Source organism: Cognatundibacterium aquatile, from assembly GCF_014699135.1.
Taxonomy (GTDB): Bacteria; Pseudomonadota; Gammaproteobacteria; order Burkholderiales; family Burkholderiaceae_D; genus Undibacterium; species Undibacterium aquatile.
The window spans coordinates 634,385-692,055 of sequence record NZ_JACOFT010000003.1 but is presented as its reverse complement, the minus strand read 5'-3'; the positions used below and the strand labels follow the sequence as shown (position 1 = coordinate 692,055).

Here is a 57,671-nt window from a genome sequence, read left to right as displayed (position 1 = left end):
TACGGATTTTTTCATCAGCAGTGATCGCCAGTTCTGTATTGTCATAGTCAACGCTCATCAGCTTAGTGCGATCGTAGGCAGATACGTCTTTGCCTGCTGCTTGCATGCTGTCAAATACTTGTTGACGGAAATTCAGTGTCCAGTTGAACGATGGGCTGTTGTTGTAAACCAGTTTCGCATTTGGAATCACTTTACGGATTTCGTTGACCATGCCACCGATCTGAGCGATATGTGGTTTTTCAGTTTCGATCCACAACAAGTCTGCGCCGTTTTGCAGAGATGTGATGCAATCGAGTACGCAACGCTCTTCGCCTGTACCGGCACGGAACTGGAACAAGTTACTTGGCAGACGTTTAGGACGCAGCAATTTGCCATCACGTTTGATCACAACGTCACCATTCGCCATGGAGTCTGTTGATACTTCTTCAACGTCAAGGAAGGAGTTGTATTTGTCGCCCAGATCGTCAGGTTCACGTGTCACAGCGATTTGTTTCGTCAGGCCAGCACCCAGAGAGTCTGTACGTGCAACGATAATGCCGTCATCCACGCCGAGTTCCAGGAATGCGTAACGGATCGCACGGATCTTCGCGAGGAAGTCTTCATGAGGAACGGTCACTTTACCGTCCTGGTGACCACATTGTTTTTCATCAGAAACCTGATTTTCAACCTGGATACAGCATGCACCAGCTTCAATGAACTGTTTTGCCAGCAGATAAGTCGCTTCAGCATTGCCGAAACCGGCATCAATATCAGCGATGATAGGTACTACGTGCGTTACATGGTTGTCGATCTGGTCTTGAATCGCTTGTTTAGCAGCGCCTTCAGCAGCATCGAGTTGACGGAACAAACCGCCCAGTTCACGTGCATCAGCCTGACGCAGGAAAGTGTAGAGTTCTCTGATCAGATCGGAAACAGCAGTTTTTTCATGCATGGACTGATCTGGCAATGGGCCGAATTCAGAACGCAATGCAGCAACCATCCAGCCAGACAGGTATAAGTAACGACGATCAGTGCTGTTGAAGTGCTTCTTGATAGAAATCATCTTCTGTTGACCGATGAAACCGTGCCAGCAACCCAGAGACTGAGTGTATTTGGAAGGATCGGCATCGTAATTAGCCATATCCTGACGCATGATTTTCGCAGTGTAGCGTGCGATATCCAGGCCAGTTTTGAATTTGTTCTGAGCGCGCATACGTGCAGCGGATTCAGGGTTGATCGCGTTCCAGGCACTACCTTGTTTGTCTTTGAGTCCGGCAACGGCTTTGATGTCGTCTTGATACTGTGACATGTGAATCTCCTAGAGAGGTAAAAAAAATTAACGAAGCAATATCGTGTGCCGCCCTATCTGTTCAGAATCGAACCGGTAAAACAGCAGGTTGAAGCAAAACTGTATGGGTTAATGATAGACCATTTCGGAAACCAAGCCAACTCTTATATAAGACATATAACTTAATTTTTTTCCTTTATATTCAATAATTTAAATTCATATTTTTGCTATATGAAATACATTTTCAGAAAATGAGATAAAATATCCGTCGCAATTACAGCAATAATTTCACACTATGGAATTCCATTTCGCATTAGATGCTTCACTGTTTAAGCACAATCGCGAATATGTTTTCCTGTCAGCAACGGAACCAAATTTCCGTATCTGTGTCAAACTGTAACCAAGTCAGTACAATTCCATCTTCTGAAAAGCACCACCCTTTCATGTCCACGCAACAAATTCCCGCTGATTTACTCAAAAAAACAAAAAAAATATTATTCGTCGCGCCGCTCGCTATCGGCGACTTCAGCTATTTACAAAATTCTTTTAAGGCATTTTCACAGGCATATCCGCATATCGAAATGCATTTGTGGGTGGATGAGTTACGCCGCACCCGCGATGAACGCCAATGGCCATTTCTGGAAAAATATGCGCTGTATGACTGGGTCAGCGACTGTGATTTGTTCAGCAAGGTTTATCGCCGTACTTACAACCCGGCATTGCTGGCAGAAAGTATTCAGGAAGCGAAAAATGAGGAATATCCCATCGTTGTTTCACTCTCCATTCTGCGTCCTCAGCACTATGCTTCGCTGGCGCGCAAACTCAGTCCGCAAGGGTATATCGCTGGAATCAAACAACCGATCAGCCTGTTGAAGCTGCATCATCTTTTTACCTACAAAAAATTAGATGCCACGATTCTGGAAAACCGCTTTCAAGGTCAGCAAGTGCACATCAGCACGATCTATGCAGACTGGTTTAACCAGGCGTTTGGAATCGAGAGCAAAGAAGAAGACTTATTCCCGTATGTGAACATTCCAAAACAGTGGCTGCAGCAAGCACGCTTGCAATTGGAAAAATGGGGTTTCGATAAAACCAAATGCAAAGTGGTGTTCATTAATCCGTTTGCCAAGATTAATAAGCGTTGCTGGCCGCTGGCAAAAGTCGCCGAATTAATTAAAGCCATGCAAGCAATGAAAGCCTGGCGTGGCGCATGTTTCGTCGTCAGCGCGCCGCCAGAAAAGCTGGCACAGACTCAGGCAACCTTAAAAGAATACAATCTGAAAAATACCCAGTTTTTTTCAGCGCAGGAAAATTTCTTTCAGTTACCTGCAATGCTGAGCTGGTGCGATTTAATCATTTCTGTTGAAACCGCTGTGATGCACCTTGCTAATGCAGTACATGTGCCCGTGATTGCGCTGATGCGTCAAAAAAATCCTGAATGGGCGCCGCTCGATCAGATTCACAGCAAAGTGATTACGTCAACTCACCGTCATGACTGGGTCGATGCCATCAGTGTCGACAATGTGATTGAGCAACTGAGTCACTGCGTAAAACCTGAGATACAAGAAGAAGCACTCGCCTTCTGATAGGCGAGTGCAAACCGCTGAAAGAATCTGATTAAATCGGATCAAATCAGATAACGTTTAATTTCACCCATTTTTCTGCTTCCATAAATTTGCGTACTGAGTCGCAAATCATGGATGACATGCTGATTTCCGACGTCCAGCTTGATGAAAATTGATTTCATCCGGAGAGCAAGATGAGGAATATCCGCCCGCCACTGTTACAATCTCAGACCTTTTTTATCTCTGTCTGTTATGAAATCTCCGGAACTGCGTAAAGAGTTGTCAGAACTGACGCTGCACAAACGTGGCATACGTATCAATCTGCAATTACCGCTCATCGAGAGTGAAGATGAAATTCAACCGCGCAGCAATGACGAAGTTTTTCAACGTCTGGTCGCACTGACTTCCATCTGGCACTTACAGAATGCGCCACAACGGGCGACGGTGCTTGATGTCATTCATACGCAGCAGATCGATTCGTATTTTTCCGAAGGTGAACGCCAACTCATGCGGAAGCATTCAATTGATCCCGCGATGCCAGCCCCGGCGTTATCCGCAGACGCATTGTATTTTCTGGCGTGGTGTTGCGGCATACAAAAAACCATAGGTATGCCTGATGGTTGTTATAAAGAGGCGATCGCAGAACCATTGTGGCAACAAATTACCAGTCACCCGGACAGTCTGCGATCACAAATCCATCTGCGTTCAAAGTCCGTATTGCTTGACTGGGCTGATCTGCTGTATCGCATGCACTGGGCAGTACGCCACGCCCACATCACTGGCAAGCCAACCCCGGGCCGCCTGGATGCCGTGGCCGTACATGAATGGCACAAAGTGGTGAACTGGTTGATTCGATACGATGATGAAAATGACTGGGATAAGGTCAGCACAGAAACGGCGGGCTGAATTCTGATTATGTGAAGGATTTTTAAATCCAGTCGCAAAGGCAAAATAAAAGCGACTAGAATAGCTCATCCCTTATCCGCTATTTTTTCCGTTATCTCAAGGCTTGTATATGAATTCGCGCCCTTTCAAGCACCTCGTTGCACTCTCCGTCATCACGCTGTCAGGATTCACAGTGCAAAGTGTCTGTGCCGGTGATTTCGAGGATGGTGTCGCTTTGTATGAGCAACAGGAATTTACCGAAGCCGCGAAGTCTTTTCAGTCCGCAGCAAACAAAGGCAACGCGGATGCCCAATTTAACCTTGGACTGATGTATCTGAACGGCGAAGGTATAGAGCAAGACTATCAGAAAGCACGCGCACTGTTTCAGCAATCGGCGGAACAAAATAATGTCCGGGCGCAAGTCAATCTGGCGCGTATGTATGCAAAAGCCAAAGGCGTTGCACCAGACTACAAGACCGCCGTTATCTGGTTCACAAAAGCAGCAGAACTCGGTTATGCCGACGCACAATACAGCCTTGGCGTTTTATATGTGAATGGCCAGGGCGCGCCGCTCAATTACACAAAAGCCCGCGAACTGTTTGAACTCGCCGCCGAGCAGAATAATGCCAGTGCACAATACCAGCTCGGCCTCATGTACTTCAAGGGAAAAGGTCTTCGCATTGACCTGACGGAAGCCTATAAATGGCTGACGCTCGCCGGAGACTACGATGACGCGGTGCTCTATCGCGACTATGTCGCAAAAAAAATGAGTAAAGATCAGATCGCGGAAGCACAAGCGCTGGCAGACGATTGGAAACCAAAGGACGGCGCTAAAAAGTAAGCGCCGCCAACAATTTATTCAATGCACTGACCGCCCATCTTTCCCTCGCAAAGTTTAGTGTCATCGTCAGCTACGCCGATTAATTAAACAGAAAAGAAGCGGTTCATTGATCGTCAACGCCGCCTATACCTGTCTGAAGGCAGGTCATTGCTGGGCGACGGGTTCAAACACAATTACAGCGTCATCATTCCAACTCTGCTCATGCAATGGTGGTGAATAACGCAGGCCATCAGCAAGCAATGTCAGCACCATCTTGCGCTCGCCGGACACCAGTGTGACAGTACTGCTTTTAAACGGTGAGAAATAAATGACCGTGATCATTGATGAATGACATGGGCCACCAGCCGCTCGAAACATATTCCGTCGCAAGAACGGCAACTCATCATATTCGACTGCCCAACGTATTTCACACTCCAGACGCAGGTCACCAAGGCGGCGCGTGTTGGCAGTCAATCCGGCGCTGCGAACTTCCGGCCGCCAGCGAAAGCTCCCCTTCTTCTGATTCGTCAGTAAATCTGCATTATCGGTTTCCGCTTTTTTATCACGCGGCAAGGTGAAACCGCCATCGTTCGCGACAGGAATCGGTATCGAACTGTCGTCGCTGACGATACGCAAGCCGACATCATGCAGACTGACATCCGACTTCTGAGGAATTAACTGGAAACGAAAGACAGAACCGGGGGCTTTTGCCAGATGAGATTCGTAAGCGTTTAAACCCTTGAGTAATTGCCGGTAAGATTTCAATTCCGGGTCGCGGGTTGCTGAAATCTGTACCGATGATGCCGCGACTTCATCAGAACTTGTCGCAGGATTTGTCGCAGGCTCCGACGCCTGCGCCGACGCTATGACAGACCCGACACAGACTCCCGTCATCCATACAGATAATTTACGCATTGCTTACCCTGGGCAAAAGAAAAATGAGTGTAATGCAATTCAGTCTGATCCATTGCATGAAACACAAGGTATTAACTTTTGCACCCAAAGGTATCGTCAGATCAAAACACGATGTTTTACTCCCGGATTTTTTCGACTGCGTGTAATTCCTGTGCCCGGTCTTTTGACTGATCGGCATGAATGAAACCTTCAGTATCAGGCACCTGTAATTCAACCTTAGAAATCGTGGCGATTTTTACCTTGCCTGCCGTCAGCTGCAAGGAAAGTACATGTCCGCCATGACTGACATCATCAGACAAATAATGCCAGTGATAACCCGGCACATTAAAGCCTTTGACAAATGCGGGACTGCGAAATCCTATCAATTGCCCTGAGGTGCTGCCAAGTTTAAAAACTGATTGAGTCTTAGTGACTTCAGCCAAAGGTTTGTAAGGTTTCTTTTGCGGATCGATGGCTCGCGTGGTCATCTCCGCAAAATTTCCTTGAACGCGTATCGCATAGAAAGCGTTTTTATTAATCAGACTGGCATCGAGCTGTGCTTCCAGTTCTGCCAGTGTCGCCACACCTGCCAGGCTGATTTCTTTCGTCGGTTGAAAATTAGTCACAATCGCCAGCGGAGAAAGTTCTTGCGGTGGCACGATTTCGACTTTGCCGTTGCCCTTTGCTTTGTAGAACACGCCGTCGATCAGTATCATCTCGCCATCGACACGGTTATATGTACCGATACCGAAATCACCGTGTCGGGCTAATTCAGCCACAGAAATATTGCCGTCATACGCACCGGCGAGCAAAGCATCTATCGTCGAATACTGAAACAACCGGGCATCAGCCGCATACGTGACAGATGACGAAAAAAGTAAAGCCAGAACAAGTGGGCGCAGTAATCGTAAAGGCATGATAGTGAGAGCGAGTAGTAGAGTGAGAAGTCATTAAGTGTCGGCAAAAGCGAGCATGCCGCCAGCATAAATACCGACAGGTAAGATGCTCATTATGCGCATGAAGACAACAAACTCACAATCACTTTCAACAGCTGTGGTCGTCACTCTTTCCGGCTATAAGGCGCGCAAAGCGTCGAGTAGCGGTATGCAGGCATCTGCCACGCGATCAATGCTCTGTTCGCGTAATGCAGACAAATCAACGACCGCATCACTTTGCAGCCCAGCCCATGCAAGCAATGCGCTGCACGCTTCCGGGTGGTCAAATAATCCGTGCAGATAAGTGCCGAGTATCAGATCATCCGGTGAGCGGGCGCCTTCGTCCTCGTCATTCAGGTGAAATGCAGGCAAGGTTTCATTGCTGGCGTATGTCAACCCCATGTGAATTTCATAGCCCTGCACTGCCGCAGGTGCACCGCCTGCAGCAAAACCGAAAGCACAGCGACCACTGACCTGTTGCAGGCGTTTTTCCTGCGTCAGCTCGGTTGTGATATCCAGCAAACCTAAACCATCCGAATCACCTGCGGTACCTTCGACGCCATACGGGTCACTGATGATCTGTCCCAACATCTGATAGCCACCGCAAATGCCTATCACTTTGCCGCCGTAGCGCAGATGTTTTTCCAACGCTTGCTGCCATCCCTGTTGCTGCAGAAATGCCAGATCGGCACGGGTGTTTTTACTGCCGGGCAAAATAATCAGATCAGCGGGCGGGATCGCATGATCAGGACCGATAAACTGTAAATCAACATCAGGGTGCGCGCGCAAGGCATCAAAATCCGTGTGATTGGAAATACGCGGTATCGCAGGTACGATGATGCGGAATTTTCCGCTACTTTGTTGTGCTGGTTGTATCGCATCTTCGGCGTCCAGCTGTAAGCCATGCAGATACGGTAAGACAGCGAGCACAGGTTTGCCGGTCTTTTGTTCCAGCCATTCCAGCCCTGGTTCCAGCAAGCGGATATCGCCACGAAAACGATTAATCACAAAGCCGACAATGCGCTGTTGCTCGGACTCAGATAAACACGCCAGCGTACCGATGAAATGGGCAAAGACACCGCCGCGATCAATATCCGCCACCAGTATCACCGGGCAATCGACCGCTTCCGCAAAACCCATATTGGCAATATCACGATCACGCAGATTCACCTCGGCAGGGCTGCCTGCGCCTTCAACAATAATCGCGTCGTATTGATGTTGCAGACGCTGATACGATTCCAGCACAGCCCCCATCGCAATGGTTTTGTACTGGTGGTAATCGCGCGCATCCATGTCTGCACGCACCTTGCCATGAATGATGACTTGCGCCCCGGTATCGGAGGATGGCTTCAACAACACAGGATTCATATCAGTATGGGCAGGCACACCGGCGGCGATGGCCTGCAAAGCCTGGGCGCGCCCGATCTCGCCGCCATCAATCGTCACGGCGCTATTGAGCGCCATGTTCTGCGGCTTCATCGGCGCCACCCTCACACCATCTCGCTGCAACAAGCGACAGAGCGCCGCAACCACCGTACTTTTGCCCGCATCCGACGTCGTGCCCTGTACCATTAAAGTAGAAATCTGCATGCGACTACGCTTTCTTAAAAGGTTCCGGCAGACACCGAGGCAAATAAAAAAAAGAAAAACCTATCCTGTTCATTTCCACGGAATTAAGCCGCGACTTCCGAGGCAACTGACGAACGTGTTACAGACAAAGGTTGCGAGGCCTGCCACTCAGCAATCAGTACATGCAATTGCAGAAGTCCGTGCTGGATTGCCGACGGCCCCGGCGAGAGTATGTCTGCCGATTTGATTTCCAGTACCCGCCCATGACGAACAGCCGGAATCGCATCCCAGCCTTCGCGTGTAACCACGCTGTCCGGCCGGAATTTTTTTCCGCACCATGAGCCGATAATGATATCCGGCGCGCGTCGAACCACTTCGGCCGGGTCTGCGATGATGCGCTGTCTGGCACTATGAAAACCAGCCAGATCGGCAAACACATCGTCGCCACCGGCAATCTGTATCAACTCAGATACCCAGCCGATACCAGACATCAGCGGCTCATTCCACTCTTCAAAATAAACCTTCGGTCGGTGCGTCCACTGCGCAGCCTGATGGCGGATAACATCGATTTGCGCCTGCAGTTCTGCGATCAACTGCGTACCCTGCTCCTGTTTTCCAACCAGTACGGCTAACACTTTAATCATGTGCAGAATACCTGCAACATGATGCTGATTGAACGCATGGACTTCAATACCAGCACTGATCAATTCGCGCACGATCTCGGATTGCATATTGGAATAGGCAATCACCAGATCGGGCTTCACTGCCAGTATTCGCTCAATCTGCGCAGAGGAAAAACCACTGACCTTGGGTTTCTCATCACGGGCACGCGCTGGTCTTGTGGTGTACCCGGAAATACCTGCGATGCAATCTTCTGCGCCTAGCGCATATAAAACTTCCACGGCTTCGGTAGATAAACAGGCGATACGCTCAAACAAAGGGGTGGTATTCATTTTTTTCCTTGTGGTGGTATCACGGCCTTGTCGCGTTTTTGCCGCGCTTGCTCTAGCGCTTCACATATTGCTTTAGCGCCATCAATAATCCGTGGGCCGGATCGGTTCACCAGATCGCCATCAATCAGTACCAGATTATTGTTTTTTGCGGCCAGCAACGATGTCATGCTTTTCCATTGATCGATACCATTGGAAGCCTGATTGCGGCTTTCCGCACTGATTAACACTTCCGGGTTTTCCTGCAACACGGCTTCAACGCTGACGACAGGTGCGGTCACATTCAGTTTGCCAAAAATATTTTCACCGCCGCAGACACGTATCGCATCGCTGACAATATGCTTATCATTGAGCGTATACAAAGGCTTGTGCCATACCTGATAAAACGTGCGCACTTTTACTTTCCCCTGATACTGCGCACGCAGTTGCTGCAACTGCTGGCGGAAATCGTTCGCCGAAAGTTGTGCTGCTTTTTCGGTACCAAGCAAACTCCCGAGTTTGAGGATGGTGTCGGGAATCTGTTCCAGCTTTTGCGGATCGCTGAAAAAAAATGGCACGCCCGATTGTTTCAACACTTCCAACTGGCGCTCAAAAGCACCGTGCATCCAGATCACCAGCAAATCAGGTTTCATCGCCATAATGCGTTCCAGATCAAACTGTCGGTTATCGCCTATGCGTGGAATATCCTTTGCCGCCGCAGGATAATCGCTGTATTTGACTGTACCGATAATTTTGTCACCAGCGCCAGCAGCAAAGATCAATTCCGTCACATGCGGTGACAGGCTGATCACGCGCTCTGCAGGTTTAGCTAAACTGACGGTATGACCAAGGTCATCCTTCACACTGATCGCCGCCTGCGCCGATGCTGACAACAACAGAGCGACGATACCCAATACGAAAAAACGACAGAAAAATAAGTTCACGTAGTTATCCTCTTTTTTACTCTCTTTTTTACTCTCTTTTTTACTCTCTTTTTTTTTCTCTTTTTTGCTCTCATTGTTGCGACTGATATTGACGCTCATATCTGGCTCGTCCATTCAGCACAGGCCAGTTGCAAACGCCGCCACCCGGCTTCATTTGCAGGTAAGCCAAAACGCACACCATTCGGCCTGTGCGCCCCTTCTTCAAACCAGCGCAACCAGATGCCGCGTTCTGCCATGAAATGGCACAGCGCCTGACTTTGCTGTTGTAAGTGGCGGTCACTGATCCATTGAAATAAATCCGTGCCGGAACATTGCCAGTTTTGCTGCATCAACAGACAGCGCAAGCGTTCACCTTCTCGCTGTAAAAGCAGTCGCTGATGCTGTTGCCAGCTCGTATCCGACAAAGCAGAGACTGCAATTTGTTGCGCTGGGCCACTGATAGTCCAGGGACCAAGGTAGTTTGCGAGGCGCGTCAGTAAGGCGTCACAGGCTGCGACGAAACCAAGCCGGATGCCAGCCAGACCAAAGAATTTGCCGACTGAACGCAAGACGATTAATCCCTCACGCTGGGTGTGCGCTGCGACACTGATATCCGGCAAGGTATCGGCAAACGCCTCGTCCACGATCAGCCAACCACCGCGCTGCGCCAGTTGTTCAGCCCATTGCAGAAGTTGCGCCGGGGCGATCATCTCACCAGTAGGATTATTCGGATTACACAATACGACCACGTCGGCATTTGCCACGGCATCATGCAAATCCTCATAACGGGTTTCGCTCACCGCATGTCCGGCCTGCCGCCATTGATATGCATGTTCGGCGTAAGACGGCGCAGACACCACCACGCGCGAGAGCGGACGCAAACGCGGCAAGGCCTGAATTGCGGCCTGGCTGCCAGCGACCGCTAACATACGCGGTGCACCGTAAAAGTTTTGCGCTGCAACGATTAAATCTTCGGAATATTCCGGCAGTCTGTGCCAGGCGTTTGGCGCAAGCACAGGTGCCGGATAAAAATGCGGATTAATGCCGGTCGATAAATCCAGCCAGTCATCGAGCGGACGAGAAAACATCTTTGCTGCATCACGTAAATTGCCGCCATGCTTAAGCATATTAAATCCCGCTTAAAAACAACGCTGCCAGGACGATGATGCCGAGCCACAGCAAAGTGCCACCGAAAACCAGTTGCCATGCACGTTGAATATCCAACGCTGCAGCCAGTTTGCCTTTGCCTAACAGTGGACGGCTTTCATTCTCACCATCGTAGCGGGCATTACCGCCCAAGGTCAGATGCAGCGCGCCGGCTCCCGCTGCCATGACAGGACCCGCATTCGGGCTGGACCAGCGTGGTGCTTGCCGCTGCCAGCACTGCAAGGCCAGACGCGTGTTGCCGAGAACGGCATAAGTCAGCGCTGTCAGGCGTGCAGGCAGCCAGTTCAAGCCATCGTCAATACGTGCCGCCACGCAGCCAAAGCGTAAAAACCGGCTGGAACGATAACCCCACATGGCGTCCAGGGTATTTGCCAGACGATATAAAACGGCACCGGCACCACCTAACACCATAAACCAGAACAAGGTACCGAATACCGCGTCACAACCGTTTTCCAACACCGATTCAACGCTGGCTTTGGCCAGATATTCTTCGTCCGCATCATCGGTATCGCGACTGACGATATACGATGTCAGCCTTCGTGCAGTCGCGAGATCGCCATCCAGCAGCGCTTGCTGTATCGGTAAATTATGGTCGCGTAAGCTGCGTAAGCCGAGGCAGAAATACAGCAAGATTCCATGCAATACAGGCGCCAGCCAGGTCGTGTAATGATGGGCGAACCACAAAGTCAGTATCGCGAGCAACACGAACGGCAGCACGACCAGCAGCCAGGCAATAGCCCCTGTCCAGCGGCTTGCAGATGCGCGGTTCAGGCCTTGTTCGACCCGATTTGCCAAATGACCAAAACCCACCAGCGGATGCCATTTTCTGACTTCGCCGAATGCCATATCCAGCACGACACCGAACAGCAAACACAAAGCAGTAGTCAAGCCCGTCATCATCAGCATGGCGCGCCTTTAAAAAATAAAGGTAAGCCTGCCGCAACCCAGACCACGTTGTCGCAACTGGCGGCCACTGCCTGATTCAAACGCCCGGCTTCATCCACAAACCAGCGTGAAATCGCCCCCATCGGGACGATGCCCATGCCTACTTCATTCGATACCAAGATGACGTCGCCCTTTGCCTGTTCAAGCGCGTTCAGCATTTCGCTCCGTTGTTCAGCGAATAATGTTGGCGGCGTAATCTGGCCGACCTCAGGAAATTCCACATTTTCTGAAAATAATAAATTCGATAGCCAGACGGTCAGGCAATCAATCAGCAAGATGGTTTCGGGCTGGCTGTATTCCTGTATCGCTGCGCCCAGTGCGGTTGTTTGCTCTATGGTTTGCCAATCAGTCGGGCGGCGACTTTGGTGATGAACAATGCGTTGCTGCATTTCACTGTCTGCCGCCGCTGCCGTTGCGAGGTAAATCACCTGTTTGCCGCCTTCCGCAGAAAGACGAAGCGCCAGTTGTTCTGCATACGCACTTTTACCTGAGCGGGCACCACCAAAAATCAAGCTGCGACTCATCTCAAGTCCTTAAAAACAAGCGTGCGACGGCGACCGGGTTTGAGGCGAAATAAGCGTGAAAATACGAGGCATGCAAATGCCCGCATTGATAAATCGCCTCGCCCTGATCGCTGTCGGAGTAATGCGCATTTTTGATCGTATGCGCAACTGGATGCAGCGATGTGTCGAAGCGCGAATAGTGAAAAGTATGACCGCGTAAATCTCCGTCAGAAAAATGCCATGCCTGTGCGCCGAGTGCTGCAAGTTTTTTCTGCATGTGCACTTCACCGTTAAGCAAACCAGCCATAGGCCAATGTTTTCCATCGTAATCAACCAATCCTTCCGTCAGCGCCATCATGCCGCCACACTCGGCCAATATCGGCATACCGGCAGCATGTGCGGCCCTGACCGATGCTGTCCAGCACTGCGCAGTGCTCAGGGTGGCTGCATGTAATTCGGGATAACCGCCAGGCAGATACAGGGCATCGGCTTGGGCAGGAACAGGCTGATCGGCAAGCGGAGAAAAGAACAGTAATTCTGCACCCAACATGCGCAGAGTATCCAGATTTGCGGCATAGATAAAAGCAAATGCGGCATCACGGGCAACCGCAATTTTTTTCCCCTCCAACAAACGAGGAATAGCGACAGGGGCTGCAAGCGCAAACTGGGTTTCAGGTAAGGCATCCCATGCCTGCATATCGAGATCGAGCTGCTCTGCCATGGCATCAAGCATGGCATCGATCTGTCCGACTTCCTCCGGCAATACCAGCCCCAGATGTCGCTCAGGCAGCACTTCGGCCTGGCGTGGCAGGTATCCGAGCAGAGGAATATCCCGCATCGCGGCTGCCACCATTTTTCCATGCCCAGCAGAGGCAACACGGTTAGCAATCACGCCGGCCAGATGAACCGGCCCGAAGTCGCGCAAGCCCAACGCCAGCGCGCCCACGGTCTGCGCCATCGCGGCAACGTCCAGCACCGCAAGCACCGGCACGCCAAAAGCACGCGCCAGATCGGCGGAAGATGGTCTGCCGTCGTACAACCCCATCACTCCTTCAATCAGAATCACATCCGCTTCCAGCGCTGCCTGCGCCAGCATGGCTTGCGATGCTGATTGGCCGACCATCCACAAATCAAGTGAATAGACCGGGGCGCCGCCTGCACGCTCCAGTATCATCGGGTCGATAAAATCCGGCCCGGTTTTAAAAATTCTGACGATCTTGCCTTGCCCACGCAACTTGCGGGCAAGCGCCGCCGTTGTCGTTGTTTTTCCTTGTCCGGACGCGATCGCCGATACCAACACCACTTTTGCCTGAGCTATCACCATTCAACTCCTGCCTGCGCCACGATGCCATCTTTGAACGCATGTTTTACGACATTCATTTCTGTCACGGTATCGGCTATCGCAATGAGTTCCGGTAACGCACCGCGACCAGTGACAACCACATGCTGCATTTCAGGACGTGCGTCCAGATCGGCAATCACCGTATCGAGATCCAGATAATGGTATTTCAGCGCAATATTGAGTTCATCAAACACCACCAGGCCGATGCTGGGATCACTCAGAAATTTCTTTGCCTGCGCCCATGCGACCGTCGCTTTTTCAATATCACGATCACGATTCTGCGTCTCCCAGGTATAGCCTTCGCCCATCGCGTAGAACTCGACTTCATCAGGAAAACGACGCAGAAAAATTTCTTCTCCGGTTGACATCGCGCCTTTGATGAATTGCACAACACCGACTTTCATGCCATGCCCTAATGCGCGCATCACCATACCAAATGCACTGGAGCTTTTTCCCTTGCCATTACCGGTATGGATCAGCAGTACACCTGTCGTGCGCTGGGCTTGCTGAATTTTTTCATCCATCAGCGCTTTCTTGCGTTCCATGCGGCGCTGATGACGGGTGTTGATATTGTCGCTATCGATAGATGAAGCAATCGGTGCAGAAGGAAGGTCGCTCATAATTATTTAATTCTTCGGGATAAAAAGTATCTGACCGTGATGCTCAAAGCGCTCTATCGGATAACCAAGACAAGCGCCCAATTGTGCCGCGGTCAGCATGTCTTCAGCGCTCCCGGCCAGCCATTGACCATCACCCATCAACAACAAAGCGTGACTAGCAATGCGTTGGGCAAGATTCAGGTCATGACTGACCATAATGACGGACTTATTTTTTTCGCGACAACAACGCGACAGCAATTGCATGACACTCACCTGATGCGCAAGATCGAGTGCGTTTGCAGGTTCATCCAGCAGCATGAGTTGCGCATCCTGCGCCAGCAAGGCGGCAATTGCGACACGCTGCCGTTCGCCGCCAGACAAGCTGCGGACATCGCGTTGCGCCAGATCGGCAACGTCCAGTTCGCGCATTGTATCTAAGGCAATCTGCATGTCATCACCGGACTCCCAGTAATGAGCATCATGATAGGGATGACGCGCGCTCAATACCGTCTCGATGGCGGAATAGCCAAACGCATCGGTGCGGGATTGCGATAAAAAAGCACGTTCACGCGCAAGCTCTGCCAGCGGCCAGGCCGACAGCGATTTGCCATCTAAAAAAATGTCTCCGGATTCCACCGGACGCAAGCCTGCCAGTGTGCGTAACAAGGTACTTTTACCGGCACCATTACGGCCAATAATGCACCAGCATTCGCCCGCGTTTACCTGCCAGTTCAGCTCTTGCACCAGCAGGCGTTTTCCTGCCGTTAAATTCAAATGATGGGTTTTCATCGTTATCGTCCCATTCTCGTTAGCGGCGGCGCAACTGATGCAACTGCAACAAAAACACCGGCACGCCGATGACGGCGGTAATTACCCCCACCGGCAACTGCTGTGGTGCCACCACGGTACGCGCAATCGTGTCGGCAAGGACCAGAAAACTGCCACCCGCCAGCGTTGCAGCTGGGATCAATAAACGGTGGTCTGGCCCCAAAGCAAAGCGACATGCATGCGGCATAATCAGACCGACAAATCCTATGCTGCCTGCGGTGCTGACCGCACTGGCCGTCAGTAAGGCCGAACATAAAAATAAGAGCTGGCGCAAACGTCCGATATTCACGCCCAGCGTACTGGCGACATCCGCATGCATCGCTGCAATATTGATCGCACGCGCATTTCGCATCGCAAACAAAAATACGCCAGCGCCGACCACCCAAGGCAAATAGCGCGACTGCGCCCCGGATAAATCGCCTATCATCCAGAACACCATGCCGCGCAAACGGCTATCGGGTGCTACCGACAACATCAAGGTAATCAATGCACCGCAACCGGACGCGACTATCACACCGGTCAGCAATAACACGGGCGCGCTGCCATCGCTGCTGCCACTGCCACGGAAATCACGGTAGGCGAGGCCGAATAAGAGCAAGGCAACCGCAAGCGCCCCGCCGAACGCAGCCAGATCAACCATCCAGAACGCGCCATAGAATAAGATTGTGGCCAGCGCGCCGACAGATGCTCCGCCGGAAATGCCCAGTACATAAGGGTCTGCGAGGGGATTACGCAACAAGGCCTGCATCAAGACGCCGGACAAGGCAAGCGTGGCACCGGTGATGAATCCTGTGAATGCACGCGAAAGTCGCAATTCAAGCAAACTCGCGGCAAGAGAATTGGCGGGGCCGCGCATCAATTCAACAGCCGCATCGTCCAACTCGGAAAAACTCAGCGCGACAGAACCTGTGAGGCCAGCAAATACAATGCTGGCAAAGGTGAAAAGCAGCAGAAAACCAAATATCAGACTGGCATGTTGCTTCGCCCGGCTTGCAGGCATGAAACCATCCTGCGTCGGCGGCGAGCTGAAAAAAAGAAACTTGTTGCGCATGTACAGCCCGATCAATTTAAATTAGGACTGACGCAAAATTGTCCCAGCAAGGCATGGCGACGAAGACAGTACGAATAGTACGACTAGGCGCCATAACACCGCTGGGGCGGTTTTGAGTAAGTTCTATAAATAAAATCTGTGCCCGCATTCGGACACAGATTTTTCTTCATTTTGAATACCGCTTTAATTCGCGATTCAATTTTTGCTTTGATTATTTAAAGCCGTAATTCAATCCAACAAAGATGCTCGATCCCGCTGTTGCATAGTTTTTGGCGAGCTCATAATCTTTATTCAACGCATTATTCCAGCGGCCAATCACCGTCAGATTTTTCACAACCTCATACGTGCCGTAAATATTCAGCAAGCCATATCCCGCCAGCGTTTTTTTGTTTGCGACGTCATCGAAACGGTTACCGGAAAATACGGTTTCAACACCGATTTTGGCTTTCGCTATTGTGTATTCTGCCGCCAGCGAACCATGCTTTTTGGAGCGACGGGCAAGGCGCAAACCAGATGTATCGTCTTTCGGGTCTTGAATATCGACGGAAGCACGCAGATTCCAGTCACCCAGACGAGTGTTCGCCCCCACAGTCAGACCAGACATCGTGGCTTTATTTACGTTGTAAGCACAACCGTAAGGATGACCTTTTACATCCACAGGGCAGGTATTAGTGCTGACGAGCAAGTCTGTCGCCTTGTTCTGATAATAAACAGCGCTGAGTTGCGTATCGCCAAGCTCATAATAAATGCCTGCTTCGGCATTTTTTGCTTGCTCGGGCTTATTCGAGGCAACGCCATAACCCGGGTAATACAACTCGTTAAACGTCGGCGCACGGAAGCTGCTGCCATAACTGGCGTTCACACGCCACGAGTCATTCAGCTTATAGCCATAAGCAACACTGCCCGTGGTGTGAGAACCGTAGACCGAGCTGCGGTCATAGCGCACGCTTGCACTCGCCAGATGGGCCTGATGTTTCAGGACATAGGATGCTGCCAGAGAATCGGTTTTGCGATCACCGTTGAGTCCGGCAGTCGTGGTATCCACCGTTTCTTCACGGCGTTCAGCCAATAATTGCAGTACGTCTTTACCGATACGGATATCGTTCTGGAACGTAATCAGATTCTGTACAGTATCGATCTGGCTCGGGTCATAAGAACCTGCGGTAAAGGTCTTGTCGGTTGATTGTGCAAACTGCAAAGAGGCAGTCCAGATATCGTTAATGCGTCCCTTACCAAAAGCAGAAATGGTTTCTAAGTTCTGTACGCTGTAATCATTCTTAGCGCCCGAATCAAACTGGGCATTCAAACGACTTTGTAAAAATTTGGCACCGAACTCCAGGTCTTTGCTGACCTCGTAGTCGGCACGCAGACTGACACTGTCAAGTTTGTAGCCGTCTTTATCGGGGTTACCTGTCTTGGTAGCAGAAAATCCTTCATCTTCGTCATGCGCGACATTCAGCGCCAGACTCAGATTACTGCTGACAGATCCGGAAACTCCGGCCTGTACTTTACGCGTACCGTAACTGCCGGCACCGAGCGAAGCTGTCGTATTCAACACACCCGGCGTTTTCTTAGTAAAAATATGGATCACGCCACTCATGGCATCCGCGCCATACAGGCTGGACAAAGGGCCATAAACGATTTCAATATGGTCGATCTGACTTAGCGGAATTGTCGCCCAGGTCGCACCACCGGTAGTTGAAGAACCAACACGGACACCGTCGATCAACACCAGATTTTGCGTGTTGTTACCACCACGCATAAATACAGAAGAATTATTACCAGGACCGCCATTGCGACTGATTTCTATGCCGCGTTGTTGTTGCAGCAGATCAACGACGGATGCCGCGCCTGATTGTTGAATTTGCTCAGCAGTGATCACGACATTGTCGGCGAGAACGTCAATCGCGGCCTGTGGTTGACGACCCGCGGTGATAATCACGCTGGATGCGGAAGAAACAGAAATCGATTGGGCAAATGCAGACGATGCAGGAAATGCGGCAGCCACGGCAAGACCGAGGGCAAGAGGTTTGAATACAGAGTTCATGATGTAGAAAATAAGCGAGGCATACAGCCAACGTCCCCGTAGGCTGTATTCAACAAAGCGAACGTCAAATATTTCTGCACAGCGTATGCCGTCGCAGAAAATGCCTGCCGTATCACTTCACTTATTCTGGCCGGTATCCGGGCTGACAAATATCACCATCTGACCTTCCCATGCATCAACGCACAGTGGTATTGGAAAATGGCTGGCTGTATCAATCTACAGAAAGAAATACAGCAACTTGTACACCGTTGCGGGGGCAGCACACTCTTGCTTTTCATCGTGAAATCCGGTGATCTGTCTTTTATCGTGCCGATTGCGCACGCAGATCTCTGGATATTTCCGGAATTACATCGTGTTTCCCGTTTAACTGCAGACATGAACATGTCTGCGAGCACCAAAACTCCGTCATTCTATCGGCAGATGACAAGTCGGGCAAGGATGGGGGTGAAAACAACATGACGACAACAGCAAGATAATATTATCAAGAAGCGAACTTATTCGCTCTGGAAATCCAGGCATTGACCAGCTCTGAATGCAAATCGGACATATTTGTCAGATGCATACCGGCATGATAGTGATCGCCACTGAGAATGATATGCCGGACAGATCCTTTGCATGCAACTCGGAAAATGTCATCGCTGTTCGCGATACCGGGGATTTCTATCATCATCGGGTAGATTTGTGTGAGTTGCAAACTTTCAGGGCACTGCACTAACACGCCCTCACCGGCAATATTCACGGCCCGGCACAACAACAAATGACCATCCGGCATTCTGATGCCGCAACGCCAGCTCACATTGATACGCGGGGCTCGTCTGAATTCTATCATGAGAATAATGTCACCGGTTAGCGCGCCATAGGTTTCCGCACTTAGCTCAGAACGGAAAACCAACCCTCATATCCTACATGACAATATTAATATCAATGCAACAACCATATGAAAATTCATCGTTACTCTGCGCCGCCCGTTGCGCGATGCCGACACTTCCAAGACCATTCTCCCACGCGGCAATCATTTTAATGACGCCAGCGTGGCAAACTATCACCGCCTCCGGCTCCGCTGTCGCATATAAATCGCCCAGAAACGCACTCACCCTCTCAGCCATCTGCACAAGGTTTTCCTGTTGCCCGGGACGATAATGAACGACATCAGCAGCCCAGGCATCAACTTCTGAACGGGAAATCTGTTCCCACGCCTGCATTTCCCAATGACCGAAATTCAGCTCCATGATACGAGGATCTATAAGCGGTGTCGGATGCAACAAGTCTGCCAACCGTGTGCAACGTTGCAAAGGACTGGAATATACGGGCACATGTGCTGACCAGCGTGGTTTTAAACTGGCAGCCAGAGACATGCAGTCCGATGAAGTAACAGCAACATCTGACTGGCCGTAACAAATACCAGGCGCGATGATGGGTCTTGTATGACGTATCAGATGCAAAAGCATCGCGTCCACATTCTCACGAGGCTAAGGATTTGCACTGACAACGCGTGCCAGTACACCAAGATAAAACGCAAGTTCCGACAGTTGTTGCACTGCCCCCAGACAATCGCCGGTATATCCGCCGATTTTTTTGAAAAATACGCGTGCAAGCCAGAAACTCGCCAGCAGCATTAAAACCAGCGCAGGTAACAGACGATCTATCATCAAAGGTTGCCACAGCAAGATAACTCCTGCGGGCAACAAGACTGTGAGACAAGCGATACCGAACTCATTCGACGTCATCTGTTGCGCCAGCGGTTTCGCCTTCCCTTCCTGTCTCGCGTAACTGAGCAGCCAGATCAGACTGCAGGAAAATAAGCGCGACAATGGATGTGCCAACAGCAAGGAAGGTAAGACCAGCACTGTCGGCAAGCTCACCAGCACGATAAATTTACACAACAACATCAGACACATGCCAATCGCACCATACGCGCCTATGCGTGAGTCTTTCATGATCTCCAGCACCCGTACCGGTGTCGTCCCACCGCCAAACCCATCGCAGACGTCGGCAAACCCGTCTTCGTGAAATGCACCTGTCAATAAAATACTTGCCACCATGGACATCAGTATCGCGACAGCGGCTGGCCACCACAACGATGCAATCGCATAGGTACTGGCCGCAACCGCACCAACTACCCAACCGACCGCAGGAAAATAACGCGAAGCTTGGTGCAGCCAGGCAGGATCAAAGCCCACCCAGCCCGGAATAGGAATGCGCGTAAAAAACTGCAGCGCAATAAAAAACAAGCGCAACTGATGCAGCACTTGCTGTCCTAACAGCGTCATCAGCCAGCACTCTTTTCACTGACTTGCGCGGAACCAAATGTCGCCATCTGATTCAGGAAGTTAACCGCGGCCTGCACCATAGGATAGACCAGCGCCGCACCGGTGCCCTCGCCTAAACGCAGATCGAGTTTCAGTACAGGATTAACCTCCAGCGCAGCCAGTAGGCGAGCATGACCACTTTCGTCAGATTGATGTGAAAACACACAGTAATCGAGAATATCCGGTTGCAATCGTGCCGCGACGAGCAAAGCGCTGCTGACAATGAACCCATCGATCAGCAAGACCTTACGGCGTGCAGCTGCTTCCAGCATGGCTCCGGCCATCGTCGCAATTTCGAAGCCACCAAAACAAGCTAAGACGTCAAGAGGTTCATTTACACCTGCATGCAGTGCAACACCAGCTTCAATGACCTTTTGTTTATGCCGTATGCCGTCAGCAGATAATCCAGTACCCGCCCCCACACAATCGGCTACCGGCAGCGCGGTCAGTTTATGCATCAACGCTGCAGCGGCCGTTGTGTTGCCGATACCCATTTCGCCAAAGCCAAGCACGTTACCGGATAAGGCTGCAACCAGTGCCCGCCCATTCTGTATAGCCAGCTGACATTGCTCCGGTGTCATCGCTGGCCGCTGCGCAAAATTACGTGTACCAGAGGCGACTTTACGGTGAATCAAACCATTTCGCTCACCAAACTCATGATTCACGCCCGCATCGACAATCTGCAGCGCAATATTATTTTGTCTGGCAAACACATTAATTGCCGCGCCGCCACTGAGAAAATTTTCGACCATCTGCCAGGTGACATCTTGCGGAAAGGCTGAAATTCCCTCTGCAACAACTCCGTGATCGGCGGCAAACACAATAATGGCCGGGTCATACAAAACCGGTGTCGTGGTTTGCTGTATCAGGCCTATTTGTAAAGCCAGTTGCTCAAGGCGCCCCAGACTTCCCAACGGTTTGGTTTTGTTATTGATTGCATTGCTGAGTGTGCTGGCAAGCGTGGCATCGTTCGTCGTTAAAATGGTAGGTAACATGTTTTTCTTATGGGTAAAAGCGATTCACTAAAATGACAGCCCAGGTACCGACTGCGATAAAAAATGTCAGTAATACGGCGGCGCTGCCAAAATCCTTGGCATTTTTTGACAAGGTATGCCGCTCAAGGGAAACCCTGTCCACCACCGCTTCGACGGCGGAATTCAATAATTCAACAACGAGTATCAGTAATAACACCGAAATCATCATCAATTTCTCAATTGCCGTTACTGGCAGATTCAACGCGACAATGACGCCGACAATAACCAGTACCAATTCCTGACGGAATGCATGTTCGTTGATCCAGGCTGAACGAAAACCATCAATCGAATAAAAAAATGCCGAAAAAATGCGTCGCAAACCACTTTTACTTTTGAACTCGCTGATCGGTTGTTCCTGATCTGACATCGTTATCCCTTGTGAGAAAAAAACGGAGGAGCCATATCCGGCTCCCACCTTGCCGCCGGATTTTACATGACAAAGCTTCACACTCCATTTCAAAATGATGACGAAAATCACTTTTCTGCGGCATGGTTTGAAATAAACATGCGAGCCTGTTCAAGCCCAAAAGATTATTTTTTCGACACCCAAATCATATCGTTTGCAGCGAATTTGCATCGTTTTTTACTAAATTTGCGGCTCAGCTTGTCTTTTCATTGTCGAGTCAATGACGATTTTTTCACATTGTGGTATAACTTAAATATTGCACTGCACCACCGAGATTATGAAAAACGACGCTCCAGCTTCAGAAAAAACCTCCATACAAGTTATAGAACGCATGGTTTCTCTGCTTGATGCGCTTGCGCATTATCAAGATCCGGTCAGCCTGAAAGAGCTGGCATCTGAAACGGGCTTGCATCCGTCTACTGCTCACCGGATTTTGAACGATCTGGTCAAAACGCGCTTCGTTGATCGCGCCGATACAGGTTATTACCAGTTAGGTATGCGTTTGCTTGAACTTGGCAATATCGTCAAAAGTCATCTGAACGTGCGTGAAACCGCGCTTGAGTTTATGCGCACGCTGCACCGGCAGACCAATCAGACTATCAATCTCTCTGTCCGTCAGGGGGATGATATCGTTTATATCGACCGTGCTTTCTCTGAACGCTCCGGCATGCAAGTAGTCAGAGCTATCGGCGGCCGTGCGCCGTTACATCTGACATCAACCGGCAAATTATTTTTATCCCTGGATGAGCCAAAAGCGATACGGGCTTACGCAACACGTACCGGGCTGTCTGGCCACAATAAAAACTCCATTACGGATCTTTCCAAACTGGAAAAGGAACTTGCAGAAGTTCGTCAAACCGGTTATGCCAAAGATAACGAAGAACTGGAATTGGGTGTGCGCTGCATGGCTGCCGGCATTCACGACGACAGCGGAAAAATGATCGCTGGTCTGTCGATTTCAGCACCAGCCGATCGTTTGCAAGAAGACTGGAAAAACAATTTAATGGAAACTGCGCACCAGATTTCTGCTGCGCTGGGATATAAAGGTCCACGCTGAGCAATGTCAGATCAGCATTAAAGAACAACAATAGAATAAAAAAACAGCGCTGATCCAGCGCTGTTTTTTTATTGATGGCGAACAGAAGAATCGCCGATGCTATGACTTATTTATACGCACCGCATCCAAGAAAGTAATCGTCATTTTTTTCAAAATAACTGGATTTTGTTTCCAAGCCCTTGGTTACAGGATTCGGCCACTGATAATCAATCCAGCCGTCATTCTTCGTTTTAAGAGCCGCAATCATTTCCTTGATAATCGGTTTTCCCTCAACCTTCAAATCCAGCAAATTTTTGCCTATCATCTTTGGATTAGCGCCATGTGACAGACTGATGCCGTTCATATCGTAGACAAACAGATACAGATCCCGGTCGTGGAAATCTTTGTTGGACGCATCATTAAAATCGGCAAACGCTTTCTCTTTCCCAACCTTTTTAATATGGGCAATTCCTTTTTTGACCAAAGCCTGCGCCTCCGCCGTCGAGCCACGCTCATCTTTTGCCATGGCTGTGGTCATAAAAAAGCCCATTACGGCCAACCAAAATAGCTTACTCATTAATTTCATGTCTTATCTCCTGATGACGCCCGACCTGATGCCGATGCATGGTTGTTATGTTGCCTTACCGTTCAAATGATTAATGAGTTGTTGCTTGCAGTCCAGTATTAGTCACTGTGCAGCGCAATAAATCTGTCGTACTTTTGATTGTTTTCACAAAAATATACATTTCCAAAAGAACAGCCAACGCACAACGTCAGCAGTGAATCCGGAAATCTGGCATTACAGTCAATACCAGACTTCAGACCTCTTTCTACAGTTTTGCGCCAAATCGCTCGATACGAGGCAAGTAATAATCATCGCCATTCAGAGAAAACATTAAACGCTTCACCTGGCCGGTAATCAGTTCACGTTTTACAAAGCCGATGTAGCGCGAATCTTTGCTGTTATCACGATTATCGCCAAGCATCAGATACTCGCCGTCAGGCACGCGAACCGGGCCAAAGTTACGCATAGATGCGCGTTCAGGCATCACAATGATGTGATGATTGAGGCTGCCAAGCTGCTCTTTATATACTTGCTGCAGCCCGCTATATTCGCGTTGTGGTGTAAGGTGATCGGCAGTTGCAAGTTTTGTCGGCTCATAATTGGCTGCCTGGCCGTTAATTAGTAAATGCTCGTCACGCATTTCAACCACATCGCCCGGGATTGCGATCAGGCGCTTCACCAGCCGTGTACCATCTTCCGGAGATGAAAAAGTCACGACATCGCCACGCTGTGGATCAGACACATGCTTGAGAATGACATCAGTTAAAGGCAACTTGATATCGTAAGCGATGCGGTCACAAATCACTCTGTCACCCTCAAGCAGGGTTGGATACATGGAGCTTGACGGCACAAGGTAATAATCAGCAAGAGCACCACGTACCAGCGCCATCCCTAACATGAAAACGATAAAGCCTTTATTCTGTGAAAACAGTTTCTTCAATTTCATCATACGGCTCCTGTTATGTAATGATTGCTGTGATGTGTCGCATTTCTACAGAGTAGGTAGTAGTTACACAAGACTGCTCCTGTCATCTTGCATTGAACTTTGACAAATTCAAGTATTCTGAATTCGTTGGACAAAAAAATACCCCGAAAGTTCGGGGTATTTTTTGAAATCAAAACGCAGAATTATTTTGCGCTCATCAGTGCAACAGTCGTGTCGAGCATACGGTTGGAGAAGCCCCACTCGTTGTCATACCAGCTGGATACTTTTACCAAACGGCCGCCATTCACTTTCGTCAATGTTTCGTCGTAGGTGGAAGAAGCAGGGTTGTGGTTGAAGTCAACCGACACCAGCGGCGCTTTGTTGTAGTCCAGGATACCTTTCAACGCGCCTTCGGATGCGTCTTTCAATACTTTATTGATTTCTTCTACTGTCGTATCGCGTTTTGCGATGAAAGTCAGATCAACCACGGAAACATTGATGGTTGGAACGCGCATTGCGTAACCATCCAATTTACCGTTCAACTCTGGCAATACCAAACCAACTGCAGCGGCTGCACCTGTTTTGGTTGGAATCATGCTCATCGTTGCAGAACGTGCACGACGCAGATCTTCATGCATCACGTCTGTCAATACCTGATCATTGGTGTAAGCATGGATGGTTGTCATCAAACCACTTTCGATACCGATTGCGTCGTTCAATGGTTTTGCCAATGGTGCGAGGCAATTCGTTGTGCAGGATGCATTGGAGATCACAGTGTCTGTGGATTTCAACACGCCATGGTTCACGCCATAAACAACGGTTGCATCAACATCTTTACCGCCAGGTGCGGAGATGATGACTTTCTTTGCACCGCCAGCCAGATGGGCAGAGGCTTTTTCTTTGGTTGTGAAGAAACCGGTACATTCCAGCACGACGTCAACATTCAGCTCACCCCAAGGAATGTTCGCAGGATTGCGCTCTGCAAATACTTTGATTTTGTCGCCATTGACGATCATGGAGTCGCCTTCAACCACGACGGTGCCAGGGAACTTGCCGTGGGCTGTGTCATAGCGTGTCAGGTGAGCATTGGATTCTGCATTACCGAGGTCGTTGATCGCGACGATCTGGATCTCGTTCTTGAACTTACCACCTTCATAGTGAGCGCGAAGGATGTTGCGGCCGATACGGCCATAGCCGTTGATTGCGACGCGAATCGTCATGGTTTTATCTCCAAAGGACTAAACAACAATAAAAGAACAATAAAAATCAAACTATTTTGCAAAAATCTCAGTGTACTGCACTCGATGTCGGCATCGCGTTCACCGATGCCATCAGCACCGATAAATCGCGCCAGCCGTAACCGACTTCTTTCAAATCGATGCCATCCCAGGTAAATGCCTGTTCATGCAGTAAAGTAGCACCCAGATCTTCGTAAAAATTGCGGGCAATGGCATTTCCTGAAATCACCCAGACCAGCAAATTATCAGCGCCCTGCGCTTGCAATGTACGGGCGACCTTTTGCAGCAGACGACGACCAATGCCAGAACGCTGCCAGACCGGACGCAGATAAATTGCAGTCAATTCTGCGCGCATTCCCAACTTAGGCTCTGGCAACAACATACCAGACGCGAATCCGATAATGTGTCCTTCGCTTTCAGCAACGTACACGCAAACGCGGTCACCTGCAGCAGGCAAGGCTTCCAATATCTGCTTCCAATGCAGGAAGCTATCCTCAATACGCATCTGATCCAGATACGTATCCGGAATCATGCCGCGGTAGGTGGTTTGCCAGCTTTCCACACGCACGGCGGCGATTGCTTCTGCGTCTGCCACAGTAGCACGACGCAGACTGACTTCTTTGATAAGGCTCACAGTGCTGTCAACTAAATCTGTCATCGTACTCAAGCCAGCGTCGCCTTGACCTTGGCGACCACATTTTCAACTGTAAAGCCAAAATACTTAAACAAGACACCTGCCGGAGCGGATTCGCCAAACGTGTCGATACCGACGACAGCACCTTCCAGACCAACATATTTGTACCAGAAGTCCGTTACGCCAGCTTCAATCGCAATGCGTGGCAAACCCTTGCCCAACACCGCAGTTTTGTACGCAGCATCCTGACGATCGAATACATCAGTCGAGGGCATGGACACCACGCGCACTGCGATACCCTGTTCTGCCAATGCGGCTGCGGATTTAACGGCCAGCTCGATTTCAGAACCGGTTGCGATCAGCACCGCTTTCGCATCTGCTGCATCTTGCAGAACATAGCCACCACGCTGAATGTCAGCGATCTGTTGTGCTGTACGTTCCTGATACGGCAAGTTTTGACGCGAGAAAATCAAGGTCGATGGGCCGTCGTTACGTTTAACCGCATGCGCCCAGGCAGCAGCAGATTCCACGGTATCACACGGACGCCAGTTATCCAGATTCGGGATCAAACGCATACTGGAAACGTGTTCGACAGATTGATGGGTAGGGCCATCTTCACCGAGACCGATAGAATCATGCGTGAATACAAACAGCGTGCGGATTTTCATTAACGCTGCCATGCGGATCGCATTGCGGCTGTAATCTGAGAAAGTCAGGAAAGTCGCGCCAAAAGGAATGTAGCCGCCATGCAAAGCGATACCGTTCATGATCGCGCTCATACCGAATTCGCGCACACCATAGTTGATGTGATTACCAGCCTGATTGCCACGTACCGCGACGCATTCTTTCCAGTTAGTCAGATTAGAACCGGTCAGATCGGCAGAGCCGCCGAGGAATTCTGGCAGCGATGGGGCAAAGGCCTGAATCGCGTTCTGGCTGGCTTTGCGGGTAGCGATATTTTCTTTTTTCTCGACGCAGGCGGCGATGGCATTTGCCACGACATCATCAAAATTCGCTGGCAAATCACCCTTCATTCGGCGTGTCAGTTCAGCTGCTTTTTGCGGGAATTGTGCGGTGTAAGCAGTGAATTGTGCATTCCAGTCAGCTTCAGCTTTGGCGCCGTCTGCTTTCGCATCCCAAGCGGCGTAAACGTCTTCAGGAATTTCAAATGGCGCGTACTCCCAACCAATATGAGCGCGTACTGCAGCAATTTCTTTATCGCCCAACGCTGCGCCGTGCACATTGTGCGTGCCTTCCATGTTCGGCGAGCCTTTACCGATCACGGTTTTGCAGCAGATCAGCGTTGGTTTGGCCGATGTTTTTGCGGATGCAATCGCCGCATCCACCGCTTTTGCATCGTGACCATCAATCGCACGAATAACATTCCAGCCATACGCTTCAAAACGTTTTGGCGTATCGTCGGTGAACCAGCCTTCTACGTGACCATCAATCGAAATGCCATTGTCATCCCAGAATGCGATCAATTTATTCAGTTGCAGCGTGCCCGCCAGAGAGCATGCTTCGTGCGAAATGCCTTCCATCAGGCAGCCGTCGCCCATAAAAGCGTAAGTGTAATGATCGACAATCTTCAGATCGCCCTGATTGAATTCGGCTGCCAATAATTTTTCAGCCAGTGCCATACCGACTGCATTGGTAATGCCTTGTCCCAACGGGCCGGTAGTGGTTTCCACGCCTGGCGTGACATGCACCTCTGGGTGTCCTGCTGTTTTCGAATGCAGTTGACGGAAATTTTTAATTTCATCCATAGACAGGTCGTAGCCTGTCAGATGCAGCAAGGAGTAATGCAGCATCGAACCATGTCCATTCGACAGCACAAAACGGTCGCGGTTAATCCATTGCGGATTCGATGGATTATGACGGTAGTGGCCTTTCCACAATGCCACAGCAATATCTGCCATGCCCATAGGCGCGCCCGGATGACCGGAATTGGCTTTTTGTACTGCATCCATAGACAAGGCACGAATTGCGCTTGCCATCTTAGTGATTATTGCTGGCTGGAGAGATGAAATCATGGCGATAGAAGGTATAGATGAGGAAACTGGTCAGTGAGCATGTTAGCGAGCGTCTTTGAATAAACGACATTCAAGGCTCTGCAAAGCCCGTTATTTTACCAGAGCACGGCGTCACACAATACAATTGCGACTTTTACATTACACGCTGAAACCATGGAAGGCTTACATCTGACCGCCGATTGCTTTGATTGCAAAGCAGATACCGAGTTTTTTCTGTGTCAGGAACAATTAAGCAAATTACTGACAAAGATAACAATAGACGCAGGACTGACCATCGTCGGACAAAAATATCACTCGTTTAATAATCCAGATGGCAGTGCAGCCGGTGTGACCGGGACTTTATTGCTGGCCGAATCGCACGTCGCCATTCACACCTGGCCGGAAAAAAATGCCGTGACGCTTGATGTCTATGTCTGCAACTTCCATCAGGACAACTCCGAAAAAGCCAGATACATCGTCGATAGCCTGATACGACATTTTCAACCGGATACAGTATCTCGCCAGCAGATTACCCGAGGACAAACGACCTCGGCAACATCAGGAACAGAGACACTTTCAACTGAGCGACTAAGTTCATCCACTTTTTACAGCACACGAACCACACCATTACTGCAAACCCGCAGTCAGTTTCAACAGATAGAAATCGCTGATAGCGCCGACTTCGGTAAACTCATGCGGATTGACGGCGCAATGATGACTTCTGAAAAAGATGAATTTTTTTATCATGAGAGCCTCATCCATCCAGCCGCGATTACGCATCCTGCCCCCAGAACTGCACTGATTATCGGTGGCGGCGACGGGGGTTCATGCAGAGAGCTGCTAAAACATCCCAGCCTGGAAACGTTGACCCTGTGTGAAATTGACCCCGCTGTCGTCAGCATATCGAGAAAGTATTTGCATGAAATTCATCAGGGAAGTCTTGATCACGACAAGGTCAGACACGTCCATGTTGACGGTTTCGCTTATGTACGTAAATGCGAGGAACTGTATGATCTGATTTTTCTCGACCTCACCGATCCACAGGCACCCGATGGCAGCACACTCGCTGCGACTTGTATTACGGAAGAGTTCTTTCAAGCATGCGCGGCTAAATTGACGGATAACGGCATATTGGTGATGCATCTCGGCAGCCCCTACTACCACCCGCAACGTTATTGCGACACCTTACGAAAACTGTTCGTCAGCTTTCCGGTCGTGAGACCTTATTCAGTGTTCATACCTTTATACGGGGCATTATGGGGAATGGCAATTGCGAGCAAGGGTATCGATCCAATAGCACTGGGCGCGTCAACGGTAAAGCAGAGAATCGAACACCGCCAACTTAAATTGCTAAAATATTACAATGATGAAGTACATCATGCGCTATTTGTATTGCCAAATTTCATGCGCAAACTGATGCCAACCACGAGCTGAAACAGGAGAAAAAGTGAGCGCAGGAATAAGGAAGCCACCCTGTAAAAAAAGAGTCGGCCATGCATTGCCTTTATTACTGGCAACGTCGGCCAGTCTGACGGCATGCAGTGACAATCGCCCACAGGAATTAACAACCATTCGCGATCAATATCAAAGCCTTGAAGATTGTCGCAAAGACTGGGGCGAAAGAAACGCATGTGAAGAGACGACAAACACTAACCTGAACCACATCAGCGACACAGGTTCAAGCGCGAGCAGCGCAGCGCACTATGCGGGTGGAGGTTCCTCGGGTGGCTATCATAGTATGGGTAATGGTTCATATTACGGCCCTCACTACACACCGGGAAACCGCGAAACAGCGCAACGAAATTTCGGCATACAAAACTCGCAAGGTGCACAACCCGATCACGCGGTGGGGCGAAGTGTAAGCCGCAGCGTCAGTCGTGGCGGCTTCGGTGGAACGGCTCATGGTCACTCAGGAGGCGGATAATGATACGCACCTCACTGACGCCAAGAGCAGGCTGGCAACAACAATTTGAAAGTCTGGGGTTCAGCTATCACTCGATTGATGGTTTGTATTGGGACGAACGCTATGCCTACTGCTTTAACTCTGAACAAATTGACGTACTGGAGCAGGCAACACTGGATTTACATCAGATGTCGCTGCAAGCGGTGGATCATGTTGTGCGGCACGGTATGCAAGATCGTTTCGCGATTCCGGCGCAATTCTGGTCGCTCGTTGAAGAAAGCTGGCGTGAAAAGGAGTTTTCACTGTATGGCCGGTTTGACCTGAGCTGGGATGGTTCCGGCGCACCTAAGATGCTGGAGTACAACGCAGACACGCCTACCGGACTGGTCGAATCCAGTGTCGCGCAATGGTACTGGTTGCAAGATGTCTTTCCTGATGCAGACCAGTTCAACTCTTTACATGAAAAACTGATTACTCAATGGAAAAAATTCCCCGGCAAAGGCTTACTCCACGTCACCTGTGCGGCGGAAAATGAAGAGGATGAAGGTAACCTTTCCTATCTTCGTGACACCGCTATCCAGGCGGGCTTTGCAACGAAACAATGTGCAATTGAGCAGTTGGGCTGGGATCAGAAACAAGGTGTATTTGTAGATGATGCTGATATCAGCATCCAGAATTTATTTAAACTTTATCCTTGGGAATGGCTGTGTCGTGAAGAATTTGCAGCGCACTTACTAACCCGCCCAATGACCATCATTGAGCCCGCCTGGAAAATGATTTTGTCGAACAAAGCCATTTTGCCAGTTTTGTGGGAACTGTTCCCGCATCACCCGAATCTGCTGCCCGCCTATTTTGATGCATGGCGCATCAGCGGCAATCACGTCAAAAAACCTTTGTATTCACGTGAAGGTGAAAATATCTCGATTTACGCCGACGGTGAAGTTCTACATACTACCGGGGAATATGGCGCGGAGGGGTATGTCTATCAGGCATATGCGCCGCAACCAAAATTTGACGATGGCATCACACCCGCTTATACCTCCATAGGCGCATGGGTCGTCGGTGATGAAGCCGCCGGTATAGGCATCCGGGAAGACGAAACATTAATCACCAAAAACACCAGCCGTTTCATCCCTCACTACTTTATTGACTGACACCATGAGCGAACATTTACTGACTTACGCCCTGCCCGCATTTATCAGCCACTTTATTTCATCCATGATTTTATTGCTGCTATTTGTCACAATTTATATCAGGATAACCCCTTACAAAGAAATCACGCTGATACGCTCTGGTAACATGGCTGCCGCCGCCAGTTTATCCGGCTCAATACTTGGCTATAGCATCGCCCTCGCTTCAGCAATTGCCAATAGTGTGAATCTGCAAGATATGCTGATCTGGGGTTGTATTGCTTTACTAGTACAACTGTTAGCGTATTTCGCGGCCAGAGTCATGTTACCCGGACTAGTCCTGGACATACCGGAAAATAAAGTCGCCTCAGGTATTTTTCTTGGCGCTATCAGTCTGAGCATGGGCTTACTCAATGCAGCCTCTCTGACATATTAATGAACTCAATCGGTCTTTAAAGTTATGCCACGTTTTTTCTGCCCTGTTCCGCTTACCGTTGGTGCTGTTATCGATTTGCCGGAAACGGTAGCACATCATGTTTTTGTTTTACGTCTGCAAACCGGAGACACCATACAACTGTTTAACGGCGAGGGAGGCTGCTATGTTGCCAGCATCATCGATATCGCAAAGAAACGGGCCAGCGCAGAACTGAAAGTATTTTTACCAGAAGAAGTTGAACTGCCTTACAGCCTGACGCTGGCGCAAGCCTTACCGGAAGGCAGCAAGATGGACTGGATCATAGAAAAAGCCATGGAACTGGGCATCTCGTCGATTCAACCGCTCGCTTCACAACGCTGCGTCGTGCGCTTGTCGGCTGAGCGTGCAGAAAAAAAACTCAGTCACTGGCAAGGCATCATCGTCGCCGCTGCCGAGCAATCGGGTCGTAATCGACTTGCGCATCTTTCGGCACCGCTGGATCTGGGAAAATGGCTGGGGCAACAGGATATACATCAACGGATCATGCTTTCGCCGCGTGCCGATCAATCGCTGGCCGAATGGACAAAACATCGCGCCCCACAGGCGGTCAGCTTACTGATAGGTCCTGAGGGTGGATTTACTGAAGAGGAAGAAGACATGGCGACCAGACAAGGTGTGATCGCATTGTCAATGGGACCACGAATTCTACGCACAGAAACTGCCGGTCTGGCGGCCATCGCGGCGATCAATGCAGCATGGGGCGGAATGTAATCTCAAAAATGTGAGCAATACCAGCTAGTGCTATTTTTATTGCTATTGTTATTGTTAAACGCGAGTGTGGATATCGGTATTCACAGTGGCATCGGCGTTATCGATCTTGTCCGCAGGAACGATCTCGATCACCACCTTCGGTTCCCACGCCTGCCAGTCGTCGCCAAATAATTCAGCAGGATGTGCGGTGCGATCGGCACCATTTCCACAACGCATAGCATCGGCCGGGCAGTACTCGTCACAACCCCAGCAGATACGCTCAGGATTCTTGGGTTGCACAGGAAACTTTTTTGCCATCGTCGCCACCGTTTCAATGCCTTAATTTCATCTTACCCTGTCCGGCAAGACACTTCCTTGATCCAGGACTAGTTTTGGCGAGCCTCCACCATCTGGTCACAACAAACGCCTTAGCGATTGGGGAAACGAGAGCTTCCATACGCAAGAGGTAATACGGAGACGATCCTCGTTGACACAGCACAAAGTTGCTTAAAAATAAGTCACAAGAAAGTTATAGAAACGGCGTTTTCTGTCGTTAAGCAAAGACAGAGGTATTCGTCTCTGAACTTATTCTGAGGAGCGCAAAATGGATCTGAGTGTATCGGGCGTCAACACAAGTACGCCGACAGTATCTGCAAAACCATCAACGACCGTCAAAAGAGCAGATAGTAATGGCGAGAATGCCAGCAATGCCGTCGCGAGCGACAAAGTCAGCCTCGATTCCAGTTCCGCCGCAAAAAACTCTCCGGTCTATGCAGATCCGAGAACCAAGACATCCTCAAGCTCGGATGTTGCCGCTGCAGTCGAAGAAGCCAATCGCAAGGCGCAACAAATCACGGATTTAATTAAATCTGCAGTGCAGCAGCAAGGTTTGCAATTATCCAAAGTTGTCAGCGGCGAACAAAAAATCACTGCGTCGGCCGACGACATCAAGGCGGCGCAGGCAGCGATTGCCGACGGCGGTGAGTTCAGTGCACAAAAAACCGCAGAGCGCATTCTGACCTTTGCCAAAGCCGCCATCGGTGGCGACCCGGCGAAATTGCAGAAAATTCGCGATGCTGTAGAAAAGGGCTTCAAGGAAGCCGCCGATATCCTTGGCGGCAGCCTGCCAGACATCAGTCAGCAGACTTTAAAAGCTGTTCGCGCAGAATTTGATCGCTGGCAATCACAGGGCTTACCGACTGGCGATACGGTCAGTTTATCGTCCCCGGCGCAAGCATCGTCGGACATTAAAAAATAGCATTCATTACATAAAAAAGCCGCTGCCGTCGAGATGATGGCAGCGGCTTTTTCTATTCTTTCTTTTGCTATGTCAATACAGCCTCCGGTATAGATTCACATTGGACATGCCAAATGCTTCGCAAGGCTGCCTGCAATTTCCTTATTTCTGTTTCCATATACTGGGAGGGAGTATCTTTAAAAACAGGCTGATTGTCCTATTAAAATAGGGGTCATTAAAATATACTCCCCCCAAAAAACTACCTACGGTATCGCCGTATCCAGCTTCCGTGCGGTCGTATCACTCCTACGTTGTTGACGAGAATACACTGAAGGCGACACTTTGTTTGCTACACTGCCAGCTCAGGTACAATCGCGCCCCGGCACACGACCCAGCGTGCAACATCACTATTCAAAAAAATAACAGGCTCAGCATGAATTTACCTTCTCCACAATTGCAATGGACAGAAAACGACGAAGTACGCAGTTGTCGCTGGCATGCTGAGAATGGCACACCGCCGCCAAAGCGGGTGCAGATCGCCGATGACCGCATGAGCACAGAAATCGCCTACAAGCTGGCGTGCGAAGGAACCGCCTTGTTGTGGCGCGGCGATTTTCAGAATGCCAAACAATTATTGCAGGCACTCGCCCGTCGCATCGACAAGAAACCGGCCGGTAAAAAAACGAAAGTGGCAGCGACCGCCGCCGAAGCCTTCCATTTACACCGGCAGGCACAATCCCAGCGCGCGCGGGTGCTGGCCATGGTATTGATTCCATTCGAGGCGGATTACCGTATTCCCCTGCGCCGCGCGCCAGATGTTGTTACTGCCTGCACTGAAGCCTATGGCGCATCTGACACCGCATTTGTCACCTCATTACGTGAATTGCTCGGCATCATCGGCGCCCATGAATGGCGTAAAAGTGGTGTGGACATTGCGGCACTGGGCGCAAAAATCCATCCGCATTACGGCGTGTTTTCCCCGGTGCGTGGTGAATACCTCGATCTGCTGGCAAAAGCGCCTTTACCCTCGACCGAACTGGCATTCGATATCGGCACCGGTACTGGGGTCGTCTCGGCGCTGCTGGCAAAACGTGGCATCAGAAAAATTGTCGCGACCGACCTCGATCCGCGCGCCCTGCGTTGTGCCAGTGACAATCTCGAACGGCTTGGATTAACAACGCAAGTCGAATTGCAGCAAACAGATTTATTCCCTGCCGGTAAGGCGCCACTGATCGTCTGTAACCCGCCGTGGTTGCCAGCACGTCCGAATTCCGCTATCGAACACGCCATCTATGATCCGGAAAGCCGCATGTTACGTGGCTTTCTGGCCGGTGTTGCCGACCATCTGGAAGCCAATGGCGAAGCCTGGCTGATCATGTCCGATTTTGCCGAACATCTGGGCTTACGCACCCAGACTGAACTATGGGACTGGATAACCGCCGCCGGTCTCGTTGTCGCAGGCAAAATGGATATCAAACCACGTCACCCTAAATCCACCGACAGCAGCGATCCCTTGCATGCAGCGCGGGTAAAAGAAGTGACTTCGTTGTGGCGTCTGAAATTAAAATAAACTTCGACATCGTCATCGCACATCGGTAATTCACCATCAGTCATTCACAGCATCATACTTAACTTAATTTTCGTCCGCACGCCATCTCACCATCATGAATAAACCAGCCCGTATCCTGACCTTCAAATGTAAAAACTGCAGCAAATCTGTTCAGGTCTTTTTGCAAAAAGTCTCCGCCTGCTCGCACATACAACCCTATCAGGGCATCTGCACCTGTGGTAAAGTTATGAAACATGCAACCGGCAACAAAGAAGCAGTCGAGTCCTACCTGAATTCAAATGACGTCACCTGGTCGCACCATCATTAAGATAACTTATTGGACAAAACAGTCATGCCCACACCTCCATCGCAAGCAGAACAATGGCTGAGAGATGCGCAAGCCGCCGTTGCAAGGCAGGAACCGGCATTCGCGTTAGAGAAATATCTGCAGTTTTTTGAGCATGCATTGGAAGAGAATCCGGCGCTCAGCGCTGTCAGGCTTTCGTTTTGTCTGAGTGGGTGGGCTGATCTGGGGAAAAACTATCCGCCAGCACAACTGAAATTGGAACAGTATTGCGAGCAAAGCCTGCAGAAATTCATGGCGACGGGCATTGCTTCTGATTTCCACGATTACCTCGCGATTTGTCGTCACATCGAAAAATCTGACGCGGCACTCGACACGTTTTGCCGGATTCACGAGAGCCACCCGGCTCTGGCGGCCAGCGTTCACGACCTGATTTGGGAGCAACTGGTCCAAGCAGAAAAATGGCTCATCTGCGCCAGCTATCTGGACGACTATCAGAAAAAGTATGAGCTGGCATTAGACGTATATCTGGGTTCAATGAGAATCGCGCAAAAGCATCCCGACACCGGCGACGAATTCATTACAATCAGCCTACAGCGATTCGCAGACCATATCCGCCATTTAATCTCCGCGCTCGAACATACTGGTCGACAGCAACAGGCAGACAACATTTGCGGGAGTGCCAATCAGGCAATCATCACGCATCAGATTGCGCTTGATTCCTTCACCTGTGCTGGCAGGAAGCCGCAATAACCCTCAGCACAAACGAAAAACGACCGTGCCAATGCGGCAAAAATGTGCGATGAATGCGGGAAAAGCGCCCAGAAACGCACTGAATCCATCCGGAATTCGCGTTTTACACGGCTGCTATGAGCGAAAGCATTTATAATCTACCGCTTTGGTGCGACACGACACTTTGTCCCCGTGTAAAGAGAAATAACTCTTTTAAATAAAATTTCCCTAACTTTTTCAGGGGAGTAGGAAGATCAACCTAAGTAATTTATAGGGTTGATTAGAGGTAGTTTTAGTGCATTGTTGTACCTTCTGGTACTTCGACGTCCAATAGGAGGTTTGGTGCACCAAGAACTTCCTCTAGAGCAGTAGTTACATCGGCTAGCTCTACGGTTGCCAATATGTTTTCGCCGTCAATGATGAAGCCGCGCAGTTGTAATTCACCTTCTGGTGGAGCGTAGTGAATCATGGGGAGGTAATAACCGTCAACTTCGATGACTTTGACATTCAATGTGCCTGAAGTCGCCCCGAGTGTTTTTAACTCTTCGGTCGAAATTTTAGGTAACTGAGATAAGTCTGTATATATGGTCATTGCATTCCTTAGTCGTAGAAGTTGGACACCAATTTACCGGTGTGAGAATTAGCTGTAAAGGGACAAAAGCTCTATTTGTCATTGTTCGGTTCATCATTTGAAAACTGATGAGTAGTGAACCTGTTATGCGACTAATAGTAGTCTACGGGAACATGCGAGGCTGGTAACGGCAGCGTGTGAAGCTTCCCTGACAACGTACTCCCCAGCGATGGGCGTATTTCTGCCGTGAGGTAGTCATATGGAAACTTCGAGCAGTGACGAGGTTGAGAGGCTAGGCTGGCTGGTATGGGTAATGTAAGTGAATTGCTATTAAACTTCGTAAAGATTGAAGTGCCAAAACTGCTGTCAGGCACTAACCAAAAGGTATGTGGTCGGTTATTCCGCTCAAAGCTCGGAATACGTCGTCATCAGACCACCGGAGAAGAGGCAAACCCTAACCCAGTCGTGTGACAAATAGGGAACGTGGAAAACCCGACTCTCCGCCATATCCCCATTAATATATCGGATATTGGCAGGTAACCCGTGAGGGAAACTGTTGGAGGAGCGGGCATGGGAGGATAGAGAAAGCGAATGCCGGGCTGTAACGGTTCGGATAGGGATTCAAGATTTGTCCCGACCTGAAAGGGTGCAGACTTCTATCTGGTCTATCGTCGCAAGACGGCTGACCAACCCTTTATCTTGGATGGGATAAAGGATGGGTATCAAGCACTATTAATATGATACTCACCGGACGGATATTTTTACTTGTGGGAGCTATGGACGCTCCCACAAGGAGCGTTATGGTTTTCCACTTGGGAAATTGAAGTCATCTTTCAATTTACAAGGAGGAAAGCAGCATGAGAGTGCATATCCATATGGATGTGTCTGCGCTTTCTCACGCACCGCAAGACTGGCACGCCGTTAACTGGCGGCAGGTCGAGAGGAATGTGAAAGGGATGCAGATCCGAATTGCGAAGGCTACACGGGAAGGCAAATGGCGCAAGGTGAAAGCCCTGCAACGAATGCTGACCCGCATGCTCTCTGCAAAGTTATTAGCAGTAAGACGTGTTACTGAGAATCAAGGTAAACGTACAGCGGGTGTAGATGGTGAGCTATGGGAGTCACCTGAAACGAAATGGTTGGCAGTTAACAGGATGAAGCCGCGTGGATATAGACCTCTGCCTTTGCGGAGAATCTATATACCGAAAGCGAATGGGAAAAAACGCCCCTTAGGGATACCCACTATGCGCGATCGGGCTATGCAGGCTTTATTTTTGTTGGCGTTGGAACCCGTGTCTGAGTCGACGAGTGACCCGAATTCTTATGGATTTCGGAGCAATCGATCAACAGCAGATGCGATGTCTCAACTATTTGTCAATTTATCCAAGAAAGCTTCGGCTCAATGGATATTGGAAGCAGATATAGCAGGCTGTTTTGATAACATCAACCATGACTGGCTGATTAAAAATGTTCCTATGGAGCATTCAATTCTGCGGAAATGGTTGAAATCTGGCCTAGTTTATCAAGGGCAGTTTCAGGAGACGGAAGCCGGTACGCCGCAAGGGGGAATCATTTCCCCTACTTTGGCAAATGTGACACTAAACGGGTTGGAATCTGGCTTGATTGATTTCTTAGGTCAGACTAAAGCACGTAAGCTAAAAGTGAATGTAGTTCGATATGCTGACGACTTTGTGATAACAGGTGCCTCTAAAGATGTCTTAGAGAGGGAAGTTAAACCTTGGATACAGTCATTCCTTGCAGTCAGAGGATTGCAGTTATCAGAAACCAAAACGCATATTGTTCATATTGACGAAGGCTTTGATTTTCTAGGGTGGAATTTCCGTAAGTATCAGGAAAAACTGCTCATCAAACCAAGTAAGAAAAACGTGCAAACGTTTTATCGCAAGGCCAAGGAAATCATCAGTCAACATAAGACGGTAAAACAGGGGGAGTTAATCCAAATGTTGAACCGGATTCTACGAGGCTGGGCGCAGTATCACAGTCCGGTAGTAGCCAAAGCGACGTACAACCGAATGGATAGCCTGATTTTCAAGGCGATCTGGCGGTGGGCGGCACGACGACATCCAAATAAAAACGGTGAGTGGATACGGAAGAAGTATTTCCACACCACTGGCGAACGAAATTGGGTGTTCGCAGTACCTGTAGCGAACGAAAAAGGGGAAACAACGCTGACAGAACTGTACCAGTTATCCGGGACAGCAATTAAGCGGCACAAGAAAATCAAAGGGGCGTATAACCCGTTTGACCCTGAATGGGAAATGTATGGCGAACAATTGCAACAGGAACGCATGTTGGAAAACATGCGGCATCGTAAGCAATTTATTCGGATGTACATTGATCAGAAAGGACTTTGTGCAATATGCAGTTGCAAGATGACCAAGACAACAGGCTGGCATGACCATCACATTGAATATCGTGTGCATGGAGGTTCTGATGCTTTGGGAAATCGGGTACTATTGCACCCCAATTGTCACGCCCAAGTACATAGCACTGGTTTGAAAGTAATAAAGCCGGCTCCCACTTGGGGGCTTTGAAAAAAAATGGTTACTTCTTTTTAGAAGTATTGTTATAGGCTTGAGCCGTGTGCGGGGAAACTCGCAAGCACGGTTCTTAGGGGGGAATGGGTCAGCAATGACCTGTTCCTACCCTACCAGCAGTTTTCTGGACACAATGAAGGTATTTCGCGGACTTCCGAATGCAGCCTCCCGTGCCGCTTGTGCATTGGCGATAGGCAACTTTGATGGGGTGCATCTTGGTCATCAGACTTTGCTCGCCCACCTGCGCGACGCCGCTAACCGTCTCGGTATCGAGGCTGCAGTGATGACGTTTGAACCACATCCCCGCGCATTCTTTGCCAAACTGGCTGGCGATTTATCGAAAGCACCTGCACGAATTGCCAATCTGCGTGACAACCTGACTTCGCTGCAAAACGCCAATGTCGATCGCGTGATCGTCGAACATTTCAATGCCCATTTTGCCTCGCTGTCGCCGCAGGACTTTATAGAAAAAGTGCTGGTCGAAGGTTTGCATGTGAAATGGCTGATGGTGGGTGAAGATTTCTGCTTCGGTGCCAAACGCGCCGGCAGTATCGCAATGCTGGAAGCTGCTGGTAAAGTCCACGGCTTTGAGGTCGTGACTTTAGCTTCGGTGCAAAATAAAGGCGTCAGAATCTCCTCCTCGGCCGTTCGCGCCGCGTTAGTGCAAGGTGACTTTGACGAAGCCCAGGCATTGCTTGGCCACCCTTACCGTATTTCTGGTCATGTGATACACGGGCAAAAACTGGGTCGTACGATTGGTTTTCCGACGCTGAATTTACGCATCGCGCATCATCGCCCTGCCCTGACCGGTATTTTTATTGTGCAGGTACATGGCCTCGCCGCTCAGCCGCTGCCTGCCGTCGCCAGTCTGGGCGTGCGCCCTACCGTGGATGATAGTGGTCGCGTGCTGTTGGAAACGCATGTGTTCGACTACAGCGGCAATGCTTACGGCAACATCGTACAGATCGAGTTTTTACAGAAACTGCGTGACGAAGAGAAATATAGCGATCTGGAAACACTGACAGCCGCGATTCAGCGTGACGCCGATCAGGCGCGTTCTTATTTCGGAGTAACGACACGCATCCCCGCCAGTAACGCTACTGACCGAATTTGAAGAAACACCGTACGGCTTTTCTTCTTCCTCTCTCTTTACAAGAAAATTCATCATGTCTGAAAACAAAGCGGCTAAATCTGCCAATAAATATCCGGTCAACATGACCGAAACCGCCTTCCCTATGCGTGGCGACCTCGCCAAACGCGAACCTAAATGGGTCAAGGAATGGCAGGACAAAAAAATTTATGAACGTGTGCGCAAGGCTGCTGCCGGTCGTCCAAAATTCATCCTGCATGACGGCCCACCATACGCCAATGGCGATATCCATCTGGGTCATGCTGTCAACAAGATATTGAAAGACATGATCATCAAAGCCCGCACTATGGCTGGCTTTGATGCACCGTATGTACCTGGCTGGGATTGCCACGGTATGCCGATTGAAATTCAGGTCGAAAAGCTGTTTGGCAAAAACCTGCCAGTGGCCGAAGTGCATGCCAAAGCGCGCGCGTATGCGAATGAACAGATAGAAAAACAAAAAGCCGGCTTTATCCGTCTGGGCGTTCTGGGTGAATGGGATAATCCCTACAAGACTATGGCATTCGGCAATGAAGCCGATGAATTGCGTGCACTCGGCAAATTACTGGAAAAAGGCTATGTCTATCGCGGCCTGAAGCCAGTCAACTGGTGTTTTGACTGCGGCTCTGCACTGGCTGAAGCTGAAGTCGAATACGAAAACAAACGCGATCCATCCATCGATGTCGGTTTCCCGTTTGCGGAACACAACAAACTGGCTGCGGCCTTCAAACTGGATAAGCTGCCACTGGATAAAGGCTATTGCGTGATCTGGACCACAACGCCGTGGACCATCCCGTCGAATCAGGCATTGAACATGCATCCTGAAATCACTTACGCACTGGTCAAGACCCAGCGCGACGGTGAAGACATCCTGCTGATACTGGCAAAAGACCTGGTCGAAGCCTGCCTGACTAACTACGGACTGACTGGCGAAATCATCGCCACCTGTCTGGGTGCAGATTTATCCGAAATTAAATTTAAACATCCGCTGGCGGCAATGGATGCGGGCTATGACCGTTTCTCTCCGGTCTATCTGGGTGATTACGTCAGTACCGAAACCGGTACCGGCGTGGTTCACTCTGCACCAGCCTACGGTATAGAAGATTTCCAGTCATGCAAAGCGCATGGCATGAAAGACGACGACATCATCGCCCCTGTCATGGGTGATGGCAGATTCGCGTCCAGCCTGCCTTTCTTCGCTGGTATGACAATCTGGGAAGCGTCCAAGCCTATCTGCGAAAAACTGAAAGAAGCGGGTACATTGTTCTCGCTGAAAATGTTTGACCATAGCTACATGCATTGCTGGCGTCATAAAACGCCGATCATCTATCGTGCCACTTCCCAGTGGTTTGCCAGCATGGACAATACGCCCACAGCGGGTGGCGACAGTCTGCGTCAGACTGCATTGAAAGCCATCGATGAAACAGCATTCTTCCCCGCGTGGGGTAAGGCACGTTTGCATGGCATGATCGCCAACCGCCCTGACTGGACCTTGTCACGTCAGCGTCAATGGGGCGTACCGATGGCGTTCTTCCTGCATAAGGAAACCGGCCAGTTGCATCCACGCACGCCAGAATTGCTGGAACAGATCGCTCTGCGCATGGAAAAAGAAGGTATCGAAGCCTGGCAAAAAATCGAAGTCGCGGATTTGCTTGGCGATGAAGCAGATATGTACGTGAAAAACCGCGACACGCTGGATGTCTGGTTTGATTCCGGCGTAACACATCAGACTGTCTTACGTGGTTCACACAAACAACAACTACAGTTCCCTGCTGACCTGTACCTCGAAGGCTCTGATCAGCATCGCGGCTGGTTTCACTCCTCGCTGTTGACTGCATCCATGCTGGATGGACGTGCGCCTTACAAAGCCTTGCTGACACACGGTTTTACTGTCGATGGCGAAGGTAAAAAAATGTCCAAATCTTTGGGCAATACTTTAGCACCGCAAAAAATATCCGACACACTCGGCGCAGACATCTTGCGCCTGTGGGTCGCATCGTCTGATTATTCAGGTGAATTATCTATCTCTGACGAAATCCTGAAACGTGTGACGGAAGCCTATCGCCGCATCCGCAATACCTTACGCTTCTTGCTGGCGAATACGTCGGATTTTGATGCGGCAAAAGATGCGGTCGCGATCAATGAGCTGCTGGAAATCGACCGCTACTCAATCGCCAATATGGCAGCGTTGCAGAAAGATATCCTGGCGCATTTTGATGCGTTTGAATTCCACCCTGTGGTCAGCAAATTGCAGTCATTCTGCTCGGAAGATCTCGGTGGTTTCTACCTCGATATTCTGAAAGATCGTCTGTACACCAGCGGTACAACGTCGCATGCGCGTCGTTCGGCACAGACAGCGATCTGGCATATCACGCAATCGTTGCTGCGTCTGATGGCACCGATGCTGTCGTTCACTGCGGAAGAAGCATGGCAATTCTTTGCCGCAGCCGATGCCTACAAAGACAGCGACGAAACCATCTTCACACAAACCTATTACCAGTTACCGGAAATCGCCGATGCTGCAACCTTGCTCGGCAAATTCAATACCTTGCGTGCAGTGCGTACGGATGTGACCAAACAACTGGAAGAAGTACGTGTATCTGGTGCGATCGGCTCATCACTGCAAGCAGAAGTCGCAATCAAAGCTGCAGGAGACAAATTTGCGGTGCTGAGCAGTCTGGCAGACGATTTGAAATTTACGCTGATCACCTCTGCTGCCACAGTTGAGCAAGTCGCGACAGAGGCGGAAGAAGCCGTCGTCGTGACGCCATCCAAATATGAAAAATGCGAGCGCTGCTGGCATTATCGTGCAGACGTTGGCAGCCATACCGAGCACACAGGCTTGTGTGGCCGCTGCGTCAGCAATTTGTTTGGTGCGGGTGAAACGCGTCGTTTCGCGTAATTTTCAATACAGATAAACAAGGTGGAGCAGAACATCATCTGCCCGTCTTGTTTAAATGAAGCACAGACGCAAAATTGTTCCGGCGAGGCATGATGGCGATGTTGCGTAAGTCAGCAAATGAAACTGCTTTAACTTTCTGACATCGCCTGCTTTCAGGTAAGGTTACGCCCATTCTCTTCTTTTCAGACTATCCATGGCTACCAAAAAACGTTCGAATTTCTCTGCTGGTTCAACTACTTCAGGTTCCTCCCTGATACCCTGGCTGGGTCTGGCGACGATCATTATTCTGTTTGATCAGGTCAGTAAAATCACCATCACCAAATTATTCGCCTATGCTGAATCGCTGAGCATTACCTCTTTTTTTAATCTGACGCTGGTGTATAACAAAGGCGCGGCATTCAGCTTTCTGGCTGCGGAATCTGGTTGGCAGCGCTATTTCTTTACCGCGATAGGGCTGATTGCAGCGGCGTACATTACTTACCTTCTGAAGCGTCACTCGACGCAAAAGCTGTTTTGCTCAGCACTGGCGATGATTATGGGTGGTGCGCTGGGAAATGTGATTGACCGCCTGTTGTATGGTCATGTGATTGATTTTCTGGATTTCCATTACAAAGAGATTTATCACTTTCCGGCTTTCAATATCGCCGATAGTGCGATTGTGGTCGGCGCAGCCCTGTTCATTCTGGATGAATTGCGTCGCGTCAAAAAATAAGGAGTGCTGAACATGGGTCTGCGACTGGCTGGAAAAAAAATTGTGCTTGGCATGACCGGTGGCGTCGCCTGCTACAAGGTCGCTGAATTAACAAGGGCATTAGGTAAAGCAGGCGCTCATGTACAAGTCGTGATGACGCAGGCCGCAACACAGTTCATCACACCTGTGACGATGCAAGCCTTGTCAGGCAATACCGTGTTTACCGATCAGTGGGATGCGCGCATTCATAACAATATGCCGCATATTGATCTGACGCGCGATGCCGACGCGATCATCATTGCCCCCTGCAGCACCGATTTCATGTTCAAGCTCGCCCATGGTGCGTGTGACGATTTGCTGTCCACGCTGTGCATAGCCCGGCCTCGTCACGTTCCTTTACTGATCGCCCCGGCAATGAATGTCGAGATGTGGCAAAACGCGGCGACACAACGTAACGTCGCTCAGATTGAAGAGGACGGCATACAGGTTCTGGGGCCCGCTGCAGGCGACCAGGCTTGTGGCGAGACCGGCATGGGACGCATGCTGGAGCCTGAGCAATTACTCACGGAAATCATCGCGGCATTCCAGCCGAAAATACTGGCTGGTAAGCACCTGCTCATCACAGCAGGCCCAACCTTCGAACCTATCGACCCGGTGCGTGGCATCACCAATTTATCTTCCGGAAAAATGGGTTACGCGATTGCACTTGCCGCTTGGGAAGCCGGCGCACATGTGACCTTGATATCAGGCCCGACCGCTCTCGAAGCGCCGCATGGCGTGCGCCGCATCCACGTACAGACCGCGCTGCAAATGCATGATGCCGTGCTGAAAAGCCTCGCACAACACAAGCAGGATATTTTTGTTGCCGTCGCGGCCGTGGCCGATTGGCGAGTTGCCAATGCAAGTGAGCACAAACTGAAAAAAACGCAGCACGATGACACGCCACAACTGGTGTTTGCACAAAACCCGGACATTCTGGCCACCGTTGCCGCGATGCCCGGCGCGCCTTACTGCGTCGGCTTTGCAGCGGAGTCAGAAAATCTGCTGGAATACGGTGCCGCGAAACGTATCAAGAAAAATATACCGCTGTTGGTAGGCAACATCGGTCACCACACGTTCGGCAGAGACGACAATGAACTCGTCTTATTTGACGAGCACGGACACACCGCGCTGCCACGTGCTGACAAGCAAACGCTGGCAATTCAATTGTTGGCTGAAATCGCGCGACGCTTGCCACATTAATTGAACAAACTGTTCGCCTTACTTACATTTTCTTTTTCTGAGTTTTTATGAAAAATATCGATCTCAAAATTCTTGATCCACGCATGAAAGACTTGCTGCCAAGTTATGGCACACCGGGCAGCGCGGGGCTGGACTTACGCGCCTGCCTGGACGAGTCTGTCACGATACAACCGGGTGAAACAGTATTGATTCCGACCGGGCTGGCGATCCATATCGCGGACCCGGCTTATGCCGCAATGATTCTGCCACGTAGCGGCATGGGCCATAAAAATGGCATCGTACTGGGAAATCTGGTGGGATTGATTGACTCTGATTACCAAGGTCAGTTGATGATCTCGACCTGGAATCGTGGACACAGTGCGTTCACGTTGAATCCTATGGATAGGCTGGCGCAATTAATTATCGTTCCGGTGGTGCAGGTTGGATTTAACATCGTGGAAGAGTTTGGCGGCAGCGAACGCGGTGACGGCGGTTTTGGCAGTACCGGCAAACATTAAGCAACACGACGCCAGAAATAAATATACTCCCCCCTGTTTTTTATATTTTCGCCTTTATCCCCGCAGGAAATAAGGGCTCTGAAATATACTCCCGGGAGTATATAAATGGGTAAATACGAAGCTTTGAACGTGTAAACAACATCAACAGCGCCCCTGCCCTCAGCGGCAGAGCAAATAAAAACCGGAGTAAGCTCCGGTTTTTATTTTTTCATTTTGCGGCTACGACCTGCGGATTCGCGCAGTAAGGTGTAATTCCAGGAGTCTTCATGTGGGCCGGAATCCAAAGTGACACAAATCAGAAATGTGTCATCTTCACCTTTAATCCGGCGACCGATTGCCGTATATTTTTTCCCTGCGTCACGCCGGTCATATACATCGACCTCTACTTCTTTGCCTTCCAGTGCAGCTGGCGACAATACAGCATTAATCGTTTTGGTTGTGTAATCCAACACATACAACGGTACGACAAAACTACCCATTATGATCTCCCGAGTGTGAACACCGCACATCAGTTATACGCACAGCGATCAGTACGATCACTGTGCACTTTTTTATTTATTCCACTTCAACGATTTCCTGCGAGGCCTCTGGCGGCGTCGCATCACCTTCGCTGAAGTCCAGTGTAATCTGATCCTTATCATCGAGATCGACCACGACGCGCCCGCCAGACACCAGACGACCAAACAACAACTCATCGGCCAGCGCTTTGCGGATCATGTCCTGGATCAGGCGAGCCATAGGACGGGCCCCCATCAACGGATCAAAACCTTTCTTCGCGAGGAATTTACGCAAGTGATCAGTGAAAGTCGCTTCCACTTTTTTCTCATGCAATTGTTCTTCCAGTTGCATCAGGAACTTATCCACCACGCGCAGAATAATTTCTTCATCCAAGGCACGGAAACTGATGATCGAGTCAAGACGATTGCGGAATTCTGGCGTGAACATGCGCTTGATATCCGCCATTTCATCCCCGGCTTCACGACTGTCATTAAAGCCAATCGAGCGTTTCTGCAAGCTCTCGGCACCGGCATTCGTGGTCATGATAATGATCACGTTACGGAAATCCGCTTTACGGCCATTGTTATCCGTCAGCGTGCCATGATCCATGACTTGCAACAGAATATTGAAGACATCAGGGTGCGCTTTTTCTATCTCATCCAGCAGCAACACTGCATGCGGCTTCTTGTTAATCGCCTCCGTCAGCAAGCCGCCCTGATCAAAACCGACATACCCCGGCGGCGCACCGATCAAACGACTGACCGCATGGCGCTCCATGTATTCCGACATGTCGAAACGAATCAGTTCTATACCTAACGTGAAGGCAAGCTGTTTCGCGACCTCGGTTTTACCAACACCAGTCGGGCCGGAAAACAGGAAAGAACCGATAGGCTTGTCTGTTTTACCCAAACCGGCACGTGCCATTTTGATTGCAGAAGCCAGCGCTTCAATCGCAGGTTCCTGACCAAACACGACATTTTTCAGATCGCGGTCGATGGTTTGCAATTTGCTGCGATCATCCTGATTGACAGTTTGCGGCGGAATACGGGCGATCTTGGAAATAATTTCCTCAATGTCTGCTTTGCCTATGGTTTTCTTTTGTTTCGATTTTGGCAAAATGCGTTGCGCGGCACCGGCCTCATCAATCACGTCAATCGCCTTATCCGGCAAATGGCGGTCATTGATAAAGCGGGCAGACAATTCCGCTGCCGTGGTCAATGCCGAGGCAGAATACTTCACATTGTGATGTTCTTCAAACTTCGATTTCAAGCCGCGCAGAATCTGCACAGTTTGCTCAACCGTCGGCTCGTTCACATCAATTTTTTGGAAGCGGCGTGACAGTGCATGATCTTTTTCAAATACACCGCGATACTCGGTGTAGGTTGTGGCACCGATGCATTTGAGCTGCCCGCTCGACAAAGCCGGTTTCAACAGATTGGATGCGTCCAGCGTTCCACCGGAAGCCGAACCGGCACCGATGATGGTATGAATCTCATCGATAAATAAAATACCGTTCGGTGTCTCTTTCAACTGTTTGAGCACACCTTTGAGACGCTGCTCAAAATCACCGCGATATTTCGTTCCAGCCAGTAATGCGCCCATATCGAGTGAATACACCACTGCATTTTGTAAGATATCCGGTACTTCTGATTTGACGATACGTAACGCCAGGCCTTCGGCAATCGCTGTTTTTCCGACGCCCGCCTCACCGACCAGTAAGGGGTTGTTTTTACGACGACGGCACAGAATCTGTATCACGCGTTCGACTTCACTGTCGCGGCCGATCAAGGGATCAATCTTGCCATCCGCTGCCGACTTGTTCAGATTTTGGGTGAACTGATCCAGTGGATTTTCTTTCGCCTGCGCATCTGCCTGCCCCTCATCACCACCTTCAGGAGATTTTTGCGGCTCGTTCAGATTATCTTTACGGACACCATGAGAAATAAAATTCACGACATCCAGACGGGTGACACCTTGCTGATGCAGGTAATAGACGGCATGCGAGTCTTTCTCGCCAAAAATAGCAACCAGCACATTCGCACCGGTGACTTCTTTTTTGCCATTTGACGACGACTGCACATGCATGATCGCACGTTGAATCACGCGCTGGAAACCCAGGGTCGGCTGCGTATCGACCTCTGTCGTGCCAGGCACGGTCGGCGTGTTATCAGTGATGAAGTTACTCAGGGTTTTGCGTAAGTCATCGATATTGACCGCGCATGCGCGCATCACCTCGGCTGCCGAAGGATTATCCAGCAGAGCCAGCAATAAATGCTCGACTGTGATGAACTCATAACGAGCTTGTCTGGCCTCAACAAAGGCCATATGCAAACTGACTTCTAATTCTTGCGCAATCATACTTCCTCCATCACACATTGCAGGGGGTGTCCTGCCTTACGAGCGTGTGTCAAAACGAGTTCCACTTTAGTCAGTGCAATATCTTTCGAATATACGCCACAAATTCCTTTACCGTCTCTATGTACTTTGAGCATGATCTGCATCGCCGTCTCGCGGTCTTTATGAAAGTATTCCTGAACGACCGCCACCACAAATTCCATAGGGGTATAGTCGTCGTTCAATAATATTACCTGATACATTGAAGGCGGTTTGAGCTGTTGTGTCTGCCGCTCCAGTATCGTACCGTTTTCTTGCTTGTTTCCCATGCGTCTATTCTAGTACGTTGATTCGTTCCAAAGGCAAATAATAAACAGGTAAAACCACCTTATTTCTGCTCTGAACAGATGTTACCTGCTTTCGGACAAACTCACAGATGGTGATCATTTCTCACAGATCAAGTTTTAAGTGAAAAGCAGACATTTCACTTAAATGTATAAAGGAATTTGCTGACATTACTTAAAAATACAACAATAGGATACAAGTAAATAAAAGTTTCTTGACTTTAGTTTTTTTTCCGCCAAGAATGACATTTATTGACTGCATTAGTAGTAATTAGTCAATATGAAGTGGGCAAGTTTAGGGGGGGCTGGCATATCGCCAGGTTTCTTGCTTTTACGGCTCGTGTGATTAGTTTTTATTTGAAAGACGCATTATGGCAACAGGTACCGTCAAGTGGTTCAATGATTCCAAAGGCTTCGGCTTTATCACTCCGGACGACGGTGGTGAGGATTTGTTCGCCCACTTTTCCGCAATCCAAATGAACGGCTTTAAGACACTGAAAGAAGGTCAAAAAGTAGCGTTCGAAGTCACGCAAGGCCCTAAAGGCAAGCAAGCTTCTAACATCCAAAATCCTTAATTTCCGGATTTAGGACTTTCTGAAAAACCCCGCTTTTGCGGGGTTTTTTATTTTTCTGGAATAACTGTATAAATACGATATAGCAGACCGCCCATTCCATAAGACGCAACGACGAAATGAAACTTCGCTATAAATTTATATTGCTGGCCATCATCCCTCTTTTGCTTTCGCTTGCAGGTATTTCTGCGGCAGTTTTCTATCAGGCGACAAATTTGGCTAAGCAACAGCGAAACACCGTCGAGCAAGCGTATCTGGCAAGTAAAGAGGCGGAGCTGAAGCACTATGTCAGTCTGGGAAATGCAGCAATTCAGCATTTTTACAACAATGGTAAGGACATAGTTCAAAATCAGGAACATGCCAAGAAGATGCTATCCACCTTAGATTTTGGTGACGATGGCTATTTTTACGTTTACGACATGAACGGCAATAATCTGATGCACCCACGGCAACCAGAGCTGATGGGGCAAAATTTGTGGCACCTGAAGGATCCGGAAGGAAATTTTACGATTCAGAATCTGATCAACAAAGCCAAAGCCGGTGGTGGCGCGGTACGCTATTTGTGGGAAAAGCCGTCCAGCGGTCAGATTGCGCCAAAACTCGGTTACGTCATTCTGCTTGATCGCTGGGGTTGGATGCTTGGCACCGGCATTTATCTCGACGATGTCGATGCAGCGCTGAATAAAATTGATGTACAGGTAGAAAAGAATATACGTGGCACCTTAATATGGATCGCCGTCATCGCTCTGGTTTGTGCGCTATTGATTGCGCTGTCGGGCTTGGTGTTGAATATCAGCGAATCCAGAATCGCCGAAGCCAAACTGAAAGTTCTGGCAAGGAGTGTCGTTCGCTCTCAGGAGGATGAGCGCGCCCGCTTGTCACGTGACTTACACGATGGATTAAGTCAGCTACTGGTCTCGATTAAGCTGCAGATAGAGTCTGGCCTGGCAAAGCTGGATAGCCCCCAAAAGGCGCAGGAGGCAACCAGATTGCCATTTCACCGCGCAACACAACAACTCAATGAAGCGCTCAATGAAGTACGCAGAATTTCACATGATCTGCGCCCTGCCATGCTGGATGATCTCGGCTTAGTCGCAGCGTTTGAACATCTTGCTGGCGAATTTGAAAATGCCTGCGGCTTACCGGTACGAGTCACGGCAACAGGAAATTTCAGCAAATTGTCAGAAATCAGTAATACAGTTCTGTTCAGGATTGCGCAGGAAGCGCTGACCAATATCCATAAACATGCCCACAACGTCAGCCACGTGGATATACAACTCGTTGAGAGTGGAGAAATCATCTCCTTGACAATCGAAGACGACGGAACCGGCTTTGATATTCAAGGCATAGAAAATCACCCCAAACGCGGGATAGGACTCAGTAATATGCATGAGCGCATGGCCACTGTGAATGGTAGTCTGGATATACTCTCAGGCGCAGGCGGCACCAGTGTGATAGCAAAAATTCCGAATGGAGAAATATGATGACAGATAAAAAGACAATCAATCTGCTATTAGTCGACGACCACCCTCTGGTCAGAGATGGATTAAGGGCCAGGCTGGAAACCATTTCCCATTTTCACATCGTTGGCGAGGCTGGTAACGCAGCAGATGCTCGCAAAATGGTGACGCTTCACGCAACCGATCTGATTTTGATGGACATTAATCTTGGTGGTACCAATGGCATCAATCTGACCGCAAAATTCACACAGGATTACCCGCAGATCGCGATCATCATGCTCTCTATGCACGATAAGGCCGAGTATGTGAGTCAGGCGATACAAGCAGGTGCTCGCGCATACGTGCTGAAGGATGCTCCCGCAGAAGATATTATCAACGCGATAGAAACCGTAAGGGCTGGCGGGGTGTATTTCAGCTCAGGCCTCAAGCAAAACAATACAAACAACGCAACACAGATTCTGACTCAACGGGAACAGTGTGTTCTGAACAGCATTGCGACAGGTAAATCGAACAAACATATTGCTCTGGATTTAGGTTTAAGTGTCAGGACGGTTGAAACCCACAGACTTAACATCAAGCGCAAGCTGAATATTGAAGGTCAGGCAGACCTCATCCGCTACGCCTTAAGAAATATAATTATTTAAAAACTCAGTGCGGTACCACATTGCTGAAATAAATAAACACCTCCCTTAAAAAAAAGCCAATCCTCCAGAGAATCATTAATACTGGACTGGTGAATTTTTAAGGGCTTCTATTTCTTTCTAAACGTCGCCAATGAACGGCTACGCTCATCCAGATCTTGCTTTTCAATGTTTAGCAGAGCCTGTCTTTCTGCATTGATCTGCCTGACGAGACTGTTATATTGATTGACATCCTGCTCGCTGTCGAAAACCAGAGCATCACCTTCAACTTTTATTTTTCCGAATCGGCTCTCACAAAGTACCAGTACCTGCTTTTTCAGTTCAAGAAAAACACGTAAATGTTCGTTGAGTCTTATCCTCAGCTCGAGGATATCTTCCATATTCTTTTTATTGTTGGCGATGACATCCTGCCTCTGTTGCGGCGACATGATGATTTTTTCAATGGCGTCGGTATAGCTTGCGCGCAGGCTATCATAGCGCTTGGAATTATTGTCAAACATGGCCTCTGCTGCAAGAATGGCCAGGTTGCTGTTTTCTATGCCCTGGCGGGAAGTCAGGATGGCAGGTTTTAATGCATTCGCCAGGTCCAATGCCTTGAGTTCTTCAGAAAAACGCAAATTCTGTTTGATATTGGCACGCAGGTATTCGAAAGTCAGACGAGCTTCCTGATCAAAAGAGCGCTGGCCAGTAAGAGGAATACGTTCGGACAATTTGACGTTTTCGTCAATTTCTTCTTTTTCAAGCTTGATACTGATTTCCATCAATTCTGCAATTGCCTTGCGCGATTGCTGTACCCTCGCCCGCATTTCATTGCCTGACCAGTTTCCCAACTCTTCCTGACGCTCCTCCCGGCTGTTATTGAGTGCATTGAGCATGCTCAGGAAGGTTGGTGAAGAGCGAAAGTCGTTAACTGCCTTGCGATCAGCTGGCGACAGTTTATTGAATTCGCCACGTGCCGCATCAAGGCTCTGGTTCATTTCAGTCCGCCAGAGACGGGTAGAAATTTTACCAGCAGGCTTGGGTAATTCCTTCAACAGCTTTTGTGCATAATCCGATGAAATGTATTTTGCCAGCACAACGGAAATATGCTGATTAATCGCCTCGACTGTAAACGGCTGCATATAAATTACCGGATCAAAATACAATTCAGGCTTCGTCTTGTTGTTATTTTCCAGGTCACGGCGAATAGCATTCTGTACTCCCTGGTCTATACCAAAGGTACTGACAATCTGTTGCACATCCTCAAGCGCCGCCGGATTCTTGATCGGTATCCCGGCGGCACCAGAAAACGATGCCAGAGACGACAAAAACAGCACTAACAATAATCTACACACCAACATCACTACTCCCTCATCAATAGTTTTATTTATTTTTCTTTAATCGCTCTGCTTCAAACTCAGCCAATGGCCGGTAATCTGCGTTGAGCGGACTTTTTTCAACAGATCTCTGCATGTAAACTGAGGCCTTGATCTTGTTACCGTTAATCATATTCAATTGAGCGATGTAGAAATAGGCCTCGGCCAATGCCACATCAAGCTCATCTCCTGTGCGCTTATGCACCTGATGCAATACCTGGTCTTCCGACTTCCCGCCTGCATAAGTGGCTGACAACATGTCACTAAACCAGTCATCACTGCCATCCACGGCGTTATTGAGATTGGATGACAGATTTTGCCGCCTGAGTGCCAGTTGGCGCATGATGCTGGCGCGCAATTTGGCCTGGCTGCCACTGCCTTGCTCTATCGCCAAGGCAAAACTATCTGCAGCCTCCCGCCATTTACCCAGGGCAAACAAGGACATGCCGCGCGACATGTAAAGCCTGCCATCAGCAGCTCCAAGGGACAACAGGCGTGCGCTGTCTGCTTCACTGTTTTTAAAGTCCCCTATCGCATAATAGGCATTTGAACGGCAGCGTAAATATTCCAAGCTATCCGGGGCATCCTTTCTGGCTATCTGCAGATCTGCCAGGGCATCGGATTTGCGCCCCATACGCGCATAGGCCAGGCTGCGTTCGCAGAGTGCCTGCGCAGGGACACTGCCGCTGGCGCGCGCTTCATTGATGAGGCTGGATTTGTTGCGTATTTCCTCTTCCAGTTGTTCCCTTACCTTCTGCTTGATTGGTACGTCAGGCAAGTCACGAGCAGCAGTTTCACGCAAGTCCGTCTTGCGTATCTGTATACTACCTTCCAGCATGACACCGACTTTGCGGGTATCTGCCATGAAAACAACCACGTCCTGCGGCGCTATCCTGTCTTTCAGGCTGTGCAACTCGACGCTGGCCTTGAACACATTCTGTTTGAAAGTCAAAGTTTCGCTTGCCTTGAATGCCGGGTCATCAATATTTGTAATCGAAGGCGTGTAGTTCGCATTGACCTTTTCTGGCAATCTAGCTTCCAGTTCATAGCGTATCAGCGGCGGATGTGTCGGCACGATCAGGGCTTGCTTGCGTTTGGGATTTTCAGGAATATAAAAACGCTCACGCATATTTGATGCCTGATAGCGCAGCTGCCATCCAGAAGCATTCTGGACCAGCAAGCCAGGTATCTGGAATTTCAATTCAATATTGACAGTATTGGCCTGGCGGTTGTCAGCAACAGTTGGGCCTGACTTGAGCTCGGCATCAGGATAGCGTCTCAACACTGAGGCGACGTAGGTATTTTTCAATTGCTCTCTGGTTTGCCGTGCCAGGTAAGAACGCACCTGCTCAGCTTCTATGCCTGAATACTGATGCGTAACCTGAAACTCTGCCACGCCATCCATTTTATCCAGGCGTATTTTTTCCAGACGCCCATTAACGGTCGCCGTGCCCTCTTCATTTTTGGGGATCGTGGCAAGTTCAAAACTATCCTTGTTAATCACCAGTACTTCAGCACCGGCGTGTACCTGTCCCATATTGGCAAGCGGCCCGTACTGGGCGGCCCTGGTCGGGTCGAGGTAATAGACTTTGCCATTTACCCTGACCCTGACGATTGCATGATCAAATGCCAAAGGAGAAGGCAGCATTTTTCCTGGCATTGCTGGGTTGGATGCAGAAATCAGGACAGGAGCTGCCTCTATCCCCAGTTTGCTCAAAATCGTCGATAACAACAGAGACTTGTCCTTGCAATCGCCGTAACGGCGGGCCAGCACTACGTCCGGCGGGAAAGGCTTGTGAGAATTCTCACCTATGGAAATCGACAGATAGCGTATCTCATTCTGTACATAAGCCAGCGCTTGCTGCACAGTCTGGTCTGAGTTACCCGCCCCACGCAGCCCCGCCACGACTTTATCGAGTTCGGCACTATTGGTGCTGACGTCAAACAGGTTTTGCGCCCATTGATTGACTTGCTGCCATTGTGAAAACTCTGAAAACTGTATGACCCTGAACTGGAATATGTCGTGCGGCACATAGGGTTCAAACTCTATTGCCTTGATCTGATCCGCAGTAAATGTAATGATCTTGCGGCCCGCCAGTTGCTCTTCCCTGGTTTGGATATTGCCACTGCCCTGGCCAAGAATGCGGTATTTGACCGGTCTGCTGGCTGGCGTGTTCAGACGTATGCGCTTGCGCAAAATCGGGTAACTGTTATCCCACATCAGGGTCGAGAAGAAATGACCATCAAAAACCGGATTCTGCCCTGTCGTTGAATACGCTATATCGACAATATCGCCTATGCGGATGTCATCAATCACAATCGACGCGGTAACTGAACCTGTGAAAATGCCGGAATCAAGTTCACTTTCCATCTGCAAATAACGGATATCAGCGGTAGTGGTTTTGTCAAATACCTGACTACCCCGGATGACCCGGATGCTGTGCAAGCCCACTCTTTGATATTCGGGATGAAATGGAATCTCAATCCGGCCCACCTGCGTCAGCATGGAGGCTTCATTTGCCTGCATCATGCGATGCACATAAGTGCTTGCCTGCTTGTCTACATAGGTCTGGACATCGGACAGGCGAACCACCAGTGGCGCGGCATTACTGGTATTTGCCACCTGGCTTCCATTATCCAATTCTACCCATGAGGGCACTGGCTCGCCGCGAACCAGATTTTTTTCAAAGCGCTGGGACTCCTGCGGCCTGCCACTAGTCTGCGCTTCGGTTTGCACCGCAGAAGCATGACTGCACAGGGCCAGCAAGCAGAGGCAAAAAAAGATGCAAAGTACAGAGGCAGTACTCTTGAAGGAGATAGAGGATATTTTATTCAGCCTGGTCAGTTTGAACAGGGCGGGTGTCATGAATGGCGTCATAAGTATGCAAAGAATGGTCACTCACTTGAAATTCATAATCAAGAAAAGTGAGTAGCATTCTGCCGTCACAAGCCACGGGAACACAGACCGGAGTGGTCTCACACGGATCCCGAAGCCTTGATCCAACAAACTGCACCTGCCTTGAAAATCAACTTCGAGATTTGTTTTTCAACTTAATTCTATCAGAATGAGATGTCTTTTTGGCTAAAAACCGGTAGAAGAAATCTTCATTAAGTCTCGCGCTCTGGGTACAGATAAACGACAAAAAAGCCCCCTGTCGCAAAACAGGGGGCTCTGACTGCGTCTTACCTGTCTGGCCGGATTTCTCCAACCAGAAAGCAGTGCTCAGATTTACATGTTTTCTATCATGACATCGCCGAAGCCGGAGCAAGATACTTGAGTAGCACCTTCCATCAGACGGGCAAAATCATAAGTGACTTTTTTCACCGTAATTGCTTTTTCTGTTGAAGAAATCAACAAATCAGCAGCTTCAGTCCATCCCATGTGACGCAACATCATTTCAGCGGACAAAATCAATGAACCTGGGTTCACATAATCTTTACCAGCGTATTTAGGTGCTGTACCGTGTGTTGCCTCGAACATAGCAACTGAATCAGACAAGTTAGCACCAGGAGCGATACCGATACCACCAACCTGAGCCGCCAACGCATCAGAAATATAGTCGCCGTTCAGGTTCAGTGTAGCAATAACGCTGTACTCATTCGGACGCAACAAAATTTGCTGCAGGAATGCATCAGCAATCGAATCCTTAACAGTAATTTCTTTACCTGTTTTTGGATTTTTGAATTTGCACCATGGACCGCCATCGATCAGTTCTGCGCCGAATTCTTTTTGCGCCAATGCATAAGCCCAGTCACGGAAGCCACCTTCGGTGTACTTCATGATGTTGCCCTTGTGGACGATAGTCACAGATGGCTTGTCATTGTCGATCGCGTATTGAATCGCTTTACGAACCAGACGCTCAGTACCTTCGATAGAAACTGGTTTGATACCAATGCCTGAAGTTTCAGGGAAGCGGATTTTTTTCACGCCCATTTCGTCTTGCAGGAACTTAATCAGTTTTTTAACCTGATCGGAACCTTGCGCGAATTCGATACCGGCATAGATGTCTTCTGAGTTTTCACGGAAGATCACCATGTCTGTTTTTTCTGGTTCACGTACTGGGGATGGTACGCCTTTGAAATAACGCACAGGACGCAGGCAGACATACAGATCAAGTTCCTGACGCAGAGCCACGTTCAGGGAGCGAATGCCACCGCCAACTGGCGTTGTCAATGGACCTTTAATGGAAACTACGTAGTCTTTCAATACTTTCAGTGTTTCTTCTGGCAACCAGACATCTGGGCCATATACTTTCGTGGATTTTTCACCAGCATAGATTTCCATCCAGCTGATTTTGCGCTTGCCTGCGTAGGCTTTTGCTACGGCCGCATCAACGACTTTGATCATGACCGGGCTGATATCAACACCAGTACCATCGCCTTCGATAAAAGGGATGATAGGATTATCAGGAACATTCAATGAAAAGTC

At 49.5% G+C, this 57,671-nt stretch carries 55 protein-coding genes and 1 riboswitch (2 of these 56 running past the window's edge); of the genes, 23 read left to right on the top strand and 32 right to left on the bottom strand.

Annotation, left to right across the window (positions count from 1 at the left end):
- Positions 1-1,288: the 5' portion of an isocitrate lyase gene (locus H8K26_RS11615; RefSeq protein WP_190479651.1), read on the bottom strand. It extends 293 nt beyond the left edge of the window; only the first 1,288 of its 1,581 coding nucleotides appear in the window; it begins with the start codon at positions 1,286-1,288; the stop codon falls past the left edge of the window.
- A gap of 422 nt (positions 1,289-1,710) precedes the next feature.
- Here H8K26_RS11615 and H8K26_RS11610 point away from each other — a divergent pair, with 422 nt between their 5' ends.
- From H8K26_RS11610 to H8K26_RS11600, 3 genes are all read left to right on the top strand, one after another.
- On the top strand, positions 1,711-2,853 hold the full coding sequence (locus tag H8K26_RS11610) for a glycosyltransferase family 9 protein (RefSeq protein WP_190479649.1): 1,143 nt from the start codon (positions 1,711-1,713) through the stop codon (positions 2,851-2,853).
- A 231-nt stretch (positions 2,854-3,084) separates the two neighbouring features.
- A complete protein-coding gene (locus tag H8K26_RS11605; RefSeq protein WP_190479647.1) occupies positions 3,085-3,738 on the top strand; it encodes a DUF4272 domain-containing protein in 654 nt (217 codons plus the stop codon).
- Positions 3,739-3,847: 109 nt separating this feature from the next.
- Positions 3,848-4,558, top strand: a complete 711-nt coding sequence (locus H8K26_RS11600; protein ID WP_190479644.1) for a tetratricopeptide repeat protein — start codon at positions 3,848-3,850, stop codon at positions 4,556-4,558.
- A gap of 144 nt (positions 4,559-4,702) precedes the next feature.
- Here H8K26_RS11600 and H8K26_RS11595 read toward each other — a convergent pair whose 3' ends face one another.
- The 18 genes from H8K26_RS11595 to H8K26_RS11510 form a co-directional block, all read right to left on the bottom strand.
- Positions 4,703-5,452 carry a hypothetical protein gene (locus H8K26_RS11595; protein WP_190479643.1) on the bottom strand — a complete coding sequence of 250 codons (750 nt, stop codon included), beginning with the start codon at positions 5,450-5,452 and terminating at the stop codon, positions 4,703-4,705.
- A gap of 116 nt (positions 5,453-5,568) precedes the next feature.
- Positions 5,569-6,348, bottom strand: a complete 780-nt coding sequence (budA, locus tag H8K26_RS11590; protein ID WP_190479641.1) for an acetolactate decarboxylase — start codon at positions 6,346-6,348, stop codon at positions 5,569-5,571.
- 156 nt (positions 6,349-6,504) lie between these two features.
- Positions 6,505-7,956 (bottom strand): cobyric acid synthase, encoded by a 1,452-nt coding sequence (locus tag H8K26_RS11585; RefSeq protein WP_223826973.1) that lies wholly within the window; start codon positions 7,954-7,956, stop codon positions 6,505-6,507.
- Between the two features lie 83 nt (positions 7,957-8,039).
- Complete coding sequence (locus H8K26_RS11580) at positions 8,040-8,888, bottom strand: cobalamin-binding protein (RefSeq protein WP_190479639.1); 849 nt, start codon at positions 8,886-8,888, stop codon at positions 8,040-8,042.
- Positions 8,885-9,907: a cobalamin-binding protein gene (locus H8K26_RS11575; protein ID WP_190479637.1), complete on the bottom strand. Its 1,023-nt coding sequence runs from the start codon at positions 9,905-9,907 to the stop codon at positions 8,885-8,887. Before H8K26_RS11575 ends, H8K26_RS11580 begins: the two co-directional genes overlap by 4 nt.
- Positions 9,904-10,914, bottom strand: a complete 1,011-nt coding sequence (gene cobD / locus H8K26_RS11570; RefSeq protein ID WP_190479636.1) for a threonine-phosphate decarboxylase CobD — start codon at positions 10,912-10,914, stop codon at positions 9,904-9,906. The genes H8K26_RS11575 and cobD overlap by 4 nt, the downstream gene beginning before the upstream one ends.
- Before the next feature lies 1 nt (position 10,915).
- Positions 10,916-11,854: an adenosylcobinamide-phosphate synthase CbiB gene (gene cbiB, locus H8K26_RS11565; protein WP_190479734.1), complete on the bottom strand. Its 939-nt coding sequence runs from the start codon at positions 11,852-11,854 to the stop codon at positions 10,916-10,918.
- A complete protein-coding gene (gene cobU, locus H8K26_RS11560; RefSeq protein ID WP_190479634.1) occupies positions 11,854-12,423 on the bottom strand; it encodes a bifunctional adenosylcobinamide kinase/adenosylcobinamide-phosphate guanylyltransferase in 570 nt (189 codons plus the stop codon). Before cobU ends, cbiB begins: the two co-directional genes overlap by 1 nt.
- Before the next feature lies 1 nt (position 12,424).
- On the bottom strand, positions 12,425-13,726 hold the full coding sequence (locus H8K26_RS11555; protein WP_190479632.1) for a cobyrinate a,c-diamide synthase: 1,302 nt from the start codon (positions 13,724-13,726) through the stop codon (positions 12,425-12,427).
- Positions 13,720-14,364: a cob(I)yrinic acid a,c-diamide adenosyltransferase gene (cobO, locus tag H8K26_RS11550; protein WP_190479630.1), complete on the bottom strand. Its 645-nt coding sequence runs from the start codon at positions 14,362-14,364 to the stop codon at positions 13,720-13,722. Before cobO ends, H8K26_RS11555 begins: the two co-directional genes overlap by 7 nt.
- A 6-nt stretch (positions 14,365-14,370) precedes the next feature.
- A complete protein-coding gene (locus H8K26_RS11545; RefSeq protein ID WP_190479629.1) occupies positions 14,371-15,132 on the bottom strand; it encodes an ABC transporter ATP-binding protein in 762 nt (253 codons plus the stop codon).
- A 19-nt stretch (positions 15,133-15,151) separates the two neighbouring features.
- On the bottom strand, positions 15,152-16,171 hold the full coding sequence (locus tag H8K26_RS11540) for a FecCD family ABC transporter permease (protein ID WP_190479627.1): 1,020 nt from the start codon (positions 16,169-16,171) through the stop codon (positions 15,152-15,154).
- A 262-nt stretch (positions 16,172-16,433) separates the two neighbouring features.
- Positions 16,434-18,269 carry a TonB-dependent receptor domain-containing protein gene (locus H8K26_RS11535; RefSeq protein WP_190479624.1) on the bottom strand — a complete coding sequence of 612 codons (1,836 nt, stop codon included), beginning with the start codon at positions 18,267-18,269 and terminating at the stop codon, positions 16,434-16,436.
- 111 nt (positions 18,270-18,380) lie between these two features.
- Positions 18,381-18,683, bottom strand: a riboswitch (cobalamin riboswitch).
- Between the two features lie 67 nt (positions 18,684-18,750).
- Positions 18,751-19,161, bottom strand: a complete 411-nt coding sequence (locus H8K26_RS11530; protein WP_190479623.1) for a PilZ domain-containing protein — start codon at positions 19,159-19,161, stop codon at positions 18,751-18,753.
- Positions 19,162-19,171: 10 nt separating this feature from the next.
- Positions 19,172-19,717: a histidine phosphatase family protein gene (locus tag H8K26_RS11525; RefSeq protein ID WP_190479620.1), complete on the bottom strand. Its 546-nt coding sequence runs from the start codon at positions 19,715-19,717 to the stop codon at positions 19,172-19,174.
- A 21-nt stretch (positions 19,718-19,738) separates the two neighbouring features.
- A complete protein-coding gene (locus tag H8K26_RS11520) occupies positions 19,739-20,539 on the bottom strand; it encodes an adenosylcobinamide-GDP ribazoletransferase (protein WP_190479618.1) in 801 nt (266 codons plus the stop codon).
- Entirely contained in the window at positions 20,539-21,573 is a 1,035-nt protein-coding gene (cobT, locus tag H8K26_RS11515) for a nicotinate-nucleotide--dimethylbenzimidazole phosphoribosyltransferase (protein ID WP_190479615.1), read from the bottom strand. Before cobT ends, H8K26_RS11520 begins: the two co-directional genes overlap by 1 nt.
- 7 nt (positions 21,574-21,580) lie before the next feature.
- Positions 21,581-21,979 (bottom strand): diacylglycerol kinase, encoded by a 399-nt coding sequence (locus H8K26_RS11510; RefSeq protein ID WP_190479614.1) that lies wholly within the window; start codon positions 21,977-21,979, stop codon positions 21,581-21,583.
- Positions 21,980-22,295: 316 nt separating this feature from the next.
- On the opposite strand from H8K26_RS11510, the gene H8K26_RS11505 reads away from it, so the two are divergent.
- Positions 22,296-23,075 (top strand): IclR family transcriptional regulator, encoded by a 780-nt coding sequence (locus H8K26_RS11505; RefSeq protein ID WP_186883271.1) that lies wholly within the window; start codon positions 22,296-22,298, stop codon positions 23,073-23,075.
- Positions 23,076-23,181: 106 nt separating this feature from the next.
- On the opposite strand, the gene H8K26_RS11500 is transcribed toward H8K26_RS11505, so the two are convergent.
- The 5 genes from H8K26_RS11500 to tkt form a co-directional block, all read right to left on the bottom strand.
- Positions 23,182-23,640 (bottom strand): cache domain-containing protein, encoded by a 459-nt coding sequence (locus H8K26_RS11500; protein ID WP_190479612.1) that lies wholly within the window; start codon positions 23,638-23,640, stop codon positions 23,182-23,184.
- A gap of 244 nt (positions 23,641-23,884) precedes the next feature.
- Complete coding sequence (gene lepB, locus H8K26_RS11495) at positions 23,885-24,568, bottom strand: signal peptidase I (protein ID WP_186883269.1); 684 nt, start codon at positions 24,566-24,568, stop codon at positions 23,885-23,887.
- Positions 24,569-24,747: 179 nt separating this feature from the next.
- On the bottom strand, positions 24,748-25,764 hold the full coding sequence (gene gap / locus H8K26_RS11490) for a type I glyceraldehyde-3-phosphate dehydrogenase (protein WP_186883268.1): 1,017 nt from the start codon (positions 25,762-25,764) through the stop codon (positions 24,748-24,750).
- Positions 25,765-25,831: 67 nt separating this feature from the next.
- Complete coding sequence (locus tag H8K26_RS11485) at positions 25,832-26,440, bottom strand: GNAT family N-acetyltransferase (protein ID WP_186896654.1); 609 nt, start codon at positions 26,438-26,440, stop codon at positions 25,832-25,834.
- Positions 26,441-26,445: 5 nt separating this feature from the next.
- Positions 26,446-28,455 (bottom strand): transketolase, encoded by a 2,010-nt coding sequence (gene tkt / locus H8K26_RS11480; RefSeq protein ID WP_317889274.1) that lies wholly within the window; start codon positions 28,453-28,455, stop codon positions 26,446-26,448.
- A 147-nt stretch (positions 28,456-28,602) separates the two neighbouring features.
- Here tkt and speE point away from each other — a divergent pair, with 147 nt between their 5' ends.
- From speE to H8K26_RS11455, 5 genes are read left to right on the top strand one after another with little or no spacing between them, the layout of a single operon-like run.
- A complete protein-coding gene (gene speE / locus H8K26_RS11475) occupies positions 28,603-29,862 on the top strand; it encodes a polyamine aminopropyltransferase (RefSeq protein ID WP_190479608.1) in 1,260 nt (419 codons plus the stop codon).
- A 13-nt stretch (positions 29,863-29,875) separates the two neighbouring features.
- Positions 29,876-30,352, top strand: coding sequence for a hypothetical protein (locus tag H8K26_RS11470; protein WP_190479606.1), 477 nt, complete (start codon positions 29,876-29,878; stop codon positions 30,350-30,352).
- Complete coding sequence (locus H8K26_RS11465) at positions 30,352-31,485, top strand: glutathionylspermidine synthase family protein (protein ID WP_190479604.1); 1,134 nt, start codon at positions 30,352-30,354, stop codon at positions 31,483-31,485. The genes H8K26_RS11470 and H8K26_RS11465 overlap by 1 nt, the downstream gene beginning before the upstream one ends.
- A gap of 4 nt (positions 31,486-31,489) precedes the next feature.
- On the top strand, positions 31,490-31,897 hold the full coding sequence (locus H8K26_RS11460; RefSeq protein WP_190479602.1) for a DUF350 domain-containing protein: 408 nt from the start codon (positions 31,490-31,492) through the stop codon (positions 31,895-31,897).
- Positions 31,898-31,921: 24 nt separating this feature from the next.
- On the top strand, positions 31,922-32,647 hold the full coding sequence (locus H8K26_RS11455; protein WP_186896660.1) for a 16S rRNA (uracil(1498)-N(3))-methyltransferase: 726 nt from the start codon (positions 31,922-31,924) through the stop codon (positions 32,645-32,647).
- 54 nt (positions 32,648-32,701) lie between these two features.
- On the opposite strand, the gene H8K26_RS11450 is transcribed toward H8K26_RS11455, so the two are convergent.
- Positions 32,702-32,944 (bottom strand): DUF3079 domain-containing protein, encoded by a 243-nt coding sequence (locus H8K26_RS11450; RefSeq protein ID WP_186883264.1) that lies wholly within the window; start codon positions 32,942-32,944, stop codon positions 32,702-32,704.
- Positions 32,945-33,230: 286 nt separating this feature from the next.
- Between H8K26_RS11450 and H8K26_RS11445 the strand changes: the two genes are divergently transcribed.
- From H8K26_RS11445 to H8K26_RS11435, 4 genes are all read left to right on the top strand, one after another.
- The gene (locus H8K26_RS11445; protein ID WP_223826972.1) at positions 33,231-33,884 is read left to right on the top strand and encodes a DUF5610 domain-containing protein; all 654 of its coding nucleotides are present in this window, start codon (positions 33,231-33,233) and stop codon (positions 33,882-33,884) included.
- Positions 33,885-34,296: 412 nt separating this feature from the next.
- Positions 34,297-35,433 carry a methyltransferase gene (locus tag H8K26_RS11440; protein ID WP_190479600.1) on the top strand — a complete coding sequence of 379 codons (1,137 nt, stop codon included), beginning with the start codon at positions 34,297-34,299 and terminating at the stop codon, positions 35,431-35,433.
- A 94-nt stretch (positions 35,434-35,527) separates the two neighbouring features.
- Entirely contained in the window at positions 35,528-35,740 is a 213-nt protein-coding gene (locus tag H8K26_RS17755) for a hypothetical protein (protein ID WP_223826971.1), read from the top strand.
- Positions 35,741-35,764: 24 nt separating this feature from the next.
- On the top strand, positions 35,765-36,469 hold the full coding sequence (locus H8K26_RS11435) for a hypothetical protein (protein WP_190479598.1): 705 nt from the start codon (positions 35,765-35,767) through the stop codon (positions 36,467-36,469).
- A gap of 271 nt (positions 36,470-36,740) precedes the next feature.
- On the opposite strand, the gene H8K26_RS11430 is transcribed toward H8K26_RS11435, so the two are convergent.
- Positions 36,741-37,040 carry a hypothetical protein gene (locus H8K26_RS11430; protein ID WP_190479596.1) on the bottom strand — a complete coding sequence of 100 codons (300 nt, stop codon included), beginning with the start codon at positions 37,038-37,040 and terminating at the stop codon, positions 36,741-36,743.
- 836 nt (positions 37,041-37,876) lie between these two features.
- Here H8K26_RS11430 and ltrA point away from each other — a divergent pair.
- The 6 genes from ltrA to dut all read left to right on the top strand — a co-directional run bounded on the left by ltrA (position 37,877) and on the right by dut (position 46,038).
- Positions 37,877-39,574, top strand: coding sequence for a group II intron reverse transcriptase/maturase (ltrA, locus tag H8K26_RS11425; protein WP_190479595.1), 1,698 nt, complete (start codon positions 37,877-37,879; stop codon positions 39,572-39,574).
- A gap of 136 nt (positions 39,575-39,710) precedes the next feature.
- On the top strand, positions 39,711-40,691 hold the full coding sequence (locus tag H8K26_RS11420; RefSeq protein ID WP_190479730.1) for a bifunctional riboflavin kinase/FAD synthetase: 981 nt from the start codon (positions 39,711-39,713) through the stop codon (positions 40,689-40,691).
- Positions 40,692-40,743: 52 nt separating this feature from the next.
- A complete protein-coding gene (ileS, locus tag H8K26_RS11415) occupies positions 40,744-43,608 on the top strand; it encodes an isoleucine--tRNA ligase (RefSeq protein ID WP_190479592.1) in 2,865 nt (954 codons plus the stop codon).
- A gap of 193 nt (positions 43,609-43,801) precedes the next feature.
- Positions 43,802-44,320 carry a signal peptidase II gene (gene lspA, locus H8K26_RS11410; protein ID WP_190479591.1) on the top strand — a complete coding sequence of 173 codons (519 nt, stop codon included), beginning with the start codon at positions 43,802-43,804 and terminating at the stop codon, positions 44,318-44,320.
- A gap of 18 nt (positions 44,321-44,338) precedes the next feature.
- Complete coding sequence (gene coaBC / locus H8K26_RS11405; protein ID WP_190479728.1) at positions 44,339-45,541, top strand: bifunctional phosphopantothenoylcysteine decarboxylase/phosphopantothenate--cysteine ligase CoaBC; 1,203 nt, start codon at positions 44,339-44,341, stop codon at positions 45,539-45,541.
- A gap of 47 nt (positions 45,542-45,588) precedes the next feature.
- Positions 45,589-46,038: a dUTP diphosphatase gene (dut, locus tag H8K26_RS11400; RefSeq protein ID WP_186883258.1), complete on the top strand. Its 450-nt coding sequence runs from the start codon at positions 45,589-45,591 to the stop codon at positions 46,036-46,038.
- Positions 46,039-46,238: 200 nt separating this feature from the next.
- On the opposite strand, the gene H8K26_RS11395 is transcribed toward dut, so the two are convergent.
- The 3 genes from H8K26_RS11395 to clpS all read right to left on the bottom strand — a co-directional run bounded on the left by H8K26_RS11395 (position 46,239) and on the right by clpS (position 49,199).
- Positions 46,239-46,517, bottom strand: a complete 279-nt coding sequence (locus H8K26_RS11395; RefSeq protein WP_186883257.1) for a hypothetical protein — start codon at positions 46,515-46,517, stop codon at positions 46,239-46,241.
- A gap of 76 nt (positions 46,518-46,593) precedes the next feature.
- Positions 46,594-48,894 carry an ATP-dependent Clp protease ATP-binding subunit ClpA gene (gene clpA / locus H8K26_RS11390; RefSeq protein WP_186896669.1) on the bottom strand — a complete coding sequence of 767 codons (2,301 nt, stop codon included), beginning with the start codon at positions 48,892-48,894 and terminating at the stop codon, positions 46,594-46,596.
- Positions 48,891-49,199 carry an ATP-dependent Clp protease adapter ClpS gene (gene clpS / locus H8K26_RS11385; RefSeq protein ID WP_186883255.1) on the bottom strand — a complete coding sequence of 103 codons (309 nt, stop codon included), beginning with the start codon at positions 49,197-49,199 and terminating at the stop codon, positions 48,891-48,893. Before clpS ends, clpA begins: the two co-directional genes overlap by 4 nt.
- 386 nt (positions 49,200-49,585) lie before the next feature.
- Here clpS and H8K26_RS11380 point away from each other — a divergent pair, with 386 nt between their 5' ends.
- From H8K26_RS11380 to H8K26_RS11370, 3 genes are all read left to right on the top strand, one after another.
- Complete coding sequence (locus H8K26_RS11380) at positions 49,586-49,789, top strand: cold-shock protein (protein WP_186883254.1); 204 nt, start codon at positions 49,586-49,588, stop codon at positions 49,787-49,789.
- Positions 49,790-49,905: 116 nt separating this feature from the next.
- Entirely contained in the window at positions 49,906-51,270 is a 1,365-nt protein-coding gene (locus H8K26_RS11375; protein ID WP_190479577.1) for a cache domain-containing protein, read from the top strand.
- On the top strand, positions 51,270-51,890 hold the full coding sequence (locus H8K26_RS11370; protein ID WP_190479726.1) for a response regulator: 621 nt from the start codon (positions 51,270-51,272) through the stop codon (positions 51,888-51,890). Before H8K26_RS11375 ends, H8K26_RS11370 begins: the two co-directional genes overlap by 1 nt.
- Before the next feature lie 107 nt (positions 51,891-51,997).
- Here H8K26_RS11370 and H8K26_RS11365 read toward each other — a convergent pair whose 3' ends face one another.
- Complete coding sequence (locus H8K26_RS11365) at positions 51,998-53,227, bottom strand: hypothetical protein (RefSeq protein ID WP_190479574.1); 1,230 nt, start codon at positions 53,225-53,227, stop codon at positions 51,998-52,000.
- Positions 53,228-53,249: 22 nt separating this feature from the next.
- A complete protein-coding gene (locus H8K26_RS11360; RefSeq protein ID WP_190479572.1) occupies positions 53,250-55,865 on the bottom strand; it encodes a DUF3857 domain-containing protein in 2,616 nt (871 codons plus the stop codon).
- Positions 55,866-55,988: 123 nt separating this feature from the next.
- Between H8K26_RS11360 and H8K26_RS11355 the strand changes: the two genes are divergently transcribed.
- The gene (locus H8K26_RS11355) at positions 55,989-56,171 is read left to right on the top strand and encodes a hypothetical protein (protein WP_190479571.1); all 183 of its coding nucleotides are present in this window, start codon (positions 55,989-55,991) and stop codon (positions 56,169-56,171) included.
- 300 nt (positions 56,172-56,471) lie between these two features.
- Here H8K26_RS11355 and icd read toward each other — a convergent pair whose 3' ends face one another.
- Positions 56,472-57,671, bottom strand: the 3' portion of a protein-coding gene (gene icd / locus H8K26_RS11350; protein ID WP_186883252.1) for an NADP-dependent isocitrate dehydrogenase. 54 nt of this gene lie beyond the right edge of the window; 1,200 of the gene's 1,254 nt are visible here — the last part of the coding sequence; the start codon falls outside the window, past its right edge; the stop codon is at positions 56,472-56,474.

Excerpts from the sequence above, each read along its gene's own strand:
- lspA (WP_190479591.1), top strand. The coding sequence starts at position 43,802 with ATGGCTACCAAAAAACGTTCGAATTTCTCTGCTGGTTCAACTACTTCA.
- H8K26_RS11465 (WP_190479604.1), top strand. The coding sequence starts at position 30,352 with ATGATACGCACCTCACTGACGCCAAGAGCAGGCTGGCAACAACAATTT.
- gap (WP_186883268.1), bottom strand. The coding sequence starts at position 25,764 with ATGACGATTCGCGTCGCAATCAACGGCTATGGCCGTATCGGCCGCAAC.
- H8K26_RS11575 (WP_190479637.1), bottom strand. The coding sequence starts at position 9,907 with ATGAGCGTCAATATCAGTCGCAACAATGAGAGCAAAAAAGAGAAAAAA.
- H8K26_RS11540 (WP_190479627.1), bottom strand. The coding sequence starts at position 16,171 with ATGCCTGCAAGCCGGGCGAAGCAACATGCCAGTCTGATATTTGGTTTT.
- cobU (WP_190479634.1), bottom strand. The coding sequence starts at position 12,423 with ATGAGTCGCAGCTTGATTTTTGGTGGTGCCCGCTCAGGTAAAAGTGCG.
- H8K26_RS11525 (WP_190479620.1), bottom strand. The coding sequence starts at position 19,717 with ATGCTTTTGCATCTGATACGTCATACAAGACCCATCATCGCGCCTGGT.
- H8K26_RS11545 (WP_190479629.1), bottom strand. The coding sequence starts at position 15,132 with ATGAAAACCCATCATTTGAATTTAACGGCAGGAAAACGCCTGCTGGTG.
- H8K26_RS11585 (WP_223826973.1), bottom strand. The coding sequence starts at position 7,956 with ATGCAGATTTCTACTTTAATGGTACAGGGCACGACGTCGGATGCGGGC.
- H8K26_RS11355 (WP_190479571.1), top strand. The coding sequence starts at position 55,989 with ATGACTGCACAGGGCCAGCAAGCAGAGGCAAAAAAAGATGCAAAGTAC.
- H8K26_RS11365 (WP_190479574.1), bottom strand. The coding sequence starts at position 53,227 with ATGTTGGTGTGTAGATTATTGTTAGTGCTGTTTTTGTCGTCTCTGGCA.
- H8K26_RS11445 (WP_223826972.1), top strand. The coding sequence starts at position 33,231 with ATGGATCTGAGTGTATCGGGCGTCAACACAAGTACGCCGACAGTATCT.
- clpA (WP_186896669.1), bottom strand. The coding sequence starts at position 48,894 with ATGATTGCGCAAGAATTAGAAGTCAGTTTGCATATGGCCTTTGTTGAG.
- H8K26_RS11605 (WP_190479647.1), top strand. The coding sequence starts at position 3,085 with ATGAAATCTCCGGAACTGCGTAAAGAGTTGTCAGAACTGACGCTGCAC.
- cobO (WP_190479630.1), bottom strand. The coding sequence starts at position 14,364 with ATGAGCGACCTTCCTTCTGCACCGATTGCTTCATCTATCGATAGCGAC.
- H8K26_RS11455 (WP_186896660.1), top strand. The coding sequence starts at position 31,922 with ATGCCACGTTTTTTCTGCCCTGTTCCGCTTACCGTTGGTGCTGTTATC.
- lepB (WP_186883269.1), bottom strand. The coding sequence starts at position 24,568 with ATGATGAAATTGAAGAAACTGTTTTCACAGAATAAAGGCTTTATCGTT.
- H8K26_RS11610 (WP_190479649.1), top strand. The coding sequence starts at position 1,711 with ATGTCCACGCAACAAATTCCCGCTGATTTACTCAAAAAAACAAAAAAA.
- budA (WP_190479641.1), bottom strand. The coding sequence starts at position 6,348 with ATGCCTTTACGATTACTGCGCCCACTTGTTCTGGCTTTACTTTTTTCG.
- ltrA (WP_190479595.1), top strand. The coding sequence starts at position 37,877 with ATGAGAGTGCATATCCATATGGATGTGTCTGCGCTTTCTCACGCACCG.
- H8K26_RS11520 (WP_190479618.1), bottom strand. The coding sequence starts at position 20,539 with ATGACGCTGTTAGGACAGCAAGTGCTGCATCAGTTGCGCTTGTTTTTT.
- H8K26_RS11440 (WP_190479600.1), top strand. The coding sequence starts at position 34,297 with ATGAATTTACCTTCTCCACAATTGCAATGGACAGAAAACGACGAAGTA.
- H8K26_RS11420 (WP_190479730.1), top strand. The coding sequence starts at position 39,711 with ATGAAGGTATTTCGCGGACTTCCGAATGCAGCCTCCCGTGCCGCTTGT.
- H8K26_RS11485 (WP_186896654.1), bottom strand. The coding sequence starts at position 26,440 with ATGACAGATTTAGTTGACAGCACTGTGAGCCTTATCAAAGAAGTCAGT.
- H8K26_RS11450 (WP_186883264.1), bottom strand. The coding sequence starts at position 32,944 with ATGGCAAAAAAGTTTCCTGTGCAACCCAAGAATCCTGAGCGTATCTGC.
- H8K26_RS17755 (WP_223826971.1), top strand. The coding sequence starts at position 35,528 with ATGAATAAACCAGCCCGTATCCTGACCTTCAAATGTAAAAACTGCAGC.
- H8K26_RS11375 (WP_190479577.1), top strand. The coding sequence starts at position 49,906 with ATGAAACTTCGCTATAAATTTATATTGCTGGCCATCATCCCTCTTTTG.
- H8K26_RS11380 (WP_186883254.1), top strand. The coding sequence starts at position 49,586 with ATGGCAACAGGTACCGTCAAGTGGTTCAATGATTCCAAAGGCTTCGGC.
- cbiB (WP_190479734.1), bottom strand. The coding sequence starts at position 11,854 with ATGATGACGGGCTTGACTACTGCTTTGTGTTTGCTGTTCGGTGTCGTG.
- H8K26_RS11580 (WP_190479639.1), bottom strand. The coding sequence starts at position 8,888 with ATGAATACCACCCCTTTGTTTGAGCGTATCGCCTGTTTATCTACCGAA.
- H8K26_RS11600 (WP_190479644.1), top strand. The coding sequence starts at position 3,848 with ATGAATTCGCGCCCTTTCAAGCACCTCGTTGCACTCTCCGTCATCACG.
- clpS (WP_186883255.1), bottom strand. The coding sequence starts at position 49,199 with ATGGGAAACAAGCAAGAAAACGGTACGATACTGGAGCGGCAGACACAA.
- H8K26_RS11460 (WP_190479602.1), top strand. The coding sequence starts at position 31,490 with ATGAGCGAACATTTACTGACTTACGCCCTGCCCGCATTTATCAGCCAC.
- H8K26_RS11500 (WP_190479612.1), bottom strand. The coding sequence starts at position 23,640 with ATGAAATTAATGAGTAAGCTATTTTGGTTGGCCGTAATGGGCTTTTTT.
- H8K26_RS11510 (WP_190479614.1), bottom strand. The coding sequence starts at position 21,979 with ATGTCAGATCAGGAACAACCGATCAGCGAGTTCAAAAGTAAAAGTGGT.
- H8K26_RS11395 (WP_186883257.1), bottom strand. The coding sequence starts at position 46,517 with ATGGGTAGTTTTGTCGTACCGTTGTATGTGTTGGATTACACAACCAAA.
- speE (WP_190479608.1), top strand. The coding sequence starts at position 28,603 with ATGGAAGGCTTACATCTGACCGCCGATTGCTTTGATTGCAAAGCAGAT.
- dut (WP_186883258.1), top strand. The coding sequence starts at position 45,589 with ATGAAAAATATCGATCTCAAAATTCTTGATCCACGCATGAAAGACTTG.
- H8K26_RS11535 (WP_190479624.1), bottom strand. The coding sequence starts at position 18,269 with ATGAACTCTGTATTCAAACCTCTTGCCCTCGGTCTTGCCGTGGCTGCC.
- H8K26_RS11370 (WP_190479726.1), top strand. The coding sequence starts at position 51,270 with ATGACAGATAAAAAGACAATCAATCTGCTATTAGTCGACGACCACCCT.
- cobD (WP_190479636.1), bottom strand. The coding sequence starts at position 10,914 with ATGCTTAAGCATGGCGGCAATTTACGTGATGCAGCAAAGATGTTTTCT.
- H8K26_RS11505 (WP_186883271.1), top strand. The coding sequence starts at position 22,296 with ATGAAAAACGACGCTCCAGCTTCAGAAAAAACCTCCATACAAGTTATA.
- H8K26_RS11435 (WP_190479598.1), top strand. The coding sequence starts at position 35,765 with ATGCCCACACCTCCATCGCAAGCAGAACAATGGCTGAGAGATGCGCAA.
- H8K26_RS11555 (WP_190479632.1), bottom strand. The coding sequence starts at position 13,726 with ATGGTGATAGCTCAGGCAAAAGTGGTGTTGGTATCGGCGATCGCGTCC.
- H8K26_RS11595 (WP_190479643.1), bottom strand. The coding sequence starts at position 5,452 with ATGCGTAAATTATCTGTATGGATGACGGGAGTCTGTGTCGGGTCTGTC.
- ileS (WP_190479592.1), top strand. The coding sequence starts at position 40,744 with ATGTCTGAAAACAAAGCGGCTAAATCTGCCAATAAATATCCGGTCAAC.
- H8K26_RS11430 (WP_190479596.1), bottom strand. The coding sequence starts at position 37,040 with ATGACCATATATACAGACTTATCTCAGTTACCTAAAATTTCGACCGAA.
- cobT (WP_190479615.1), bottom strand. The coding sequence starts at position 21,573 with ATGTTACCTACCATTTTAACGACGAACGATGCCACGCTTGCCAGCACA.